Below are 57,671 nucleotides of genomic sequence, written 5' to 3'. Positions count from 1 at the left end.
GGTGCAAACTGCAAAACGTTAGAGAGTTGTACGCCATTGACGGCTATATACTTCACCAGGATTTTCTGTTTGTTCACCTGCCGGTTGGCGGTCGCCTTGGGGGCTTCGATCACCGCCTTGATCCATGCCTTGCAGGCTGGCGGAAAATTCGTTTCGTTGTCAGCCACATACCCCATACGCATTTGAGTCCGGCTCAGCCGCGCGGACAGGTCCTTCAACGCTCGGGCATACACCGATGTCTGAAGGCATGTTTTCAGGAAGCTGTCCATCGTGGCAGGGTCATCGATTTTGTTGATCAAGGCGCTAATGAAGTCGCTGTCCAGGCCCTTGACTGGATCACCTTTCGCATCAGTGACCACGACGCTGTGGGCGCTGGCAAGTTTTAGCTTGCTGGGTAATTCAGTAGCCACTGAGATGAGTGAATAGTGCCTGACTATTTTTCTTTGGGGATCTGCGGGCTGCGACATATGCGGCCCATAGGGTGGAAGCAATGCCGGGATGTGAGTCACGATGACCTTAATGTCGTCGGCATTTAATAAGGCATTTTTCTCGATCAACGTGCTGCGAACAAGAGTGTCGATATAGTCGGAGGCAAGTGTCGGGTCTATGGAGAGGTTATTGGTCATATATTGATCGGTCAGTTGCTCGATATCGATTATTGAGTCTCCGAGCGTTTTTGCCGACGTCAGCCAAATATCTTTGTTTTCGGTACTCATCGCCTGCCACCAATTGGGCATTGATGTGTGCAGGATGTACCTGTCGTTCCAGTCAAGATTCAGAAAGTTGTCGAACTGGTATCGAGGGTCCAATGCCCGAGTTACCAGCTCAAGGAAAGCGTCGGATTTAAGTCCGACCATTTTGGCGGCTTCAACGCAATGCGCGAAATCAAACTGTTGCTTGCTTATCTGCGATAAGAACTGAGAGCTTAGAAAATCTCCTTGCATGGGTATGAAGTCCCATGTGTGGGGTGAAACGTTTCCATGCTTTTTAGCCTCCAGTTCTGTAATAAATGTGAGCGGCGCATTGGCAAGAAACCACCGTTTCTGCACAGGATCGTTTAGACGGCGCGACAGCGATGCAATGAGCAATTCAAACGAGTCGAATCCTTCCAGACCGTTATTGGGCGAATAAAGCAACACGGGGCCTAGACGGGCATCTTTGTGGACAGGACGATCAAGTTCGCCAACGTGACTAAGTACAAACATGCCGGCCAAGTGCAGCGGATCATGAGCGCCAATGGTCAGGGACAGACTGAAAACGCCGTGTTTTTTTAACGCCGTTGGATTGTTTGTAAAGGAGTAAAGAAGCATCGTTTCCAGCATGATGCCCTGTTGGCTGGTCAGGCTTTTTTGAGTGACGCCGACTTGGGCCTCCATTTGAATAGCCGAGACGCGCTCGGTGATGAACAGCGCTCTACGGGTTTTTCCGCTGTGTTCGACGTTCCCCCAGTAGCTCATCAACGATTGATTGAACGCATGGAGCAGCGAATGCTCAAGCTCGGTGTAGATGAGATTGATCTGATGAGCAGTCGGCGTGTTTATCTGGAAGTTGATGTCAGCGGTGTCCGGTATGGTAAACCATCCAGTGCGGTACTCTGTGGGGACTAATGAGCCCAGAAAAAAGTCGATGAAGCTGTCGCACAGTCTAATGGACTTTTTGAACTCACGAACCCATAAAGTTGGCGTAGTGGGGCGTTTTGTGGGGAAGTCGGTGTAGGCCGGAATTAATTGCGATTTAGTTTCGTACAGTGTGAACCAGGTGTTACGAATATCGATCCTGACACCGGGATGGTCACGGTTTAAGATTTTGATGAGTTCAACTTCAACCGTGTGAATGAAACTCGGCGGAAATATGTCCGAAGCAGGCGGCAAGGGTATTAAGGGTACGGGCGCAGGAAGTGTCTGAGAGGTCATTGTCGTTATTCACAGTTATAGGGAAGGATGGGCTCATCGTCACTGGCTGAGCGGAAAGTCCAAACCATATAGTCACTGTGAGTCGCGGGTGTCTGTCGGCGACGGGACATTGTGTGGGCCAGAAACTGAGTTTTAGTCGGTAGGGCTAGTCCGAGGGCCTAGCGTTTACGCATGAGTGCGCTGAAAGACAGATTGCCGATCAGATGCAGTGCCGGATGCACGTGGTTGGAGGTGGTGAGGTACAGGAATGATTGGCGAGAGGTTTTACGGACGCTCCAAGTGGTGCATCCGGGTGTACTCATGTTGACGCTGAAGGGGGGTGTCTGTGTGGGGGCTGGCAAGGAGAGCGGGGCCTGAAACCGTATATGAGGAGGAATTCATCACAAAGCCACTCAATGGTCTCAGGCCCCGCACGACGCAATCTAAGCTGTTGCGGCAGATTTGGCAAAGCGCGAAAGGGCTATTCGATCGAGCACCCATACCACCAGCATTGAAACACCGACCAACGGAAACGCCGCACCCAATGCAATCATCACTGCGGTAGCGGTTTTCCAACGCGGCAAGTCGTGGCGCAGAGGGGGTACACCGAGCCCGTTCAGCGGCCGGCGTTTCCACCAGATCACCAGTGCGCTGACCGAACTGAGTAAGACCATCAGGCAGACCAACAGAATCAGCAATTGATTTACCCAGCCGAAAAACTTGCCTTCATGCAGCATCACGCCCAGTTCAGTGGCCTTGGACACGTTGCTGTAATCGGCATAGCGCACATCAGCCAATACCTTACCGGTGTATTGATCGATGTGCAGCGTGGCGTCCTTGCGCGGATCGTCGGCGAATACCGACACCGTGAACACGCCTTCGGCAGTGGTGGGCGCGCTGATGCTGTAGCCCGGCTCGATGCCCTTGTCGCGGGCGATATCTACCACTTGCTGCAATGAAAGGTGCGGTGCGGCGGGTGCGCTGGACATGCCTGCGTGGTTCATGTGCTCGGCGTGGTCGCCTGTCGACACCGGCATCGGCGTGTTTTCCATGGCCCACGGCACGGTTTGCACGCTAGCGTTGTTCAACTCGCCCGCTTGTTTGTCTGACTTGGGCACGTCATTCCACATCGCTGCCGGGAACGTGTTCCACACCGCGGCGTATTGCTTGCCCCACATGCCGGTCCAGGTCATGCCGCTGACCAACATGAACAGTAGCAACAGCGCGCCCCAGAATCCGGTCACGGCGTGTAGGTCTCGCCACAGCACTCGCCCCCGAGCGGTCAGGCGCGGCCACAAAACCCCTGCTGGCGAACGCCCGCGCGGCCACCACAAATACACACCGGAAACCACCAGTACGATGCCCCAGCCTGCGGCCAACTCCACCAGACGGTCACCGACGGTGCCGATCATCAACTCGCCGTGCAGCTCGCGGGCGATGGCTTGCAGGTTTTGCTTGGCGTCCTGGCTGCCGAGGATCTTGCCGCTGTAGGGGTCGATGAACAGATTGACGTCGCGGCCTTCCTTTTTCACCACGAACTGCGCACTGCCTTGGGCGTTGACTGGCGGCAGGTATTTGCTGACGGCCACGTTCGGGTATGCCTGAAGAACGAGGCGCTGTTGTTCGTCGGCGGTGAGTAGATGGTGCGCCGGTTTGACCGTCAGCAGGTCGCTGTACATCAGCGAGTCCAACTGGGGTTTGAACAGGTAAATGATCCCGGTCAGCGACAGCAGAATCATAAATGGCGCCACGAACAGCCCGGCATAAAAATGCCAGCGCCACGCCAGGTTGTAGAACGACACGTTCGGTTTGGACATCGAATAACGCTCCCGTCAGGGATGACACACGGCGTAACCCGCTGACAGCGTGCGCACGGTCAGCGGTTACGAAATCTTTTTTGATTTTTAAGCCGGTGACGAGAGCGGCGGGGCGCGACTGCGGGCGTTGGGGAAGACGCTGCGCTGGGCGTGGCCCCGCTGTGGCGCAGCGTTGAAAAAGTCGGCGGGTTTGGGGGGCGTCGGCGCGAGAACCGCAAGCGCCTGAGGTAATGCGGGGCAACTGAACAACAGCGTGCAGTAACCGCATTTGGCCCATAGCGCATGGTCGTAGGCCACAGTCTCGGCAGCGGTTACATGCTGCATGTCGGCGTGGTCTGCCGACATCTCGATGTGCGAAGACATGTCCATGCTGGCCGACATGCCTGCGTGATGATTCATCGGCATCGCTTGGGAGATCAGCGGTCCGATGAAAATCATCAGCATGGCGAACAGGCTCAGCCAAGTGCCCGACGTTTTGTGCGCGGGGTTGGATGATCTGCTGCGTGGCGCGTTCATGCGGTTCAGGTCAGGTCAGGTCAGGTCAGGTTGTGCGGTGGCTATCAATGGGCGTGAGCGGCATCGGAAGATTCATCAGGTGCCTGTTTGAGCACCAGAACGTTGACGGTCACATCACCCGATTTTTCGAAATGCAAGGTCAAGGGAAACTGCTGGCCATCCACCAGTCTTGCGCGGTCTTTGAGGTCCAGCAGCATCACGTGGTAGGCCATCGGTGCGAAGGCGACGTCGCCACCCGCCGGGACCTCGACAATGTGTACCTGCTGCATCTTCATCAGGCCATCTTTATGAATGTGCTCGTGCAACTGCGCTTCACCAGCGATGGGGGTGTCGACAGCAGTCAGGCGATCAGGCACCGCGCCGTTATTGTGAATCTTGAAATACGCCGCCACCGTCGGTGCGTTCGGTGGCAGCTCCATCGACCATGGGTGTTCGATATGCAGCTGGCCTGCGTCATATTCATGGGCGTCAACATAGCAAGCGGGCAACATCACAGCAGCCAGCAACAGTATTTTTCTCAGCACGGGTCAGCCTCCAATCCATGTCGGCTATTTAGCCTGAATGGACCTGAGATGTAAAAAGTTGACTCGGGGACATACAAGTGCCGTTGGCTAATCACTTTTCACTACTGAAAAATATTGGCGTCGATTTCGCCAGCGATCATTTTTGCCCCGTGGGCGTTGAGGTGGTTGAAGTCTTGATACCACGAGCTGGTATCGCCGATCAGGCAGGTGTGGTCTTTGCAGAACAGGTTGTCTAGCGTGACCAGCTTGATGCGATTGCGCAGGCTTTGCGCCTGGAACAGCTCGCGGGTGTAGCGTTGCAGCGCGTCATGCTTGGCCAAGGGGACCGAGACGTCATACACCAGTTGCTGTTTCTGTTGTTCAGGCTCCGAGGCTTGGCGTGCCAAGCGGTAATAAAGGTTCTTGGGGTTGATCATTTGTTGTGGCACTTGCGCGACGATGTAGATGTCGGTGCCGATACTTTTATAGGCATCGATGGTGCGGTCCAACGCCTCGGTAAAGACCTGGCGCGAAGCCTCCCGAGATTTGCTGCGACTTTGTGGGGTCACCAGGAAGTACCTGCTGATTTCCTTCTGGTCATAGTCGCCATCGGTATAGAGCGTCCAGCGTGAGACCATCACCAAACGCTTGATGCCTTTGCTCTTGATGTATTCAAACTCGCGATTGGCCAGGTCAGTACACACCCCGGCGTTGTAGTTGCCGTTGGCAACGTCAAGCCCGAGCAGGGGCGGACAGCCACCCAAGCCTATATGCACGATGGTTTCGCCGTGGGCTCTGGCGGCTGCGTCAAACGCTGGAAGTAGCGCCTCGGAATGGCTGTCGCCAAACACCGCCAGGTCAGGTGTCACCTGCGCATTTGCCATGCCAAACAGACAGAAATCCACCACTCCGCTTTTGCCATCATCGTTGCTGGCACAGCGACTGCGCACGTCAGTTTCGGCGAATTCGCCGTCGATGGCGCGATCAATGTTGAAGCGCTGATTGAAACCGTTGTTCAGGTAGCCTGTGAGCCCAAATGCAATGAACAGCATTGAGCCCACCGCACCCATGGCAAAAATCCGTTTGCGACTGAATGAGCCTTTTTGCCGAAAAGCCTGTTCGACATACCGCCAGCTCAAGTAGGCCAGTACCAGGGATAAAGCAGACAACGCGAGCATGGTCGCGACGGGTGGCTCCTTGAGCGCGCTTTGCCGAGCAAACGCGAAGATGGGTTGATGCCAGAGGTAGGCGCTGTAGCTGATCAGGCCGATGAACACGAAGCCCCGGCTGCTTAGCACCTGCCCGACCCATGTCTGCGGGGTCGCAAATAGAATAATCAGCGCTGCACCTAACGCAGGCACTAACGCGTGAAGCCCCGGGAACTGCGTACTGCTGTCGAACGCAAATACGGCGTAGGCGATCATTCCAATCCCAAGCAGCGTTGCGAATTGGTTGAGTGGGCCGTGGGCGTTTTCGGTGCGTGGCCGCCAGGAGAAGTAAAACGCAACGAACGATCCCACCAGCAATTCCCAGGCCCTGGCATGCAATAGGTAAAAACTGCCACTGGTGCCTGCGGCGGCGCCGATCTGCGAGGACGTCAGGCTGATGATTGCGCCGACCGCCAGCAGCGCAACGATCCAGGCGCGGCCCCACTTCCAGGTCGCCATCAGAATCAGTGGGAAAAACACGTAATACTGCTCCTCCACCGCGAGCGTCCACGTGTGCAGCAGCGGTTTGAGTTCTGCGGTTGCATCGAAGTAGCCACTTTCCAGCCAGAACAACAGGTTCGACGAGAACATCGGCACCGCCACCAGGCTTTTGGCGAAGTATTTGAAGTCCGGTGGGTCGAGAATCAGCCAGGCCGCAGGCAGGCAGATCAACATCATTACAAACAACGACGGCAGGATGCGTCGGGCTCGCCGCTCATAGAACGTCGCCACTGAAAATTTACCGGCCAGCATCTCGGAGAGGATGATCGAGGTGATCAGATAACCTGAAATCACGAAGAAAACATCGACCCCCACGAATCCGCCAGAAAACACGTGCAAACCGGAATGAAAGAGGATGACCGGTATCACCGCGATTGCCCGCAGTCCGTCTACTTCCGGGCGATATTTGAGTGCAGGGTTATGAACATTACCCATGGTGGGTTCTTCCTTGTCAGCGAAAAGGTGTTTGGGAGGCAATGGGCGAACGCGAAAAAAAGGCAAGCGAAGAGACGGGCGCAGGCCGGAGCAAACGTCCGGGTGTGCTACCGCAAGCACATCCAAATGAGGTGATAAGCGCCGCAGAGGGCAAAACGAAAGGGGTGTGGCTGTAACCGTGGTAAACGACTGCTGGATTTGTACCTGACCCGCAAAGAGCTGTCCAGCGCGAAGAGACTAACGCGCAGTCCAACGCCCTGACGATTCAGGCGATCTATGTTCAACGAAAGAAACAGCAGTTGGAATCCCGACCTTGAACCACACGTTGGGAGCGGTTATTAAATGGGCGCTCATAGAATCTCAGTGGTCTACTCTGGTGTCTGGCGGGCAGGCGGTTGAAGTAGGTGGCCGGGTCCTATGGGTGGTTCTGATGAGGTCGTGGCGCGTGTGAAAACGCTGCATGTGCATTGTGCCTGCGCCTTGTCTTCCCGCACTTTCTGATCCAGATCAATACCGCGCAGGCTCAGTCTGTCAGGCTGACGGCCGGTTAATCGGCCGCCGTACAACACAGGTTGACGATTGAGCACCATCAACGGAGTGCTCCATGAATGACGAACCGCGTCATGTATTGCTGGTCCTGAACGCAGGGTCCTCAAGTATCAAGTTTTCGCTGTACAGCACCCTGTTTGAGACCTTGCCCCAGCCTCAATGCCTGGGCAGTGGTAGTTTCGAAGTGCGCCACGATATCGAGCGACTGACGTATCGGCAAACCGGCAGCGCGGATGAACAGCAGCAACAATGGCCGAGCGGCGAGGGGGCCTCAAACAATGGCATGCTGGCCAATCTGATCGAGTGGATCGAGCACCACACCGGCTGCGAGATTTCGGCCGCCGCACATCGGGTCGTACACGGCGGCAAGCGCAGTGACATCGCAGCGCGCGTCGACCCTGCGTTGATGAGCGAAATGCAAGCGCTGATCCCACTGGCGCCGTTGCATCAACCGTTGTGCCTGGGTCCCATGACCTACCTGGCGCGTGAGCATCCGGGGCTGCCTCAGTTCGTCTGTTTCGACACGGCGTTTCATCACACCCTCGACCCGTTGGAAACCCTCTATGGGTTGCCCAGAGCACTAAGCGAACAAGGGTTGCGGCGGTATGGGTTTCACGGTCTTTCCTACGAGTACATCGCCGGTGTTCTACCCGATTACGATCAGCGTGCGGCGCAAGGGCGGACCATCGTCGCCCACTTGGGCAACGGGGCCAGTTTGTGTGCGATGCAAAACCGGGTCAGCCGTGGCACTACCATGGGCTTTTCGACGTTGGATGGGGTGCTGATGGGCACGCGACCCGGTCGTCTGGACCCGGGCATTCTGCTATACCTGATGCGCGAGCGCGGCATGACCGTACACGCTCTGGAGCACATGCTGTATCACGAATGTGGGTTATTTGGCGTATCAGGAGGGATTGCCAGCGATATGCGTGAATTGTCAGCCAGTCGGGCGGCTCCGGCCCGAGAAGCGATTGCCTTGTTCGTGCGCAGCGTGGTGCGGGAGATCGCAAGCCTCGCTGCCGTGCTGGGCGGTGTCGATGCCTTGGTCTTCACTGGAGGCATTGGCGAACATGCAACCGACGTGCGTAACGCGATTCTTGACGGTTGCGCCTGGCTGGGTGTCGAGCGCGACCCCGGTACGGATGGAGATCCAAAGCCCCTACTTTCGTTGCCTGGCAGCGCTGTTTCTGCCTGGAACATCGGCACTGACGAGAACGCAGTCATTGCCCGGCATGCCCTGCGATTGTTGCACGGCTGACCTTATACCGATCTTGCATGTCGAAACCTGCGCGTATCGCGCTTTTTTCATCACATCCCCACGGAGCCGCCATGTATCGCTTCAATGCACAGCTTTCCAGCGTCGAGCAGTCCGACACAGCGCCCTTGAATCCGCACGAGATTTCCAAGGGTGAGGCAGAGCCATTGAGCAGCGAATTGCTGTCACGCATGCATCGCTACTGGAACGCCGCCAACTATCTATGTGTCGGCCAGATCTACCTCAAGGCCAACGCATTGCTGCGCGAACCCTTACTGGCCGAACACATAAAACCCCGGTTGCTGGGGCATTGGGGGACGTCCGTCGGGCAGAATTTTATCTATGTACACCTGAACCGACTGATCAGCGAGCGCCATGTCGAGACAGTGTTCATCTCAGGCCCAGGCCATGGCGGGCCGACGATGAACGCCTGCGCCTGGCTTGAGGGCACCTACAGCGACGTCCACCCCGCCATCAGTCGTGACGAAGCGGGCATGCTGAGTTTTTTTCGCAGTTTTTCTACCCCAGGCGGCGTGCCCAGCCATTGCGGGCCGCACACCCCCAATTCACTGCATGAAGGCGGTGAGCTGGGGTATTCGCTGATGCACGCGTTTGGCGCGGTCTTTGACAACCCGCAATTGCTGGTCGCTTGCGTCATTGGCGATGGCGAGGCCGAGACCTGTCCGCTTGAGGGCAGTTGGAAGAGCGTGCATTTTCTGGACCCTCGCCGCGACGGGGCGGTGCTGCCGATCCTGCACCTCAACGGCTACAAGATTTCCGGGCCTACGGTTGAGGCTCGTTTGGCTGACCAAGACCTGCTCGAACTCTACCGGGGGCGCGGGTATCAACCGATCATCGTCGCCGGGGACGATCTGCCTGGCATGCACCAGCGCTTTGCCGCTGCGCTTGATAGCTGCTACGAGGCCATCACCCAGATCCAGCGCCAGGCGCGTGATGAGGGCGGTGCCGCACGCGCGCGCTGGCCGATGATCATCCTGCGCAGCCCCAAAGGCTGGACCGGGCCGAAAGTGGTCGACGGCCTGCCGGTGGAAGGCACCTTCCGCGCGCATCAAGTGCCACTGGCCAATGTCATCGATAATCCCGAGCATTTGCAGCAACTGGAAAGCTGGATGCGCAGCTACGCGCCAGAAACGCTGTTCGATGAGGCGGGCGATCTTCTGCCAGAGCTGCAAGCGCTCACGCCGCCACCCGCCTTGCGCATGGGCGCCGTGCCTTATGTGAACGGCGGCCGCCTGCTGGTTGCGCTGGACCTGCCCAACTTCGCCGATTATGGGCTGGAGGTGCCCGGCCCCGGCCAGGTGATCGCCGAAGCGCCACGCAAGTTGGGTGAATATTTGCGTGATGTGATGCGCAATAACCCGAAAAATTTCCGCGTGTTCGGCCCTGACGAAACCAACTCCAACCGCCTCAATGCCGTGTTCGAAGCCAGCAATCGGGTGGCTGCGGGGCCGTGCCTGGACATCGATGATCATCTGGCCACCGATGGCCGTGTCATGGAAGTGTTGAGCGAGCACTTGTGCGAGGGCTGGCTGGAAGGGTATCTGCTCACCGGGCGGCACGGCATGTGGTCGACCTACGAGGCCTTTGCCCAAGTGGTCGACTCCATGGTGACGCAGCACGCCAAGTGGTTGCAGCAGAGCCGCGAGTTCGCCTGGCGCCGCCCGTTGGCATCGCTCAATATCCTGATCAGCAGCCACGCCTGGCGTAACGATCACAACGGTTTCAGCCACCAGTCCACGGGTTTTGTCGACAACGTGCTGCAACGCCGGTCCGATGTGGTGCGGGTGTATTACCCGCCCGATTCCAACTGCCTGGTCAATGTCTTCGACCACTGCCTGCGCAGCCGCAACTACGTGAATGTGGTGACCTGCGGCAAGCAGCCGGATTTCCAGTGGCTGGATTTCGATGCGGCGCTCAAGCATTGCTCGCAAGGCGCGTCCATCTGGAACTTCGCCAGCAACGATGATGGCCAGGAGCCTGATGTAGTGCTGGCCTGTGCCGGGGATGTGCCCACCGCCGAAGCGGTGGCAGCGGCCTGGCTGCTGCAAAAACACGTTCCGGGCATTCGCGTCAGGCTGGTGAATGTCGTTGACCTGGGCATTCTCAGCGCACCTGAAGACCGACCTCACGGCATGGATCATGTGTCATTCGAGGCACTGTTTACGCGCGCTGCGCCGGTGGTTTTTGCCTTTCACGGCTCGACCTGGGTCATCCACTCCATGGTTCACGGCCGGGCTAACGAAGCACGCTTTCATGTGCGCGGTTTCAGTGATCGCGGCACCACGACGACGCCGTTCGACATGGTGGTGTTGAACCGGATGAGCCGCTACCAACTGGCGATTGATGCCTTGCATCACGTACCGCGGCTACGGGCGCAGAGCCTGGACGCGATCAACTTTTTTGAAAGCCAACTGCGCAAGCACCACGCCTGGATCCGCGAGTATTTCGAGGACATGCCAGAGATACGCAATTGGCGCTGGACCGATGATTTCAGCGACCCCGAAGGCCCGCCGCCGCTGGCGAAAGGGCATTTGCGGGGGCAGACGTTTACCGATGCCTGAGGCGTGCGACGCCTTGCATTAACGAGATACTTATTGCAAAAGGTCCAACATGAACAGACTTAAAATCGCTGCCAGCCTAAAGGCGCGCAGCAGCTTTTCAACTACCCGTGAAGTGGTGGCGTTTTCTGAAACAGATTTGACCGATGTCGCCGCTGTGGTGCTGACCGCAGAAGACTGGCGCGATGGCGAAGTGAGCGTGATCAGCAAATCGGGCTTTGATATTCCGGTGTTTTTTGCGGTGACCCAAGCCGATGAATTATCCCGCGAAGCGCTTCTGGACATCGAGAAGGTGCTGCTGCAAATCAGCGGGGTGTTTGATCTGGGCGCCGACGACGCCGAGTATTACGGGCAAAAACTGGAGCGCGCCGCGACCCAGTACGAAGAAGCCTTGTTGCCGCCGTTTTTCGGCGCGCTCAAGCATTATGTCGAGCGTGGTAATTCAACCTTCGCCTGTCCAGGCCATCAGGGCGGGCAGTTTTTTCGCAAGCATCCGGCTGGTCGGCAATTTTTCGATTTTTTTGGCGAAACATTGTTTCGCGCCGATCGTTGCAATGCCGATGTCGAGATGGGCGATCTGCTGATCCACGAAGGGGCTCCGCTGGTGGCGCAAAAGCGTGCCGCCAAGGTCTACAACGCCGATAAAACCTACTTCGTGCTCAACGGCACTTCCACGTCGAACAAGGTAGTGACCAACGCGCTCCTGACGCCGGGCGATGTGGTGCTGTTCGACCGCAACAACCATAAATCCATCCACCAGGGTGCGCTGTTTCAAGCGGGTGCAACGCCGCTTTATCTAGAAACCGCACGTAACCCATATGGGTCGATTGGCGGCATTGACTCGCATTGCTTCGAGGAATCCTATCTGCGCGAGCAACTGCTCAAGGTCGCACCCGGCAAGGCCGACGAGAAACGGCCGTTTCGTTTGGCGATTATTCAGTTGGGCACCTATGACGGCACGGTGTACAACGCCCGGCAGGTGGTCGACCGGATTGGTCATTTGTGCGACTACATCCTCTTCGACTCAGCGTGGCTGGGGTATGAGCAGTTCATCCCGATGATGAGAGATTGTTCGCCTCTGCTGCTGGAACTGGGGCCGGATGACCCAGGTATCTTCGTCACGCAGTCGATTCACAAACAACAGGCCGGTTTTTCCCAGGCCTCGCAGATCCACAAAAAAGACCGTCACATCAAAGGCCAGGATCGCTACTGCAATCACCTGCGCCTGAACAACTCGTTCATGGCCCAGGCCTCGACCAGCCCGTTTTATCCGTTGTTCGCTTCGCTCGATGTCAACGCGCGCATGCACAGCGGCCGCAGCGGGCATCGTTTGTGGGATGAATGCGTGCGTGCCGGCATTGAGGCGCGCAAGTTGATGATGGACAACTGCACGCTGATCAAGCCGTTCGTTCCGCCCACCATTGACGGGCGTTATTGGCAGGACTATTCCACCGACGAGATCGCCACCGACCTGCGGTTTTTCCGTTATCACCCGGATGAGCGTTGGCATGCGTTTGAGGGCTACACCGAAAACCAGTACTTCATCGACCCTTGCAAGCTGTTGTTCACCACACCCGGCATTGACGCCGAGACGGGTGAGTACATGGCGTTCGGTATTCACGCCGGGGTGCTGGCGACATTCCTGAGACAGTTCGAAATCGTCCCGGAAAAGAACGACCTCAACACGATTTTGTTTCTGCTCACGCCGGCTGAAGGCAAGGCGAAGATGGAGCACTTGGTGGCGCAGATCGGCCGCTTCGAGCGCTTCATCAAAGACGACGCTCCCTTGGCCGATGTGCTGCCTGGGGTTTACCAGGCCCATGAAGCGCGCTATCGCGACTACACCATTCGTCAGCTGTGTCAGGAAATGCACACGTTGTACGCGCGCCATAACGTTAAGCAGTTGCAGAAAGACATGTTTCGCAAAGCCGGAATGCCGGTCGTTGCCATGGACCCACGCGAGGCCAACCTCGAATTCGTGCGCGGCAAGGTCGAACTGATTGCCTTGGAGGATGCTCGCGGACGGATGGCGGCCGAGGGAGCATTACCTTATCCGCCGGGTGTGTTATGTGTGGTGCCCGGTGAAATCTGGGATGGCGCGGTGCTGGAGTATTTTCTGGCGTTGCAGGACGCAATCAATCAATTCCCAGGATTCAATCCTGAGCTTCAGGGCGTCTACCTGCGTACTGAAGAAGATGGTCGTATCCGCGCTTATGGTCATGTCATCAAGCAATGACGCATGCGGGTAGTGTTGAGCAGAAGTCACTTACTCACGTCGGTAACCCCGGCTAAAGAAAGGTAGTAACTCATGACAGGCAAAATGCAAGCGGCAGTGGTAGAGGAGTTTGGAAAACCCCTGGTCATTCGGGAATGGGACATTCCCACCCCAGGACCAGGGCAGATTCTGATCAAGATCGAGGCCTGTGGCGTGTGCCATACCGATTTGCACGCGGCTCACGGCGATTGGCCTTTGAAGCCGACACTCCCGTTCATTCCGGGGCATGAAGGTATCGGTATTGTCGTTGCCCTGGGCGAAGGCGTGACCAGCGTAAAAGACGGCGAGCGTGTCGGTGTGCCTTGGCTCTATTCGGCCTGCGGTCACTGTGAGTACTGCCTTAGCGCCTGGGAAACGGTGTGCGCCAGTGCGCAGTTTGGCGGCTATACACAAAATGGCGGTTTCGCCGAATACATCATCGCTGACCCTAATTACGTCGCGCACATTCCGGCTGGGCTGGACCCTCGTGAAGCCGCGCCGATTATCTGCGCCGGCGTCACCACCTACAAAGGCATCAAGGAAGCGTCCGTCAGACCAGGGCAGTGGATTGCGATTTCAGGTGTTGGCGGGTTGGGGCACCTGGCGGTTCAGTACGCCAAGGCGATGGGCCTGCGGGTGTGCGCCGTCGACATCAATGATGACAAGCTCGCTCATGCCACCAAGCTGGGTGCAGACGCCGTGGTCAATGCCAGGGAAGGCGACCCGGTTGCGGCCGTCAAAGAGGCAACGGACGGTGGCGCGCATGGCGTTTTGATCACCGCGCCGTCGTTGGCCGCCTTTAAACAGGGTGTCGGCATGACGCGCAAACACGGTACGTGTGTGCTGGTTGGCTTGCCACCAGGCGAGTTCCCGCTTGACCTGTTCGGTGTGGTGGCCAACTGCATCACGGTGCGCGGCTCTTTCGTCGGCACCCGTCAGGACATGGCCGAGGCACTGGCGTTCGCCGCTGAGGGCAAGGTCAAGGCGGACATCGAGTTGCAGCCGTTGTCGGCGATCAACGATATTTTCAAGCGACTTGAGCACGGCGATGTACCGTCGCGCGTAGTTATCGATTTCAGTAAGCGTGAAGGGTAGATGATGCGTTAAGCAGGTCGCATGCCGAGGCTTTGTCTCTTGCGAAAGTGAACCTCGGCTAGTTGCGACTTGTATTTGAACCGGCAGTGCTCGCGACCGTGTCGCGGGCACAGTTGACGAACGCCGACTTGCCCAGCCAGCTTGGCTCAGGGTAGTAGGAGAACAACAGCTGGCCCTCTTTCAAGGCATCGATGACTTGATGCGCGATGGCCGGACGTACTGCGGGACACCCCAGGCTTCGACCAATACGGCCCTGAGTGCGGGCGAGGTTCTGGTCGACATAAGGCGCGCCATGGATCACCAACGCCCTGTCCAGCGCGTTATCGTTGAATCCGGGCTCCAGACCTTCCATACGTAGCGAATAGCCGTTATGTCCGATGTAGGTGCTGCGGGTGCTGTATAACCCCAGGCTTGAGGCCATGCTTTGGTTCCGATTGGAGAATTGCTTGGCCATGTTCTCGCCACTGTTGCGACCGTGGGCGACCAGTTCGTGAAACAATAGCGTGCGTTGCTGAAGGTCGAAGATCCACAGCCGCTGTGCGGTGGAGGGCAAAGAATAATCGATGATCGCCAGTCTTTTGGTCGTATCGTAGCCTTGCGCCATTCTGCACTGGGCGGCACGCACCGCCAGCTCGATGACCTTGGGATTGGCATCGGGAGCGGCCCTGGTCAACGCGCCTTGCAGCGTGTCGTTTCCCGGAGCATTGAAGCTTGCCGCCTGAGCGGTTGTCCCGGTCAATAACAGCAAACCCATCAGTAAGACAAAACGATCAAGCGTCATGGGATGATTCTCACGTCGTTCAGCGAATTTAGTAGTGCGACATTCAACGGTTTACCAAGGACGTCCATGCGAGCAATGCCTGTTTCAATCCTTTGCGGATACCTTCTGTCGGCTCTCATTGCGATGAGCCAACCGGCGATGGCCGAGACATTACCGATAACGGCCGCCACAGTACCACAGACGCCCATGGTGCTGGCTCCAACTGATCCGGTGGCGCAGTCCATTCAAGCGCTGCTGTTGCCGCTAGATCGCAGCGTCTCGGCGGCCATGCCTGCCCAGACCATGACCCATCAACGGCTGGATGTGGCGCTGGCGGTGGCAGAATTTTATCGAAACAGGGCTTACGCGGCGGTTTGGAGCGATGATCGCGATACGACGCAGTTGCTCGAAGGTCTTTCCGGTCTGGAGGCGGACGGGCTTGCCCCGGGTGATTTTCAGCTCGCTGAATTGAGCGCCGCCAAAGCCAGTCTGACTGACGCAACGCCCGCCGCAGAGCGCGGCAGATTCGACGTCGCGGCCACCAGCGCCTATGTCAGCGCGTTGCTGCAATTGAGGCGCGGCAAAGTGGACCCTGCGACCTTGGACATGCAGTGGAATTTCGATCCGGCTGGCGTCGACCCTCGCGAAGAAGTCAGTGGTCTGTTCGATGCCTTGCTTGCGCATGACGTCGCCAATGCCTTCCGTCAGGCGCCGCCACAAATGACGATTTACAGCCGGATGCGCATGGCACTCGCGCAGTTGCGTGAAACTCAGGCACGCGGCGGCTGGCCGCTGGTCGAGCCGACTCAAGTGCTTAAATTCGGTGTGATCGATCCGGCGGTGACGCAGCTACGTTTGCGCCTGATCGCTGGCGGGTATCTGGATGCGAGTCTTCCTCTGCAGGACCGTTACGATGAGATCGTCGTGTCAGCCGTGCGCAAATACCAGTCCGAGCAATACCTGAGCGCAGACGGAGTGGTCAGTCGCGAGACGTTGGCGTCGTTGAACGTGCCGGTGCAGGTGCGCATCGATCAGGTGCGCGTCAACCTGGAGCGTGCGCGCTGGCTGCTTTACAAGCTGCAAGGCACTTTTGTGATTGTCGATATTGCAGGCTATAAGGTCGCGCTCTATCGCGACGGGCAGCCAATATGGCGGTCGCGTGTACAGGTCGGTAAACCCTTTCGCAGCACGCCGGTGTTCCAGGCCGAAATCACCTACATCACGTTCAACCCGACCTGGACCGTACCGCCGACGATTCTAAAAAACGATGTGTTGCCGCAAATATTGAAAAATCCGCGTTATCTGGATGCGCACCGTATTCAGGTGCTCAACGGGACCGGAGAAGTCATCGACCCAGCAACGGTCAACTGGCACAAACCCGGTGGCGTGACGCTGCGCCAGCAAGCAGGCCCGGAGAATTCCCTCGGGCAAGTGGTCATTCGTTTTCCAAACCCGTACGCGATTTATCTGCATGACACGCCGCACCGAGAGCTGTTCAACCAGAATCGTCGCGCCACCAGTTCAGGCTGCATTCGGGTCGAGAACCCGCTGCAATTGGTCGAGCTGCTGTTCAATGATCCGGTACGCTGGAACGCCGCAGCCATTCAAGAGCAATTGGCGACAGGCGTCACGACGAACATTAACCTTCCCGTGAAGGTCCCCGTGTTGCTGGCGTACTGGACGGTGGATTTACAGGACGATGCTCGTCTGAGCTTCAAACCGGACGTTTACGGCCATGATCGGGTGGTCTTGCAAGCATTGAATCGACCTGTCTCGACCGCATTTGCCCTTCCTGAGCAGGCACAGACTGGCCGAGCGGCATATTGAGGTTGCGGGCCCTTTTCGTTAGTCAGCCATAACGTCGGCAGGGCCCGCGCAGTTGCTTAGCGCTCTACTGCCAACGCAACGCCTTGGCCGCCACCGATGCACAGTGTTGCCAGGCCTTTATGCACATCACGGCGCTGCATTTCGTGCAAAAGGCTGACCAGAATTCGGCAGCCCGATGCGCCAATCGGATGACCGAGAGCGATGGCGCCGCCGTTCACATTGACCTTGTCGCTGTCCCATTGCAGCTCGTGAGCGACCGCCAGTGACTGTGCTGCAAATGCTTCGTTGGCTTCGATCAGATCCAGTTGATCCAGATGCCATCCCGCTTTTTCCAGCGTTTTGCGAGTGGCCAGGACCGGGCCGATGCCCATGATCGCCGGGTCCACCCCGGCACTGGCGTATGCCTTGATGCGGGCCATGATCGGCAGACCCAGGCTGATGGCTTTTTCGGCGCTCATTAAAAGGACGGCGGCGGCGCCATCGTTCAACGATGACGAGTTGCCCGCTGTGACGCTGCCATCTTTTTTGAACGCCGGACGCAGTTTACCCAGCACTTCGAAGGTGCTGCTGGCGCGAGGCTGTTCGTCTTCGGTGACGATCAGGTTGGAGGCGTTGCGTTGCTTTATTTCGATTGGGGTGATTTGCGCGTCGAAATGGCCGGCTGCCATGGCGGCGCAGGCACGCTGTTGTGAGCGGGCAGCAAAAGTGTCCTGGTCTGCGCGGCTGATGCCGTACTGTTCGGCCAGGTTCTCTGCGGTGATGCCCATGTGATAGTCATTGAAGGCATCCCACAAGCCGTCATGCAGCAAGCTGTCGAGCAGGACGCCGTGGCCTACCCGCAAGCCCTTGCGTGAGCCCGGCACGACATGCGGCGACAGGCTCATGTTTTCCTGCCCGCCGGCGATGATCACCTCTGCATCGCCACATTGAATGGCCTGCGCTGCCATGATCACCGCTTTCAAGCCGGAGCCGCAGACCTTGTTCAGGGTCAGCGCCGGTACGGTGTGCGGCAGTCCTGCCATCAACGCGCTTTGGCGTGCCGGGTTTTGTCCTGCACCGGCAGTCAGTACCTGGCCGAGGATCACTTCGTCGATCTGTTCGGCGGGCAGGCCGCTGTCACTTAACAGGCGGCGAATCACCGCTGCGCCAAGCTCAGTAGCTGGCACGCTGCTCAGTGTGCCTTGGAACGCACCAATGGCGGTACGGCTGGCGGCGACAATGACGACTTCACGCATTAAGGAACTCCCTTTGCCGCTCGCCCGAAGCGTCGCGGCCGCTAATAAAAAACCCGATACCCCAGAGATAGGCGGGCATCGAGTCAAGGTTCAATTGAGGGCGCTGCGCCAACCCAGTCAGGCAGCGTCCAGGTCGTTCAACAAGGCCGAGCGTTTGGGATTGATGGAAAAACCCTAGAGTTTTTTCGCCATGTCACGCAGCACGAATTTCTGGATCTTGCCGGTCGAGGTCTTGGGCAGCGGCGTGAAGACCACGGTGCGAGGCACCTTGAAGCCCGCCAGGTGTTCACGACAGAAGCTGATGATGTCGGCTTCGCGTATGTTCTGGTGATCGGCCTTGAGGGTGATAAAGGCGCAGGGTGTTTCACCCCATTTTTCATCGGGGCGGGCGACGACCGCAGCTTCCAGTACCGCCGGGTGCCGATAGAGCACGCCTTCGAGTTCGATGGTGGAGATGTTCTCGCCGCCAGAAATGATGATGTCTTTGAGCCGGTCGCGGATTTCCACGTAGCCGTCGGGATGGGTCACCGCCAGGTCGCCAGTGTGGAACCAGCCGCCTTCAAAGGATTCGGCGGTGGCGGTCGGGTTTTTCAGATAGCCCTTCATCACGGTGTTGCCACGCATGAAAATCTCGCCGATGGTCTGACCATCATGGGGGACCGGTTCGTGGGTTTTCGGGTCAGCCACCATCACCTCTTCCAGCGTTGGGTAGCGCACACCTTGGCGGGACTTGATTTGCGCCCGATCGTCGAGGGGCAGCTCATCCCATTCAGAGTGCCAGGCGCATAAGGTCACCGGGCCATAGGTTTCGGTCAGGCCATAGACGTGGATGACCTTGATGCCCATTTCTTCCACAGCGCCGATCACCTTGGCCGGTGGCGCGGCGCCAGCGACCATGGCGCTCACCGGGTGGTCGATGGCAGCCTTGGCTGATTCGGGCATGTTCACCAGCGCGTTGAGCACAATCGGCGCACCACACAAGTGGGTGATCTGGTGCTCGCGGATCAGGTTGAGAATCTTCTGCGGATCGACCCGGCGCAGAAACACATGGACCCCAGCCAATGCCGTGATGATCCATGGATAGCACCAGCCGTTGCAGTGGAACATCGGCAGGGTCCAGAGGTACACGGGATGGTTGCCCATCGACCAGATCATCTGATTGCCCAGGGAACTCAGGTAGGCGCCACGGTGGTGGTAAACCACACCCTTGGGGTTGCCGGTCGTTCCTGAGGTGTAGTTCAGCGAGATCGCCTGCCATTCATCTTCTGGCCACTGCCAGGCGAAGTTCGGGTCGCCTTCGGCGAGAAAGGCCTCATAGTCCAGTTGACTGACGGCTTGGCCTTCGCCGTATTCGGGATCGTCGACGTCGATGACCAGCGGCGGATGGTCAAGCATGCCGATGGCAGCATGCACGACGTCATGGAACTCGCGGTCGGCGATCAGTACCTTGGCTTCGCCGTGGGCCAGCATGAAGGCGATGGCCTCGGCATCCAGACGCACATTGAGGGCATTGAGTACCGCGCCGATCATGGGCACGCCAAAATGCGCTTCAAGCATGGCCGGGATGTTGGGCAGCATGACTGCCACTGTATCGTTCTTGCCAATGCCGCGACCGGCGAGGGCCGAGGCCAGGCGCCGACAGCGGCTATAGGTTTGGGCCCAGGTGGCGCGTATCGACCCGTGGATCACGGCAGGGTAATTGGGATAGATGCTAGCGGTGCGCTCGATGAAACTCAACGGCGACAGGGCGATGTGATTGACGTTGGTCGGCGCGAGGCCTTGCTCGAAAATTGACATGGTTCGGGTACCCGGTGGCTGATTATTAGCTCTATTGGCCGAGACTCTTGCAGTGGTGGCAGTGCTGACGATGGCGGCCTTGTGGCCTCATCTTAGGCACGCTGGTTGCTGCAGTAAAAGCTCGGTGACTTATCCGGCCGCTTTTATATACTGTTTGTGTGGATATATGGAAGTACTACCTGAGTTGTATAGTATATCTACTAGATAATAATTAAGCATTTGCGCCGGTCTCTGCGTAGCCTTTCCAATACAGGTTTCTTGATGATTTCCACCTCCGTTCGCTTGCAAAGCTGGCTGCGCTTGCAGCGTGAAGGCGTTGGCGTTGGCGCTGCTGCCTGCGCCAACGCGCTGTGCCGGGCATTGCAGGACTGTTCCGAAATTCGCCAGGCGTTTTATCTGAGTTGGCAGCCGGACAGCGGGACCTACCGTCATGAAGGCCGGGCGCAGCATTTGCCGCCGGGTATTGGCGAAGCCTCACAGAGCAGCGATCAGGTGTTGTATGAGTGCTTGGGTCGAGAGAACTGTCTGGATCTGATGCAGGTGCGCAAGCTCGATTGCTGGCTGGCGGGGCGCTTGCGACGGGCCGGGATCAGTCACGGTCAGGTACTGGAGTTGGCGCTGTCAGCGGGGCAGCGCGGTCTGTTGGTGGTGGAGCTGGAGCCCGAGGTGAGCCAGGACTGGCTCACTCAGGTGCATGCTCTGCTTGAACTGTTATTGATCAGCGTCGGCGGACTGCAACGTGGCTCGCCGCTGCTCGGTCACGATCCGCAGCCGAGTCTATTGCTCGATGCCCAGGCCCGGCCGCTGGAGCTTAACTCGGCGCTGCTGGTGTTGCTTGAGCAGTTGCCCTTGGCCGATGCCTTGAGCTTGCTGCCGATTAACCGTTTGCCGCTGGTCCAGGCGTGCCTGGGGCAGAAACGAGCAATTGAGAACGTCGAGGCGCAGTTCGCCGACCGTATCCTGATCTGGACCTTCATTCCTGACCCTGGAGAAAATCGTGTGCTGGCCCGTTGTCGGGAAGCCAGCGCGCAGATTGTCGCCGAGCGTGAATCGGCCAAGGCTCGACGTCTGTATCGGCTGATTATTGAAAACACCACGGACCTGATTTCCCGGCACACTCCCGATGGCTGTTTCCTCGATGCCTCACCGGCTTCATGGGCCCTGCTGGGCTATTGGCCTGGAGAGCTGCGTGGGCTTCTGGCACAAAGCCTGTTTCACAGCCAGGACCTTGCAGGGCTGATGCAGCGGGCCCGAGAGGGTCTGGAGCAGGATGGCTATCACACCATGACTTACCGCATCCGCCATCGTAATGGCTGCTACTTGTGGTTTGAGACCGCCTGCCGAGCGATCCGCGAGACCTACACGGGGGCGGTTGTGGAAGTGGTCAGCGTGTCCCGTGATATCACCGCTCGGGTCCAGGCCGAAGAAACCACGCGGCGCCTGGCGGAAGTCGTGGAGGCCAACACTGACCCGGTATTGTTTATCCAGCCCAGCGGTGCGGTCACCTACCTCAACCCCGCTGCCCGGCGCATCCTGGGGCTGACCGAGCCGCAAGGCATGCCGAGCCTTGCGCAGTTTCTCGGCACCGATGTATTGGCGCGTCTGCAACGCGAAGGTTGGAACAGTGCAGAACGCAACGGCCGCTGGAGCCTCGACACGCGCCTGCAACCTGCGGGTGGGGCGGTGTCGGTTCCGGTGGCGCTGATGCTGCTGGCCCATCGCTCGGCCAGTGGTGAGCGTTTTTATTCGCTGGTGGCCCGTGACCTTACTGAGCGTGAGCTTCGCGAGGCCCAGCAGCGTCATCATCAAGACGAACTGGCTCACACTGCGCGCCTGGTGACCCTGGGTGAATTGGCGTCAGGCATCGCCCACGAAATGAATCAGCCGCTGGCCGCAGTGGTTAACTACGCCAACGCAAGCCAGCGTTATCTGCAGGCCTTGGGTAGCACCTCTGAAGCTGCCGAGCGGGTGGCTCAAGGTTTGGAGCGCATTGCGGTGCATGCCAATCACGCGGCGGAGGTGATCAAGCGCCTACGCGCCTTTTTGCGCAAGGGACGAAGGCGCATGGAGGCCCTGAACCTGGCCGAAGTCGCCCGTGAAGCGGTGCGTCTGTGCGCCTGGGAAGCGGGTGATTGTCAGGTGACGATCGAGGATCGCCTGCCGGATAATCTGCCGCCGCTTTATGCCGACAGGGTGCTGCTTGAGCAGGTACTGCTGAATCTGCTGCGCAACGCCATTGATGCCAATCGCGAGGCGCATCCTGGTCAGCCTTCGCGCATCGTCATGAGCGCGGCGGCTGAGCGTGACGGGCGGGTGCAGATCTGTGTCAGTGATCAGGGCCCCGGTGTATCGCAGGCGCAACTGGAGCAGATATTCACGCCGTTCTACACCAGTAAGGCCAATGGCCTGGGCCTGGGGTTGTCCATGAGCCGCAGTATCATCGAAGGCTTTGGTGGCGAGTTACAAGCGCTGCCCATGGCGGCAGGGTTGCAAATGTGCTGCCGCTTGCCTGCACTCGCGCAGAGCGTTGCCAGACAACAAGAGGAATGAAGCAATGGTGAGTGTGGCAGAACAGGTGGTTTATGTGGTCGATGATGACCAGGGCATGCTCGACTCGACCGTTTGGTTGCTGGAGTCGGTCGGCCTTAAGGCGCTGCCGTTTACCAGTGGTCGCGACTTTCTCGATGCCTGCGACAGCCGGCTTAATGCTTGCGTGCTGCTGGATGTGCGCATGCCGGGCATGGGCGGCTTGAATGTCCAGGAGGAGATGCGCAGCCGTGAATTGCATCTGCCGGTGATTTTTGTCAGCGGACACGCCGATGTGCCGATTGTCGTGCGTGCTTTCAAGGCCGGGGCTCATGACTTTATTGAAAAGCCCTACAACGAACAACTGCTGCTGGACAGCGTGTTGCAGGCCCTGAGCAAGGCCGACGACAGCCAGAGCCTCGGTGAAGGACAGGCGCGAGTGCAGGCGCGAATGCAGCGGCTGACGCCGCGTGAGCGCGATGTATTGCTCCCGCTGGTGCAGGGTTACACCAACCGGGAAATCGCTGAGCAACTGGGGATTAGCGTCAAAACCATCGATCTGTATCGGGCACGGGTGATGAAGCGTATGGCCGCCAGCCATTTGCCGGAATTGGTGGGTATGGCGATTGCCGCAGGCCTGGTGGATCCATTGCAACTGCGCTAGTACACCTCAGGCGACTGCAATGTGCAGGTTCGGCTTGCTGCTGGCCTTTGTCGCCAACACCCGCTCGATGGCGCCGGTCAGCAGGCTTTCCAGCAGTTCGGTGCGTTCTTCGTCATCCAGCGTCTGCTGTGCCAGCCAGCTCGGAGCGCTGTTCAGGAGAGTGGCGATAGCATGGCCTACAGCTTGCAATGCTTGCGCACTGAGCCGCCGCGGACGCCCGAGCATCAGCAGCAGTCGGCGCTCGTATTGTTCGCGTAATTGCCGCACCCGCAGTTGCAGGTCCTCCGTGAGGCAACTGCTGTCGCGTTCCACCAGGCGGAAATGCCAAGGCATTTCTCGATACAAGTGAAGGTGGGCGTGGATCAGCCGTTGCAGGTTGTCACGCCGTGATCGGGGTTGTTGCTCGATGCGCCCCAGGGTGGCCAGCAGTTCTTCGTAGAACTCTTCGATCAAATCAAGCAGCAGATGCTGCTTGCTTGGGTAGTGGTGATACAACGAGCCGGGGGCTAATCCCAGATAGCTCGCCAGCTCGCGCATGCCAACTTGACCGAAGCCCTTGCAGGCGAACAGCTCCAGGGCCTTGTCACGGTTTTCGCAGAAGCGCGAGCGATGCTCAGCCATAAGTATGAAAGCCGCGCCCGGTCTTGCGCCCCAGATAACCGGCGGCGACCATTTCCTTGAGCAGCGGCGCGCTGCGGTACTTGCTGTCATTGAAGCCGTCATAGAAGGCCTCAAGGATGGCCAGCAACGTGTCCAGCCCGATCAGGTCGGCAAGGGCGAGCGGACCTATTGGCTGGTTGCAGCCCAGGCGCATGCCGGCGTCGATGTCTTCGGCACTGGCCAGGCCTTCCTGGAACACCAGGATCGCTTCGTTGATCATCGGGACCAGGATCCGGTTGACCACAAAACCTGGGCGGTTACCGGCGGTGATTGCGGTTTTGCCCAAGCGCTGCGCCAGCTCTATGGCCAAGGCGTGAGTCGCATCGCTGGTTTGCAGGCCACGAATCACTTCGATCAGGCCCATCACCGGCACCGGGTTGAAAAAGTGCAGGCCTATAAAACCCTCAGGCGCACTGACACTGGCGGCCAGTTCGGTGATGGACAGCGACGAGGTATTGGACGCAATCACGCACTGTTCATTGACCTGGGCTGCGATCTGTTGCAACACCCGCAGCTTCAGTTCGAGGTTCTCGGTGGCAGCCTCGATCACCAATTGCGTGTTTGCCAGGCTGGCGTAGTCAGTGCTGGTGTGAATCTTGTCTAGGGCTGCGTGTTTCTGTTGTTCGTTGAGTGTCCCTTTGCTGACCTGGCGGTCGAGGTTCTTGCCAACCGTGACCAAGGCTTTTTCCAAGGCACTGGCAGAGATGTCCAGCAAGGTCACGTTGATGCCCGCCAGAGCGCAGACCTGGGCGATGCCGTTACCCATGGTGCCTGCGCCGATCACACCGATATTTTGCAGATTCATCTTCAGCCCCTCTTCAATTGTGCGGTGCCGTCGCAGAGCAACCATGCCTTGCAATACGGCCCATGGGGCGCGAGTCTAGATCCCGACAATGTGGCGGCCTATGCCGAAACCTGTCAGTCGTATTGGTGTTTCTTGCCATGTTCACAGCTACAGAGACTCATAATATGTCCATGCGGGAAAAGGATTCAGTCGCCGTCTACTTCGTTCAGGTAATGATTCATGCGCTGCTCGATCAGCCAGAGCGTCTGGCATCGGTGCTGGCGCAAGCGGGTATCGATCAAGCGCTGTTGGCCCAGCCTGAGGCGCGGGTGCCAGCCAGTGCGTTTGCGGCGCTGTGGCTGATTCAGATTCGTGAGCTGCAAGACGAGTTTTTTCGGCTTGATTCCCACGGCATGCCACCGGGCAGCTTCGCCCTGATTTGCCGTGGGCTGATTCAGGAGCCAAACCTGGGCAAAGCCCTGACTCAATGCCTGGCCAGTTTCGGCCTGTTCCTGCGGGATTTTCGTGGCAGCCTCACCGTGCATGGCAAGCGAGCAGTGCTCAGCCTGGAAGCTGGCGGCGGCGATGAGGACACTCGTCGTTATGGTGAAGAAACCTTTCTGGTGCTGATGATCAGCCTGTTGTGCTGGTTGGGAGGGCGTCGACTTCCTATTGATCGCGCCGATTTTCGTCACACTCGTCCACCCCTCAGCGACGATCTGTTGCTGTGGGGGCATAACCTGACGTTTGGAGCAAAAAGCACTGAAATCGAGTTCGCCAGCAGTTACCTGCGTCTTGCCGTGGTGCAGGACCTGGCGTCGCTCAAGGTGTTTTTGCGCAGTGCGCCGCAATGGCTGGTGATCCGGTTTCGCAATCAGGATGGTTTGGCGACCCAGGTGTATCAACGCTTGCGTTGTAACCACTACAGCCAGTGGCCGGCGCTGGAAGACTTTGCCGCAGACTTGCACATGAGCCCCAGTACTTTCCGTCGACGTTTGGAGCGTGAGGGCTGTTCGTTTCAGGAAATCAAGGATGAAGTGCGTCGCAGTATGGCGGTAGAGCTGCTGTGTCAGACGCGCGCCAGCATTGGTGAGATCGCCGAGCAAAGTGGCTTTCAGGAGCCCAGCGCGTTTCATCGGGCATTCAAGAAGTGGACTGGTGAAAGTCCGGGCCGTTACCGCAGCCGGGTCCAGGGCAAACATGGGGCGGCGGGTATCTCTACAGGCACTTCGACGGAGCCCTGACGATTCATTTTTTGTTGAGCGCCGCATCGCGGTAAGTTCTGGGTAATTCGCCGGTCCATTGGCGAAAGGCTCGGGTGAATGCCGAGGGGTCTGAGAAGCCGAGCTGTTGTGAGGTTTGGTTGATCGACATTGACGTCTGGCTCAAGTAATGAATGGCCATGTCCCTGCGCACCCCATCCTTGAGTTTCTGAAACTTGCTGCCCTCGGCCAAAAGCTTGCGCCTGAGTGTTCTTTCGGTCAGGTGCAATTCGGTCGCAGCGCTTTGGATGGTCGCTGTGGCGAGATCATCGGAGTTCTCCAGGTGATCCAGAACTCGGCGTGTGTAAACCGGGTAGTAGGCGGGTCGAGTGAACCAGTCGACAGGCGCTCGCTGTAGGTGATAGGCCAGGGTTTCCGAGGTTTGCACCAGTGGCGCGGCAAGTATCCTGGCATCGAACACCAGGCAAGTGATGGGTTGGTCGAAATACGTTGGGCAGGGAAACATCAAGCGATACTCCGCCGAGTGTGCGGGCGCGGGATGATCAAACGTCACATGCTTCAGAGTGATCCGCTGGCCAATCAGCCAACTCGGAAACCGGTGCCAAAGCAACAGCAAAAACCCCCTTAGCAGGTAGCCCGTGTCCAGGGCGGGGTCGCTCAATGCCATTGAAAATATGGCGTCATCACCCACGACTTTCAGTTCCAGACGCAGCGAGTCGTTCATCACGTTGTAGAAATGGCTGAGCTTGTAATACGCCGAATGCAGGTTATGAGAGTGAACCACTTGCTTGGCCATTATCGCGAAACAACCCTTTGGGCAACGTTGTGAGCCCGCGCCGAAAAACTCGTCATCGCTCAACCGCCAGACGGCTCGCATCAGGCGACTGAACTGGTCAGGGGTGATGCGTAGATGAAGATTGTCCAGCAGCTTTCGGCTGATGCCGGCTTCATTGAGCAGCACTTCTTCATCAAGGCAGAGATGGTGGGCAGCGCCCATCAATATCTGCGCGAAGTGCATGGAGATTGAATAGCGCTCGATGCCCATCGTTCAGGTACTCCGGCAAGGGACGCGCAGTTTAGCTAAAAGTGACTGTCCGTTTATGTCTATTTTTAGACTGATTTGGTGATTGCTGCCAACCGTCCAGTCGATGGAAGCTGAATAGAGTAATGCCCCGCGGGTCTGTGCTTTTTGGGCGACATACGGCGGGGCTTCCGGAAGTGGCCGATTTAGTCAATTGCTGAATGTTTTGCCTGCCTGCAATTGGCGAGTCATGTGATGGCCTGTCTAACGAGTTAACGAGGAAAATAACAATGAGTGGCTATGCCCATCCGTACCGCGATACCGAATTCGTGCTGGAGGAACTGGTCGGGTTTGAGCAGTTATGCGCGTGCGCCAAGCTTGATGATGTCAATAGCGAGCTGGTGTCAGCCATTTTGATCGAAGCAGGCCGCTTGGGCTCTGGAGTATTGGCGCCGCTCAACAGGGTCGGTGATACCCAAGGCGCACAATTGAGTGAGCTGGGTGTTGAGGAAACTCCAGGTTTTGCTGACGCTTATCGGCAGTTACAGGAAGGTGGATGGCCCTCGTTAACCGCCGCAGAACGTTATGGCGGGCAGAATCTTCCTAACGTGGTTGGCACTGCGGTCAATGAAATCTGGCACTGCGCCAATATGGCATTCGCTCTTTGTCCGATGTTGACTCAGGGCGCAATTGCAGCCATTGCCCACCATGGCTCGGCCCAATTGCAACACGATTACCTGCAAAAGCTGGTCAGTGGTGAATGGACGGGCACGATGAACCTGACCGAGTCTGATGCAGGTTCTGATCTGGCGGCAATCAAGAGCCGAGCAGTGCCCAATGGCGATCATTATCTGATTACCGGTCAGAAGATTTTCATTACCTGGGGCGACCACCAGATGACCGACAACGTCGTGCATCTGGTGTTGGCGCGATTGCCGGATGCGCCAGCGGGCGTCAAGGGTATTTCGCTGTTCGTTGTGCCCAAGTTCTTGCTCGACGCGCAAGGCAAACCGGGCGCACGCAACCATGTTCAGTGTATTTCCCTGGAACACAAATTGGGCATTCATGGCAGCCCGACCTGCGTGATGAATTTTGGTGATCCCGAAGGGGCGGTCGGTTATCTGCTGGGTGAGCCGCACACCGGCTTGGCCTGCATGTTCACGATGATGAACCATGCCCGCCAGAGTGTCGGTCTGCAAGGGCTGTCAATCGCAGAACGTGCTTACCAGCAGGCCCGTGAGTACGCGAAGGAGCGTTTGCAGGGCACGCGCAAGGATGGCAGCCGGTTCTCGATTATTCACTTCCCTGATGTACGCCGAATGCTGTTGCAGATGAAAGCGTCGATTGAAGCGATGCGTGCCTTGGCGCTGGTGGCGGCTGCCGAAGTGGACCGTGCCGCCTATGCGCCGACGGCAGAAGCTGGTCGCAGTCATCAAGGGCGGGTCGATTTGTTTACGCCCATCGTCAAGGGCTGGCTGACCGAACTGGCTCAGGAAGTCACTTCCCTTGGGGTGCAAATTCACGGCGGCATGGGTTTTATCGAAGAGACCGGCGCTGCGCAGCATTATCGCGATGCCCGCATCCTGACCATTTATGAAGGGACTACCGGCATTCAGGCGCTTGATTTAGTGGGGCGCAAAACGCTGCTCAATCAAGGTCAATTACTGGGCAGCCTGCTCGACGAAATCGATGAAACCGTAGCGCAACTGCGCAATACCGACGGCCTTGGCTATCAGGCCGTAGCGCTGGAGGCCGCGCTCGGGGCTGGGCGCCAGGCTCTGCTCCTGTTACTGGACAACGCGCAACGCGATCCGGATTGGGCGGGGAGCGTCAGCGTTAACTTCCTGATGCTGTTCGGCTATCTGTCTGGCGGTTGGCTCATGGCTCGTTCCGATTTGCGTGCTCAGGCGCTGTTGGAAGCAGGCGTGGGCGATGCCAGGTTCCTTGAGGCCAAACGAGTCAGCGCACGCTTCTACGCGGAACAATTGCTACCCCGTGTACACGCTTTGTTGGCGGCAGTTAGCGGTGGAAGCGCAAGCATCATGGCGTTGGATGAAGAGCAATTCTGACGTTGCGTTGGTCTTTGTGCCTGCACTCGGGCAGTCCAATAATTAAAATATTCTGAGGTTCACCCCCATGCATCACCCGCGTATCCGCCTGGATTCCCTGCACGAAAAAATCATGAGCGCGGCGCAGGCTGCTGAGTTCGTTCAAGATGGCATGACCCTGGGAATAAGTGGCTTCGGTGGGGCAGGCGACGCCAAGGCCGTGCCACTGGCGCTGATCGAACGTGCCAAACAGCATCCGTTCAAGATCAATTTGATCACCGGCGCCAGTCTTGGCCGTGGTTTGGACGGCATGATGGCCCAAGCAGGGCTGTTGGCCCGACGAATGCCGTTTCAGGGCGATCCAGTCTTGCGCAAGGCAATTAACGACGGGCGGGTGGTTTTTATCGATCAGCATCTCTCTGAGGTGGTCGAACAGCTGCGTGCTGGCAGTCTTCCAACACCTGATATTGCAGTGATTGAGGCTGTGGCTATCACCGAGCAGGGGTACATTGTGCCGACCTCGTCAGTGGGTAATTCGGCGAGCTTCGCCCAGACAGCCAAGCAGGTCATCGTTGAGCTGAACCTTGCAAGCAGCCCTCACTTTGAAGGGATGCACGATATCTACTTGCCTCACAACCGCCCTGACCGGGGGCCGATTCCGATCATTAATCCAAATGATCGTATCGGTACTCAGGCGATTGAAATTGACCCTTCCAAAATCGTCGCGATTGTCATCTGTGAGACGCCAGAATCGGCCGTCCCCATGCTGCTACCCGACCATGAGACACAAGCTATTGCTGATCATCTGGTGGTTTTTTTCGAGGAAGAGGTAGAGAAGGGCCGTTTGGGAAGAAGTCTGGCCCCTTTGCAAGTCGGTGTCGGCTCTATTGCGAACGCGGTTATGTGCGGGCTGATCGATGCTCCCTTCAGCGATCTGGTGCAGTACTCGGAGGTGCTCCAGGATTCGACTTTTGATTTGCTCGATGCGGGCAAGCTGACGTTCGCGTCGGGTTGTTCGATTACCCTTTCCGAAAAGTGCGGTCAGCGTGTTTTTGGCAACCTGGAAAAATACGCCGACCGCCTGGTATTGCGTCCACAGGAAATATCCAATAACCCGGAAGTGATTCGACGTTTAGGTGTTATTGCGATCAATACCGCGTTGGAGTTCGACCTGTATGGCAACGTCAACTCTACCCATGTCGGCGGCACGCACATGATGAATGGTATTGGTGGTTCGGGAGACTTCGCCCGTAACGCTCTGCTGTCAATTTTCGTGACCAAGTCAATCGCCAAAGAGGGCGCGATTTCCCGAGTGGTGCCGATGGTCAGCCATGTCGACCATACCGAGCATGACGTTGATATTTTGGTGACCGAACAGGGCTTGGCCGATTTACGTGGCCTTGCCCCTAGAGAACGAGCACTGCTGATTATCAACAACTGTGTGCATCCAGATTATCGCGAGGCCTTGGACCGCTACTTCACTGCGGCTTGTGCGAAGGGCGGCCACACTCCTCATGTCTTGAGAGATGCATTGAGCTGGCACATAAATCTGCAGGAAACCGGCTCCATGCTCGTCGCGGCATCGGGCGCCCTGTAGCCAAGCCGTTAGCGCATCAGTTGGGTCAGCTCCATGGCGCTGAGGCATACATTCTGCACAATAGTATCCAGGCGTTCGCGATCGATATGGGCCGACGGAATCATCACGCCCAGCACGCCGATGATTTCGCTGGAACGTGAGCGAACTGGCGCGGCCACGCTTGAGAATGCCGGCTCGAAATAGCCTTCACCCATGACATAGGACCGTTGTTTGTCATGCTGCAGCAGCTCGTAAAGGCGCTCGGCATTGGCCGGCGTATCCGGCGAGTAAGCCTCCAGATGTTCTTCAGGGTAGAGCTTTTTAAGTTCCGCCAGGCTCTTGTCCTGAAGCAGGATGCGTCCCACCACCGTTGCATGGGCGGGAAGCCTTGCACCGATACTCATGGCGCTGGTCAACGATGTTGGAGGCAGTGCTCGTGCGATGTAAACCACAGAGCGCCCATCCAGAACTGCGATGTTGCAGGGGTAGTTGATCAGCTCGGCGAGGCGATGAAGTATTGGCTGGCCCAGCTCCGTGATATCCAGCGAGGCCACATATTCAAAACCCAGTCGCAGCACGGCCAGGCCAAGACTGTATTCGTGGCCGGTTTCGCTGCGTTTAACGAAACCCAGGTTTTCCAGCGTCATTAGCAGGCGATAAACCGTTGCCCGAGGCACGTCCAGGCGCTTGGCCAACTGCGGTGCGGTCAGCGAAGGCGTCTCTCGACTGAACTCGGAAAGCAGCATCAAGCCACGCTCCAGCCCTGGGACGAGGTATTTTTCTTGAGCCGGTTTAGCAGGGGGGATGTCGTTGCCCATCAGGGGGGTCCTTGGTGTGGTGCAAATCAGTCTGCGAGCTATGGTGACTGTATCTGTACAAGCGATGGGGACTATATCTATACAGGAGCACTCAAGCAAAAATCAGAATAAGGCTGTTGCCGATGCCTGTGTCATTAAAACAGGCGCTTCCCTGCGCCAAACCAAAGGTGAAGCGGTTTTGACTGTGAACTCAGAAGATATTGATCGGGTAATCGAGGATCAGACGGGTTTCGTCGATGTTGCCATCCCCTTGGGCGGCGTTGGCACGGTGTATCGCGTGTTGTAGGCGAAATGACAGGTCTTTGGCTTTACCGCTTTGGACTATATAGCGTGCCCACAGGTCCAGTTCGTGGTGACGCGCATCCTCTCCGTAGAATTGATAAAACGCACTGTTGGTCGGTGCATGCGAACCGTCGATGTCCCATCCTTTCAAATAACGCGCCATGAAGGTAACGCCCGGTACGCCGTAGGCTTTGAGGTTTAGGTCATAACGCGCTTGCCAGGATTTTTCTCCAGGGGCGTTGAAGTCTGACCAACTCACCGAGTTAGCAACGAATATTGAATCGCCGCTGGATTTATCGCCAAACCCTAGATAATCAAACGGTGTATCGCCATGCACCTGTTGCCAGGCCAGGGTAAATGTGTGGGCACTGTAGGTGTACCCACCCTGCATGGACCAGATAACGTTATTGATCGGCCCAAGCTTGGCGTCGCCGCTATCGTTAGTCTTATAGATATTGAAATCCAGAAGCAGGGACTGATCCTTGCCCAGCGGCTGGGTGTAATTAACGTTGCCGTAGTATTGATGCCAGACGTCTTTGAAGTCCGAACCATAGAGCGTGAAGTTCAGATCGTCATTGATTTTGTAGAGGCCACCCAGATAATTAACCTCTTTGACATCCAGATTATTGACACTGGTGTACGGCGAGTACGTCGTGCTCAAGCGTCCGTCAGTCTTGCCTTCTCGCGACCCTGAACCCGCGGTGAAGTGGCCAAAGTCCAGATCGAGGTCTTTGATATCGCTACTGGTGATGTTAAGACCTCGCACGGTAGCCGGAAAAACCTTGCTGCCGTGGGCCGCGAACACGGGAGCGCTGGTACTCATCGTGCCGTAGCGAAATGTGGTGTCGGAGACGCGCATTTTCAGCGTGCCACCGCTTTTGCTCATGCTGTCTTCAGGATGCCCATCGGCGCCCACCATCATATTGCCGGTGCCGGTGCGTCCACCGCCGGTGTCCAGGGCGAATGCATAGTACGAGTAGGCATCGACGCCAAAGCCAACCAGCCCTTGGGTAAAACCAGAGGTGTAGATGGCGGAGATAGCATCTACCCACTCCTCGTTATAACCATTGCGGTCGGCCTTGGATTTGAACGCGTTGCGCCCTGCGTTATTGGTTTCGCCGTGGCGATAGTCGCGATTGAAGTAGAAGTTCCGATTCAGCAATTTAAGAGAACTGTCTTCAATAAACCCTTTTGACTCCGCCTGATCCGCCTGTGCCATGGCACTGGCAGCGCTGGCGGTAGCGAGAACAATCATGCTGGCGATCAATTTCATTGTCTGCTCCATAAGTGAGTGGGTATTTTTTTGGGCGCTGGCGGGCCCGGCACTCGACGTTGCCTTAAGTGGTGCATGGGTTAACGGTGATGCTATTTTTTTCGGGTGGTCATGCAGGCGTGCTAGTTAATTGCTTGTCTCATATATAAATTGCCGATTCATATTTATAGATTGGATGTAAGCAGCAACTGTGCCACTTGTTTGATTCTGTAAGGTGTTCGATTTTTAATGGATTTTATGAGTTTGTTGACTGTTTTTTTTATGCATATAAAACCAGCCCGGCAAAAAGTGTGAGTTTGCCGGGGCGAGGTTCTCCACCCCTTTAATGGTGGTTGTTAACGGTGCGTTATTATTGTTTTAGGTCACTGGGTTGTGCACTTTTTTGGTGATTTATAGGCGGCATAATGTCCTCTGGAAGAGGGCATCTATACGGCGTTTTTATAATGAGTTGAGAGAACTCTTGCCGAGCTGCTGCCACACGTTCTCTGTCGGTCAACAAGGTGTAAGCAGCGTTTGCCAATACTTTAGCTGTTTGCAACATGCCTTTATGGGCGAAATTGGATTTGCCTTGAGCGACCATTTGCCATGAATGAAAGGCCGTGCCAATGGCGTAGCACGCCATATATAACTGAGCGGTCGGCACGACTCGACTCACGTCGCCAACATCAGAGGATGCAAATATAGATGTTCGCTGTTTTGCCAATGGCACCACACCTTGATGAAGTACAGAATCGTCACGTACCAGTCCCAGATCGGTGTAGGCGCTTGTTATGTCTTCATCACTGAAGGTCTCGCGGAATCGACGGGCCTGAAGTTCATCGTTTTCATCAGGCTGCGCACCCCCTACTTCCTCAAGGCACTCTTGTAATAAGTTTTCAAGGGTGAAGTTGCCCAGGACACTGGAAGTGGCGCGGTCAAACTGGACGCTCATTTGTGTTTCAGTCATCAGGGCTGCACCGGCGGCAACGTTCTTGACGCGCTCGAACAAGTCCAGAACTCCGTTCATTTCACTGCCGCGCAGCAGATACAGAACTTCGGCGTGATGCTGAACGATGCTTGGCGAGTGGCCGCCGCTGTTAGTAATTGCGTAATGCAGGCGGGTGTCAGCGGGCATGTGCTCGCGCAGGTAATTGCTGCCCACGTTCATCAGTTCAACCGCATCCAACGCGCTGCGTCCTAGATGAGGTGAGATGGCTGCATGGCTCGCCCGGCCCTGGAATCGAAAATAAGCCTGCAAGTTCGCAAGGTTTTTAAACGTCGAGACACCATTGAAGCTGTCGGGATGCCAGGTCAGTGCTGCATCGACGCCATCGAACGCCCCGGCGCGCACCAGAAACGTCTTGCCTGATCCGCCTTCTTCCGCAGGGCAACCGTAATAGCGCAGCGTTCCTTCCAGTTTGCCTTCAACCATGGCTTGTTTTACCGCGATGGCGGCCAGAAGGCTGGCGCAGCCCAGCAGGTTGTGCCCGCAGCCATGGCCTGCCCCTTGATGCTCAACCGGTTTGGCTTGAGGCAGACCTGCCACCTGGCTAAGGCCCGGCAGCGCATCGTATTCTCCCAGCAGGGCGATAATTGGCTCACCGCTGCCATATTCGGCAAGCATTGCAGTGGGTAGCCCGCCGAGATTGCGCTGGACACGAAACCCCGCTTGTTCAAGGGTTCGGGCATGGGTTTCGCAGGATTGATGTTCGGCAAACTTGAGTTCGGCGAGATCCCAGATATGGTCAGCGAGCGCACAGAATGGTTGCTGATGACTGTCGATGTAGCGGTCGATAATTGAGTTCATGTTTCAAAGACCCCCGGGCGTAAGGTGCAAGGGCATCGCGCCGCTGCGCGCATGAAAGCTGTGTGTGGTGTGATGCCAGCGCAGGGTGAGCAATGCCGCCACGACAGCAAGCCCCACGGCATATCCACACCAGAATCCCGCCGCGCCCCAGCCAAGCCCTCGGGCCAAAAACAGACCCACCGGGAACGCGAGGCCCCAGTATCCGCAGAGGCAGATCAGCATGGGCGCGCGGGTGTCCTTGAGGCCGCGCAGGGCGCCGGTCGCAACCGTTTGTATGCCGTCGAATACGAAGTACAGGGCAAGAATGAGGAACAGTGAGTGGTTCAGTTCAAGGATGGCAGCAAAGTTGGCGTCATCACTGGGCAGAAAAAGGGTGACGATGCGCTGTTCCTGCCAGGTAATGAGCAACCCTGACAACACCATGAACAGGCCGGCCAGCATCAACGCCGACCAGCCACTGCGTCGCACTGCCCACGGCTGATTCAGGCCGATGAAGGTCGCCACTCGAATGGTCGCTGCCTGACTTAGCGCCAAGGGGACCATGAAAATGATATTGACGATGTTCATGCAGATCAGGTGCGCACCCAATTCGACAGGGCCCAGGCGTGCGACCTGTAAAGTGGCCAGCGTTACCAGGCCGATCTCGGCGGCATACAACCCGCCGATGGGCCAGCCCACGGCGAACACTTCCTGGGTGTTGCGCACCAGGGTTGGCCAGCTTAAGAAGCGTAGTTGTGGCAGGCGCCGGTGAACCTGGCAATACCAGACCAGTGCCAGCAACATGCACCACCATGTGGTGCTCAGCGCCAGGCCTCCACCGGCAACGCCCAGGCCTGTCCAGTACGGGGTGCCAAAGATCAGCATCCAGCCCAGCAAGGCATTGACTGCCGCCCCCGCAAACGCCAACAACAGGATCACCCGGATCTGCTCCAGGGCCGCAAGGTAATAGCGCAGAGGGGCGTAGGCCAAAATGGCCGGTACACCCCAGGCGAAGTTGCGGCAATAGGAGGCCGTCAGCGCTGCTACATCGGTTTCGACACCCATGAGCTCAAGCAACGGCGTCAGGTTGAGCAGGAGCGGGACAACCAGCAGCGAAGCGATAAGGGCCAGCGCGAGGGCGGCCCACAAGGCTCCGGCATACGCTTGCTGGGTATGCTCATCGGCACGTCCGCGTGCCTGAGCAATGATCGGCTGGATACCGGCGAGTACGCCTTGGCTGACCAGCACCAGCACCGAAGTGATGCTGGCACCCAGGCCCCCGGCCGCCAGCGCGAGACTGCCGACATGGCCGAGCTGAATACCCGTTGTAACGGCCATCGCCATTTGCCCGATCTGTGCCGCAGCCAGAGGCACTGCCAGGGCAAGCAGAGCGCGAAACTCATGGCGTTTGTGGCCGGTGGCAGGGGTCGACATGGATTTCAACGTGCTCGCATCGCAGCGATCAGTTCTTCGCTGCTGCGCAGGGCGCCGTGTTGCAGATATTCCATGGCAACCAGCGAGGCATCGTGGGCGGCCTGGCTTGAGCCTGCGACACAATCGACCGCGACCCTGCAGTGATAATCGCCTTGGTGGCCGTCGACGAAGCTGTAGTGAATGCACACATCGGTGAAACCGCCGACCATGATCAGCGTTTGCGCCTTGAGCCCCTTGAGTAATATTTCCAGTTCGCTGCCATAGAAGGCCGAGTAACGGCGCTTCTGAATGATGTAGTCATCTTCACGGATGCCCATTTCCTCGACAGCCAGCGGTGTGCCGGGCTGGCCGTCCAGGCAATGAATGTTCTCGTCACCGTCCAGCTCACGGCCATAGTCGATCAGGTTCTTGCGATGGATTTCCTGGATGAATATGACGGGGATATCAGCTGCACGGGCTGCGTCAATCACGGTACGGGCCTTCAGATAATTGACGCTGTCATCCTTCATGAATTCCAGGCTTGAATTTGCCGACCTTTGGAGGAAGCACCCTTTTTGAATATCGATCACCAGCAGCACCGGCTGGCCAACGATGATCGGGTTATTTTTTTTGACCTTTATTACGGACATTGCGTGATTTTCCTTTTATGGGTGTACATGTGCAGGCGTTTCAGGCCCGACCGCCCAGAAGCTTGGGTAGATCGCCTATACGTGCGACCAGGCTGAACGCTGCGATACCGAGCGCCATGAACAGCACGGCGCCGACGCACATGGTGGGTTGGAAGCCCATCCGCAAGCTGTTGAAGACCTTGATGGGCAGGGTCTCGACGGTAAAACCTGCGACCAGGTAGGCGATGATGTATTCGTTCAGGCTGGAGACGAAAACGAAGACCAGGCCAGAGCTGACATAGGGCAGAACGATGGGGAAGATGAGGGTGCGCAGTATCTCGTTGTCCCGTGCGCCCATGGTTCGTGCCGACTCGATCAGGCTGGTATCGATACTGCTGAACCCCAGGGTGATAAAGGCCAGCGGCATGGCGGCGAAGACCATGGCGTGGCTGACGACCGTGCTGCCCATATGCCCGGCCAGGCCAAGCCAGCTCCAGAACACCAGGAACACCACTGCCAACACCACCAGCGGCAACATGAACGGCAACGCGCCCAGGCCATTGAGCAGCCGAGTCAGCCATGACGCGCGTTTCCAGCCTATGTAGGCGATGGGGAAGGCAAGCAGCCCCGCCAGCAGCGATGCGCCAGCGGCAACCCCCAGCGAAACGCTCAGCGCCGACACCCAGCCTGAGTCATTAAAAAACTGCACGTACCAGCGCAGGCTCGGCTGCACGGGAGGGAAGGTCATCATCGGTTGGGTGTTGAAGCTCACGCCTGTCACGACGGCCAGCGGTGTAATCAGATACAACGCGACGACGGTCAGGAACACCCACTTGAACAATCGTGAAGACACCACGTTCATGCTTTTGCTCCACGTCGCAGGACAAGGGCGCTGATCGCGCCAATCAGTAGCGTCACACTGAGCAGGACAACAGCCATCGCAGTGCCGGTAGGAAAGTCCTGCGCCGACAGCACGGTATTGCCGATCAGCACCGATAAGGTCCACGTCTCTGGACGACCCAGGATCAGTGGCGCGGTGTAGGCACCCATCGCCGAAACGACAGACAGCACCAATGCCGCAATGATGGGCAGGCGAGTCATGGGGATCACGACACCGAAAAAGCTTTGCAGCGCGCTTGCGCCCATGGTTTTGGCGGCTTCGATCAGGCTCTGATCCAGGCGTGACAACGCCGGAAAAAGCAGCAGCACGCAGAACGGGATGGATATATAAAGCAAGCTGCACAGCACCGCGCCGACGCCGGGCACCAGCGAATCAGTGCGATCAAGCAACCCCAGCCACACCAGTGACTGCGATATCCACATCTTCCTGGCGAGCATCACTTGCCACGAGAAGGTGATCAGCACATCCGACAGCGAGAGGGTGGCCAATAAGAAAATCAGCCAGCAGACCTGCGCCTTTTTACGCATGCGGGTGATCAGCCAGGTCAGTGGATAGGCCACCATCAAGCTGACCAGTGAAACACTCACCGCGAAAGCCACGGAGTAGAACAGAGCATTGCCGATGCCATGCTCACCGAGTTGAGTGAATGCCGCCAGGGTCAGCCCGTCACCCCATAGCTGAGCTTTGTCCAGAGGCGCCAGGCTCACGCGCAGCATCAACAAGAAAGGGACGGCGACGAAGATGCCAAGCATCGCGCCGGGCCATCCGAAACACAGCAGCGCGCTGAAGGGGCGAGTACGCGGCAGCCGGTGCGTCGGCGTCACAGTCAATGAAGTCAGGGACATGATGAATTCCTCAGTCCAACAGGACGACACCCGCTGCCGCGGGCAAGTGGATGGCGACCTGATCGCCAGGGCGGATGCCGGGCCAGGTCGCCGGAGGGGCAGTGGCGATCAACTCCTGCCCTGCGCAGAGCACGCGCAGCTCAATGCTGGCGCCCACATCCCGAACGAAGACGACCGTTGCCGCTGGCACGCCAGCAGGTACATCCAGGCAGGGTTCGATGCGCAGGTCTTCCGGGCGAACCGAGAGGGTCACCCGGTCACCTGTCGCCAGGCCTTTAGGAATGCGCAGGCTCTGTACGCTATGGCCCCAAACTTCCAGGCGATCGTCGGTCAAGACCTTGGCATCGAGCAGGTTGGTTTGCCCGATGAACGTTGCGACGAAGCGGTTGACAGGGTTGCGGTAAATCTCCAGCGGCGGCCCCATCTGCTGAATGACACCATTGCCCATCACCACAATGATGTCGGCGATGGTCATGGCTTCGCGCTGATCATGAGTCACCAGGATCGTGGTGATTTTCAGTTGCTGCTGTAACTGACGGATCTCCACCTGCATGTGGTCGCGCAGTTGCGCATCCAGCGCCGACAAAGGTTCATCGAGCAGAAACAGCAGCGGTTCCTGAGCCAGCGCCCGAGCAATAGCGACTCGCTGGCGCTGGCCGCCGGACAACTGGGTGATGTTGCGCCCGGCAATGCCCGGAAGCTTGATCAGATCGAGCAGGTGGTCGACTTTTTCTTTGCGCTGTTTACGGGCCATGCCACGTAGTTTCAGGCTGTAGCTGATGTTGTCTCCCACGTTCAGGTGCGGGAAAAGTGCGAGGGCCTGAAAGACCATCGCAAAGTTACGCTCGTTGACCGGCGTCTGAGTGATGTCGCGGCCATTGAATTTGATCGTGCCACTGGAGACGTTTTCAAGCCCCGCTACCATGCGCAGCAAGGTCGTCTTGCCACAGCCTGAAGGCCCCAGAAAGCAAACCAGTTGCCCCTGTGGCACATTCAATGACACGTCTTTCACGACCCTGGCGTCGGCGCCGTAGGACTTGTTCACACCGCTAAGTTGCAAGCCATAAAACATAGTCATGCGGACTCCATCAGCATCCGGGTGAACTGCTGTTCGAGGTATTCGGCGTTCTTCATCCGCGCCTCCGTGGCGATGTGAATGGGCGCGCCTTCGGACGACACCAGGGCGAACTCGGCATCGGTCAGGTCAAGCTGGGAGCGGGGCAGGATCGGTGCCGAGTTCATCTTCAGCGCAATGATCGCTTGAGCCTTGGGCGAACAGCTCCAATCAAGAAACGCGTCAACTTCCTGGGTTCGTTTGGAAGATGAAGGCTGACACCAGTAATTGATGCCTTGCACTGCGCCTTCCTTGGGGAAGATCGAGCGCACCGAGGTGCCGTTTTGTTGCAGGTAAACGGCGGTGTCATGGACGTAGGTCCCGCCGACTAATTCTTCGTTCTGCAAGGCGGTCTGCATGGTGCCTTCGTCCTGCCACCATAGTTTGACGTTGGGTTTGATCTCTTTGATCTTGGCCAGCACCTTGTCGATGCCGTCGTGGGTTTCGAGAATGGCATTGCCGCCAAAGTAGAGGTTGGCTGCGATCTCAAGCATCGGAGAACTGCCACCGCTTTGGATGCCCCAGAAATTCGGATGTTTTTCCCATAGCACCGACCAACTGTCGGGCAATGGATCAAGTAGCGTCGGATTGACCACCAGCGTCATGAAATACGCCATTGCCGCGACGCCATCGATGCCCTTGTCGGTACGTCGAACGTAGGGGTCGCCTAACGCAGCCGCCTTGCTCACATTGGCGCTATTGATTTCCCGCCACAAACCGCGAGCCCGTCCGCGCAGCACCTGGGCATCGACGGCCATGCACAAATCCATCGGCGGCGTGCCAGCGGCGTTGGCCTGGCCCAACTGCAACAAAAATTGTGTGCCGGCAGGTTGTTCCACGCGCTGTACTGCAATACCCGTGTCGCGGGTGAAAGCGGGGAACAGGTGATCGGAAAAGCCCTGGCCAAACGCCCCGCCAAAGGTCGAAATCTTCAGAATCTCTGCTGCCTTGCTGGTGCGGATGAAGGGTGGCAGCGCGGCAATGGCAGTGGTAACGCCGATCCCTTGCAGTACACGTCGGCGAGACAGCGAGAGAGTGGCCGCGCCAGCGGTGTGAGTGGGAACGTCACGCGGGGTGTCTGTCATGCCTAAGCTCCTGTCTCATATGTGAACTGTTGGTTTGTATTTGATACAAGCCAACTAAGCAGAATTCATGCCAGGCCGGACAGCGTCCAGAGATGTGCCGTTAAAAAGGGGGGCGAATGTCGGTGCACACGTCAGAAATGAAATGTTTCGGTGCATCGCCGGGAGGTATGCAATCAAATCGTGCATGGGATTGCGTAATGAGGAAAAACCGAGCGCAGCTTTGATCCCATAACCCGCTGTGCGCGGTCCGGCATCGTCCAAGGCGTGCATCTGTCGATGGCGCACTTGTCGCGCAGTGTGTGCCGCGAAATGCGACAGGTGTAGTGTTAAAGACGCTATCGCGGCGCTCTAAATTTCATATCCTATTGAATTAAAACGAATTTTATCGTGTGGCATAACGTTTGCTCCTGAGGTGTTCAGCCGGGGCACATGCGCTCCCGGTTCTAATAAGAACGGAGAGCCTCATGAACCGATCTGGCCCATATCTTCGCCTCCCCGGCGCACCGACCAGCCTGTTTATCACCGCCATTGCATTAAGTGTCGCTTTCACGTCCCAAAGCTACGCCGTCGATAAGCCCGCCGCCGTGGATGGCGCGCGCATCAGCGCTGCCGATCAGGAACCCGGCAACTGGATGAGTCACGGGCGTACTTACGACGAGCAACGTTTTAGCCCGCTGAAAAAAATCAACGACAACAACGTCGCGGGGCTGGGGTTGGCCTGGACCTACAAGCTGGACATCGACCGTGGCGTAGAAGCAACGCCCATTGTGGTCGATGGCGTGATGTACACCACCGGGCCGTTTTCGGTGGTCTACGCGCTGGATGCCCGCAACGGCAAACTGTTGTGGAAGTACGACCCACATTCCGACCGTAGTCGTGCCGGCGAAGCCTGTTGCGACGCGGTGAACCGAGGCGTGGCGGTATGGGGCGGGAAAGTTTTCGTCGGTGTACTCGACGGCCGTCTGGAAGCCATCGACGCCAAGACCGGCGAAAAGGTCTGGTCGGTAGACACCCGCACTGATCCGAATCGCAGCATCACGATCACCGGCGCTCCGCGTGTGGTGAAGGGCAAGGTGATCATTGGCAATGGCGGTGCTGAATATGGCGTGCGCGGTTACATCACCGCCTACGATGCCAACACCGGCAAGCAAGACTGGCGGTTTTTTACCGTGCCGGGAGATCCGAAGCTGCCGCCGGAAAACAAAGCCATGGAAATCGCCAGCAAGACCTGGTTCGGTGACAAGTTCGTCGAGCAAGGTGGCGGCGGCACGGTCTGGGACTCAATGTCCTACGACCCGAAACTCAACCTGCTGTATATCGGCGTCGGCAACGCCTCGTCGTGGAATCCGCGTCTGCGTTCTGAAGGCAAGGGCGACAACCTGTTCCTTTCTTCCATCATCGCCATCAACCCGGACAACGGCGAGTACGTCTGGCACTACCAAACCACCCCCGGCGATGCGTGGGACTTCACCGCCACCGCGCACATCATGCTCGCGGACCTGAAGATCGACGGCAAAGAGCGCCAGGTACTGATGCAGTCGCCCAAAAACGGTTTCTTCTACGTCATTGACCGCAAGACCGGTGAGTTGCTGTCGGCCAAGAACATCGTACCGATCAACTGGGCCACCGGCGTCGACATGAAAACCGGGCGTCCAATTGTCGACGAGAAGGCCGCCGTCTATTGGCGCGATCCAGAGAAAAAAGCACTGCGGGTGCAGCCCGCGTTTTGGGGCGCGCATGACTGGCAGCCGATGTCCTATAACCCGCAGACCGGGCTGGTCTACATCCCGGCGCACATCATGTCGGCGCTGTACCAGGATGTCGACGGCCAACCGCCGCGCAAGAAGTTCAAGAGCATGTACCAGTTGCAGGTCAACACCGGGATGATGCCCGAAGACCCGGACGGGCTGCGTAAACTGGCCGATACCTGGACGGGCAAACTGATCGCCTGGGACCCACTCAAGCAGCAAGCACGCTGGGAAGTGCCGTACTCGACCATCTTCAACGGCGGCACCCTGAGTACCGCAGGCAACCTGCTGTTTGAAGGTACGGCCGACGGTCGCGTGGTCGCCTATTCGGCGGACAAGGGCAAAGTGTTGTGGGAGCAGCCGGCCAATACCGGCGTGATGGCAGGGCCGGTTACTTATGAGGTAGACGGTGAACAGTACGTGACGTTCATGGCCGGGTGGGGCGGGGCTTTTTCCACCTTTGCGGGGGCGCTGTCGTTACGCGCCGGGGTCAAACCCAATGCGCAGGTGCTGACCTACAAGCTCGGTGGCACAGCCAAATTGCCTGATCTGAAATACAAATACGCCGACCGCAAGGTCGATCCACCGGCATTCACCGGCACCACCGAGCAAGTGGACAAAGGCCGCGCACTGTTCAACGGCCACTGCGACACCTGCCACGGCATCAACGCCATCAGCGGCGGCGTGTTGCCGGATCTGCGCATGCTCAGCAAAGAAAACCACCAGATGTTCCTCGGCATTGTTTACGGCGCTCGGGTCAATGACGGCATGCCGTCGTTTGCCGAAGAACTCAAGCCGGACGAGGTCGAGCTGGTGCATCAATACATCATCTGGCGCGCCAATGATCTGAAGAAGGAGATGGCATCAGCCAAGACCGCAGCGCAGTAAGACCTCTTACCGCTGACAGGACAGTGATGCAAACCTCTGTAGGAGCGATTCATTGGCGAGACTTCAGTGCGATCGATACATCTTCAGCGCCTGAAAGATTGTCTTGCGAGTGAGTTCGTTCCTACAGCAGATCATTGACTACCTGAAGGCGACGCGTCAGAACTAACCATTAGCAGAGGCTGAACCATGAGCAACTCATTGCCCATCTACCAAAGCTACATCGACGGTGCCTTCAGCGCCGGCGACAATTTGATCGAAGTCTTCAATCCGGCGAACGGGGAGCTACTGGGTTCGGTGCCCGAAACCAGCCTCAGCGAAGTCGAGCGTGCGATTGCCGCCGCTCGCACCGCGCAAAAATCCTGGGCACGCAAGCCGGCCAATGAGCGCGCAGGCTATCTGCGCCGCATCGCCACCAAGGTTCGCGACAACGCCCAAAGGCTGGCGCGAATCATCACCGCCGAGCAGGGCAAGGTGCTGGGGCTGGCGTTGGTGGAGGTCAACTTCACGGCCGACTACCTGGATTACATGGCTGAGTGGGGCCGCCGCCTGGAAGGGGAAATTCTCACCAGCGACCGGCCAGGCGAGAACATCTTTGTGTTCCGTAAACCGCTGGGCGTGGTGGCCGGGATTCTGCCGTGGAACTTCCCGTTTTTCCTGATCGCCCGCAAGCTCGCGCCTGCCTTGATCACGGGCAACACCATCGTCATCAAGCCCAGTGAAGAAACGCCGATCAACTGCTTCGAATTCGCCCGGCTGCTGGCCGAAACGGATCTGCCCAAGGGCGTGGTCAATATCGTGTCAGGCAAAGGCGGCACAGTGGGCAATGCCCTCAGCGCAAGCCCGGGCGTGGACATGGTCAACTTTACCGGCAGCGTCGCCACCGGCCAGCGGATCATGGCAGCGGCTGCACACAACATCACCAAGCTCAATCTCGAACTCGGCGGCAAGGCGCCGGCGATTGTCTTGGCCGATGCGGATCTGGGCCTGGCAGTGAAGGCGATTACCGCCTCACGAGTGATCAATACCGGGCAAGTCTGCAACTGCGCTGAGCGGGTCTACGTCGAGCGCAAGGTGGCTGACCAGTTCGTCGAGCAGATAGGCGCAGCCATGGCGGCCACCAAATACGGTGATCCGCTAAGCGAGGAAGGGCTGGACATGGGGCCGTTGGTGAACAAGGCCGGGCTCGACAAAGTGGCTCAGATGGTCGAAACCGCTGTTGGCGACGGTGCGCAAGTGATCACAGGTGGCGCCATCGCTGACAGGAACGGCAAAGGCTTTCACTACCAGCCAACCGTGCTTGCCAACTGCCGTCAAGAGATGGAAATCATGCGCCAGGAGATCTTCGGTCCGGTGTTGCCGATCCATATCGTCGACGACCTGGACGAAGCCATCGCGTTGTCCAACGATTGTGAGTTTGGCCTGACCTCGTCGATCTACACCCGGGATTTGACGGCCGCGCTGCGCGCCAGCAACGAACTCGACTTCGGTGAAACCTACATCAACCGTGAGAATTTCGAGGCGATGCAGGGTTTCCACGCAGGCGTTCGCAAGTCCGGAATCGGCGGCGCGGACGGTAAACATGGGGTTTACGAATTCACCCATACCCATGTGGTGTATATCCAGATCTGACGTTTTGACTCTGTAGCGGGGCAAGGCTGCCCCGCTATGGGCTCAGTTGATCCAGTTGGGCTGTACGATCCGGTATTTTTTCATCTTGCGGTACACCGTTGATCGCGCCACGGCGAACTCCTCGGCTACTGCAGTGATGTTCCACTGGTGACGTCGCAACGCTTCCAGCAACTGCTGGCCCTCATTGTCGGCGGTCAGTTGCGCCAAGGGCGGGCGATTGACCAATCGTGTGAGCTCGGTCGGGCCATGCGAGGGCTGGTCAAGCAACTCGACGGGCAGGCAATCGGTAGTGATCCAGTGATCGTCAGCCAAGGCCACGGCATAACGCAGCACGTTGATCATCTGCCGGATATTGCCTGGCCAGCGGTAGCAGGTCAGCAGGCTCATGCTGGTGGCATCGATCCGACAGTTTTCCCCGCCTGGCTGGGCGCGCAAGACGGCTTCAATCAGCGCTTGAATATCGCTGCGATCACGCAGGGCAGGCAGGTGCAGGGTCATGCCGTTGAGGCGGTAGAACAGGTCCTCGCGGAAGGTTTTATCAGTGATCATCTGCGCGACGTTCTGGTGCGTAGCGCAGATTACCTGGATGTCCAGTGGCAGCGGCGTGTCGGCACCCAGGGGGGAGATTTCACGCTCGGCCAAGACGCGCAGCAATCGCGTTTGCAGGTGCGCTGGCATGTCGCCGATTTCATCGAGAAACAGCGTGCCGCCATTGGCAATTTCCAGTTTGCCCTTCATGCCTTTTTTACTGGCGCCGGTGAAGCTGCCGCTGCGATAACCGAACAGTTCACTCTCGATCAGGGTTTCCGGAATGGCTGCGCAATTGACCGCAACGAAGGGCCCCGTGCAACGCCGACTCGCGAGGTGAATCGCCCGCGCGAAGGCTTCCTTGCCGGTGCCGGTTTCGCCGTTGATCAGGATCGGTAGATCCTTATCTAGTACGCGGTACAGGCGCGCCACGCTCTGGCGCAGATGAGCGTCGCCGCCGCTGAGCTGCTCCAGTGTTGGCGCACGGTGGATCACCGTGGCAGGGCGGGGCTCAGAGGATCGAGAGGGATTGATCTTCACCGGCATGCGCAGGCCGATCTCCACCAGGCGTTGTCCGGTTCGCAGCCGCGTGGCGTTGGCGCCGCCGTTGCATAGGCGCAGCAGCTCGTCGACATCCACCGGGTGCAGTTCGCTGAGCCTGCGCCCTAGCAAGGGGCCCTGACCATGGGTTTGATGTTCGACGAAGGCTGAGCGGTTGGCGCCGATGACACGGCCCTGGTCGTCCAGTGCGAGCAGTTGCTCGTTGGCCAGATCACTGATCTCATCGCAGGGCTTGATCATCAGTGTCAGCGTATTGCGATGGCTGTGGCGAAAATACGCGTTCTCGATCATCCGCGCGTACATGATCACCAACTGCAGCGTCAGGTACTGCGCCTCTTTCGGGCCGTTGCTATTCAGGCAAGAGGCATTGAGACAGCCGCGCACATTACCCAGCGAATCGAAGATCGGCGACACAGAGCAACTCAGCCGGTCGTTCTCGCGCAGGAAATGCTCGTCGCGGTGGATGATCAGCGCGCTGCCTGAAGCCAGCCCGGTGCCAATGCCGTTGGTGCCCACCAACGACTCGTCCCAGCGAGAACCAACGATGAGCCCGGAGTCGGCATACGCGCTGCCGGTTGTCGGTACTTGAGAGTCCAGCGCGATGCCGCACTCATCGCTGAGCAGCACCGCAAAACCGGCCTGGCCCACCCGTTTGGCCAGGCCGCTGACGCCTTGGCCGGCAATGGACATGTAATCGTGGTGGAATTCCTGGTGGCGATGGATTTCGGCGGCGCTGAGAATCACCTTGTTGCCACGCCCGGCAGGTTGCAGGCCGTGCTCCATGACACTGCGATACCACGACTGCACGATCAGGCCATCGGACGGCAGGTTGCGGTCGGGAAAGTAGTCACCGACGAAAGCACTGAGGTCAGTGTGTCCGGTTCCCGAGGTCTGTAGGGACATGATGACTCTCCTGATGCGGCTGCTTTGCGCAAAGGCAGCGCATGTTTATTGTTCTGGTTTCGCAAAAGCATAAGGCCGCACGAGTGGCCCCGGCGACAGGCGTAGAATTGCATACTAGCGGTTGCCGAAAAAATCACCTGTTACAAAAAAATCCGTACAGAACGACGCAGAGCAAAGCCCATGCCGGGTTAGCGTTGATGTTGGCGGCGGCTCTAGCTTGGGGGGCTGGCAGTGAGGTGGAAAAGGGTGTGGCGCGTCGTCTGTTCCGGCGGCGCAACAGGTGTAGCGAAAGTGTTGCGCAGAGGCATTGAACTCGCCGATCCGGCCCGCTCCTGACAGTTTTGCAGTGCCTTCGCATCGGCGTATAACAGAGCTGCCGGATTGTCCCGGCTTTCTCAGGGGAGCATCGCCAATGTGGACCAAACCCACCTTTACCGACCTGCGCATCGGCTTTGAAGTCACCCTGTACTTCGCCAGTCGCTAAATAAAAAAGGATTTCCTGTAGGCGCTGCACGACGGGCGATCTCTCGTTGCAGACCGACATTCAATTGCCTATATTCCCCGGCAGGCGCTGTCTACGCCAGCTTCCGCGCAAAGGGCTGCGCCCAGGATTGGATTTAAAATCACATCACTACGACTCCCAACCTTAAAGCGGACAAGGTTTGTGCAAGGAGATCGTATGTCCCAGCGTTCTATGCCATTTTCCAACGACGGCAAAATTAACATCGAGCAGCAGCGCAAACGCGCCAAAGAGCTTCTCCAGCGCATGAAAGATGGCGCAGTTCCTGATCAGGATTCTCGGATTCCCGGCAGTGGTACTTTATCGTCTCCAACGTTATCTCAGGCCCAGTGGCTGATCGCCAAGCAGTTGGGCTTTAGTAGCTGGCCTAAGCTCAAAGCACACGTTGATGCGATTGATTTCGCTGCCCGACATCCAGGCTTTGAAGCGAGCGATGAAATTCGAACCACGCATTGGCGATGCGGAAACGATATAGCGCACAGTCTTCGTGTGGCAGGTTTCAAGGGCTCCTTTCAAATGCTGGCTGACCCGTTATGTATGGGGCCGGTGCAAAATCTGTCTCTTGAAGAATACAAAGCTGTGCGCAGCTCTTACATAAGCCGCACGTTCGCAATAGATAAAACCGAGGCGCAGCGTCGACTGGACGAGGAGTACTCAAGCCTGATGCGCCTGGGCAGTACCGATCACAGTGTGCTCTGGTGCGAGGCAGATGCTTATGACCAGCTTTTCCTGATTCGTGTGCTGGCAACCCTGGAGAGCGTACCAGCCAGGCTTGAGCTTATAGAGGTAGACCGAATACCCGGTGTGCGGCGCTTCATCGGCATCGGCCAACTGGCGCCCGACGTGCTTGCTTGGTTATGGCCCCAGCGCAGACTTATTGATGAGGAGGCTGTTGAAGTTGCGCGTCAGGCATGGCTGGCCTATTGCGACACCTCACCGGTCAAGCTGGCGAATATGGCCCATAGCCCACAGAGGTCCTTGCCCTTCCTGGCCCCGGCGCTGCTACGTCAATTGCAAGAGTTACCGGGTGTCCAGGACGGCTTATCGTTGACTGAGCGCCTGTCGTTGCAGTTTGTAGGTGAGGTGGGCTCGGTAGCGTTCGGCAGAGTATTCGCAGAGCTTATGGGCACGCGTGAGCCGCTACCGTACCTGGGCGACTTGATGTTCCACGCGGTCATGCGGCCGCTCATCGACTCCAACACGCCACTGTTGATCGAGTCAGACACGCACTTGGATTGGCCTAAGCGTATGTTGAAACTGACCCAATTAGGCCATCAAGTCCTGAGCGGGATGGCTTATTGGCCTGATCATGCGCCCCAGGAGTGGTGGGTAGGTGGAGTATGCATACGACCGAACCAACCTCACTGGATGATTGATCAGAACGCTATTCCTGTGTGGCGAGGCTAACTTGCGCGTCTAGCCTCGACGCGCATGTGTGGCGCGCCTGGAAAGCGACGGTCAGGAAGGGCCGCTCCCATGCGGCCCTTTTTACCAAAACGACGCTTGTTGAGTTTCAACGTCTGTTATGTCCAGGAAGGGTTAGAAATCCCATCGGGTCGTGACCATCAGGTTTCTTGGTTCTCCGTACACTGCCGAGTTATAGAAGCCGATGTTGGTGTAGTAGTACTTATCGAACACGTTATTGAGGTTCACCGTGGCAGATAGAGCGGGTGTGATCTGATACTTGGTCATCAGGTCCACGACCCAGTACGGCTTCTGCTCAAATTCCTCGTACTCCCCGTGCGGGGAGTTCCAGATGTCTTGCCATGCCTTGCTCTGCCAGCGTCCGCCGCCTCCGATGGTCCATTGATCGAGCGCACCGGGCAGGTTGTAAGTGGTGTACAGGGTGAGTTGGTTCTCGGGTTCGAAGGTTGAAATCTTTTCGTGGTTGTCGTCCCGGACGATCTTGTGCGTAAAACCCGCCTGCACCTGCCAGCCCTGGGCGAGTTGGCCGGACATTTCAAGCTCAAAACCCTTGGTCTCGGCATCGGTGCCCTTGAAGGCGTAGTTCGAAGGCGTCGGTCGCTGGTTGTTGTAGTCGTCATCCGACACCGGGCGGTTGCTTTCCTTGACCTGGAAGTACGCAAGGCTCGCATTCAGGCGGCCGTCAAGGAATTCGCCCTTGATCCCGACTTCGTAGTTCTCGCCTTCATCGGGGTCGATCAGCTTGCGGTTGCGGTCGAGGTTGTAATAGTCCTGCGGTATGAAAATGTCGGTGTAGCTTGCGTATACCGAAAAGTTTTGCGACAGGTCGTAAACGGCGCCGGCGTAAGGGATGAGCCGGCCGCTTTCGCGATAGGTGTCAGTGTTGCCAGTGAGGGTGTAGTTGACCAGCCGCCCGCCCAGGATGAAATGCAAGTCATCGGTAACGCTGAGTCGTGTTGCGAGGTAGACCCCTGTCTGGCGGATCACATCGTCACTCACTTGCTGCGCGGTGCCCCAATACGGTTTGTCGACGTTGCCATGCCAATTGAAGAAATCCAGCTGGTTGCCACTGGGGAAGGTCACGTCCCAGAAGCCTTTGCCATCCCAATGCGCCTTGCTGATAGAACCGCCCAGCACCACCTCATGCTCGCGACCGAACAAGCTGAAGGGGCCTGTTACGTAGGCGTCGGCAGAATCGCTGGTTGTTTCGCCGCGATAGCGCTGGCCATTGATGTAGGCCGCTCCATCGGCGGCGGGTGTGTCGCCTTGAATCGAACCCATCTGAGCGTCATAGCCGTTGAGCTTGTGGTCCAGCTGGAGCTTGGTGACCCAGCCATCGTCAAGTTGATGTTCCAGAGTGGCAAAAACCGTACGCGTGTATTGACGCCAACTGCTCCAGTCGGCGGCGTTACTGAACGAGCGTTTTACGCTGTTACGGTCGCCTGCGGCATTGATCAGCGGGAAGCTCCCTGACCAGGTAGAGCCTCGTGGGGTGTTGTCCTGATAGTCGCCTCCCACTGTGAGCAGCGTGTCGGGCGAAAGGTCGAATTCCAGAATGCCGTAATACACTTGGGCCTTGCTGCTGTAGCGATCCAGATAAGAGTTTTTGTCCTGGAATGCCGCCACGGCACGGCCACGGACATTACCGCTAGGCGTGAGGGGACCGCTCACATCGACCTCGCTACGGTAGTTGTCCCAGGAGCCTGCACCTAGACTCAAGTGGCCCTGAAAATCCGCAGTGGGCTTTTTACGAATCAGGTTGATGGTTGCGCCGAGCGATCCGGCCCCGACCAGCAGCCCAGGTGAGCCCTTGAGAACTTCAATACGGTCGTAGATCGCCATATCGCTGAGCGTGTTACCGGCTGAATAGCCCACATTGCGCACTGCCGACGGGATACCGTCGTATTGAAAGTTGTTGATCGAGAAACCGCGCGCGTAATAGTTCGAGCGGTCACTGTCGTAAGCCGAGACGGTAATGCCTGGTGTGTGCCGCATGACGTCATCGACGTTGTCCAGTGCGAAGTCGTCCATGTGCTGGCGCGTCACCACCGTGACCGATTGAGGCGTTTGCCTGGGGCTGAGGACGAGGCGGGTGGCTGTGGCAATCAAGCCTGGAGTGTAGGAACCGGTGCCCTCTGTAATGTTGCCTAGCTGATTGCCGGTGATCTCGGTGGGCGCCAGGTCTAGCGTGCCGCTGGCAGATTTCATCGGCACCAGAACAAAGCCGTCTGCCTGTTTGACCGCGCCAAGGCCACTGGAACCGAGAAGCTCATTCAACGCTTCGTCCGGGGTGAAACGGCCATGCAGCCCCGCACTGTTTTTGCCTGCCAGTAGATGTTGATCAAAGACGATATTGACGCCGATGCTGCGGCTCAATTGGGTCAGGGCACTGTCCAGGCTGCCGGCCTGGATATCAATCTGTTTCTGGTCGGCAGCCTGAACCATAGATGCGGCGACGCCGGTCAGGCTGCAGCAGATCAAGGCATGCCGTACCGCTCGGTTGAGTGTGGACAGGCGAAACGAAGAGGCGGGGCGTTTGGTCACGTTAGGGATCTCGAACGGATTAAGTGAGGCATTCATAGAGCTATGCCGGACCACATTCGAAATCCCATCAGCGCGACGGAGGTTTTTTCAAGCGGCACCCACCCGCAACCAATAACGGGTTAACTGACGTACGTGCAAACCATAGACCTGGGCGATCAATGCCACTGATTGCTCTGGGCGCACGGTGCTGAAATTACCACTGACCGGCAAGGCTGCGATTTGGGCGTCCCACCCCAGGTAACCGACTCGATAGCGCCCCAGTTCACCCAGCACCTGTGACAACGGCAGGCTCCGGGCAATCAACATACCGTCGCGCCAGGCACCGTGTTCCGCGCCGGGGACGGGCATGCGTTTCGCTTGGGACTTGCTGATCAGCCACTGTTCGCCAGCCTCAATCCTCAGCGGCGCGAATCCTGCGTTTGCTGTAACTGTTATCGAACCCTGCGATACGGTGAGGCAAGTGAGGTCTTGCATCAGCCTGGCTTCAAAATGGGCGTCAACCGCACCCACTTCGCATTCGGGGGTTTGGACTCGCAACGCCAGTGTGCTATTGCGACCGGTAGCGAGGGCGAGTTCGCCGCGTAATAGCGTCACCCGCCGCTCACCCTCGAAATCCAGGCTTGCCGCACTGTCAGTGTTTAGGTCAAGCACGCTGCCATCGGGCAGTGTCCAGCGGCGGTGTTCGCCAGTGCGAGTGCTGTAATCGGCTACCAGCCGCTGCCACGGCGCGTGACGCTCGGTGGTCCAACTGACCGCACCTACGCTCGTCGCCAGCACGATGAGTTTGAGCAATTGACGCCGCTGCACTCGCGCCTCGGGCAGTTTGTTCAAGGTGGCTAGCGCTGCCTTCGCCGGTAAACCGGCAAACTGACTATTCAAGCTCTGTATTCGCTGCCAGGCACTGCGGTGGAGTTCGTCTGCCGATAGCCACTGCTCAAACGCTTGATACGTCTGCGCGTCGGGGGTGTTGAAAGTGATTTTCAGCGACCAGTTGATGGCAGCGTCCAACACCGCCGGGGGGACTTTCGTCAGTGGAGGGCTCAAAGCGCTTCATCGCCAAAAGTTGCGGCATAACACTGGCGTAGTGCTTGGGCGATATAGCGCTCCACGCTCGGCACCGAGACGCCCAACTCCCGTGCGATGGCGGGGCACTTCAAACCGTCCAGTTGAGCGAGCAGAAACGCCTGCCGTACGACAGGGCGCAAGGTATCGAGCAGTCGGTCAATCGTCAGCAGTGCCTCAATCACCAGCAACCCGGTCTGAGGCGAAGGCGCATGCTCCAAAGGCAGTTCGGCCACCGTCTCCAGCCAGGCTCTTTCAATGTCCCGATGCCGCCAAAGATCGATAACCAGCCCCCGGGCCACGGTGCGCAAATAGGCGCGTGGTTGGGCCAATTGATTCAGGCGTCGTCGCTGCAGCACTCGAACAAACGTATCTTGCGCAAGGTCCGCAGCATCCGCGGTGTTACTCAGTCGGCTGTAAAGCCAAGCGCGTAGCCAGGAGTTATGTTCCAGATAGAGTTGTTCGATAGCTGCCGGGTTATCGCAGAGATGCATGCCAGATCCTGTGGATGGCCTAATTGATAAGCGATCCCATTATCATCTTGTCCGGCAGTGTTGGAAAGACCCTGTTTCATAAAGGGGCGAGGGTCAGATCACTCCCAGGTTAACCCCCGCCCATAAGCGTCCAGGCATCTAGGCGGTCAATCACTCAGTTATCGAAGACGTGCTCTCTAGGTCGATGTTTCTGTTGGTGCATGGCAAGTCCAATCTCAAAAAACATACTCCATGCCCGCCCCCGCATACCAAGAGCGCCCAGGTGCGGCTTCGTAGTAGCGTTTATTACTGTCGCCGACGATTACCGAACCGACGTATTGGCGATCCAGCAAGTTATCTAGCCGTAACGTCTGGTGGAACGTCCAATGATCGATTTTCTGCTCGAAACGTGTCCGCCAGTTGAACGCTGCATAGGCCGGCGCCGTCTTGTCCTGGTTGGTGTCTTCCACATACACCTGGCTGCGATACATACCCTCTAGCGCAGTGCTCACCCAGTCTTCAGGTTGCCATTTCAACTCTCCGAACAGCGTGTTTCTGGGCACGCCTGGCAGGTAATTGCCTTTGTCTATTTGCTTGGCGCTGGCACCGCTGCCGCTGACGAAATCTGTATCGTAGATGGCATTGAGGTGGGTATAGGCGAGCTGGACACTCCAGGTGTCGCTTAACTGGCTGTCCAGCGACACTTCCAGGCCACGGCGCAAGGTGCGGCCGGCATTCTGATAGCTGGTACGTCCGCCCGTGGACTCGGACACCACCAGCTCATCGTCCGTGGTGATCTGGAACAGCGCCGCGTTGAGGCGAGTGTCCTGGCCGAGCAGGGCCTTCAGGCCGATTTCGTATTGCTTGCTCTGCGACGGCTGGAGGGCAAAGTTGAAGCCTTCGGCACTGCCCGGCGCATAGGCCAACTCGGCTTGGGTGGGCGTTTCGAATCCCTTTCCGGCGCTGATGTAGCCATGCAGGTTTTCGGTGAATGCGTACATGACGCTGACTGATGGCGTGTTCTGCTGATAGTCCTTGCTGCCACTGGCGTCGCCGTTGCTGAGCAAATGGTCGCTCACGTCCATGCGCATGGTGCTGTGGCGTACGCCGGCTTGAAGCGTCCAGTCGCCCAAGGCCCAATTTAGCTGCACAAAAGGATCCCGGCTGGTGGCAGTATCGATTTCATCGCGCGCCTTAACGCCTTTCACCCCGAGCGTGTCACCGATGTAGTTTTGGTAACCCTGGCGGTCGTCGCGGCTGCGGTCGTAATCCAGGCCCGCAATGAGTTTCAGCTCACCAGGCGCGCTGAGGATAGGTGCAATCCAGTGCAGGCTGCCGCCGTAGAAGGTCCGGTCGAAGGCGACCACGCCACCGCCACGGGTGTTGGCCGCAGTGCCCTTGGGAATCGACAAATACTGGATCACGCTGCGGGTGCCGTAGTAGCTGGTGACCTGTAGGGTTGACTCGCCAAAGTAGCGCTCGTAGTTCAGGCCCAACTGCTGGTGGTCGATACTCTTGCGGGTGTTGTAGGCCAGTGCGTTGGTGCTCACCGAGCGCGGATCAGCCTTGTAGGCGTCCCAGGTTTGTCCCAGTGGATCTTGCGTGCCGTTTTGTTCCAGGCTGCTGTATATCAGCGCCATCTTGCTGTCATCGTCAGGCTTGAAGTTGACCTTGGCAAAGGTCGTGTCGCGGCGAGCTGCACTGTGGTCTCGGTAGCCGTCGGTGTCCATGCGAGAGGCGTCCAGCACAAAGCCGACGTCATGTTCCGCGCCTTCGGCATACACATGGTTTTTGCTCATGCCGTCGCTGCCTATCAGGGTTTCGGCACCTACGCGGGGGGTGCCCTCACCGTTGCGAGAAAACATCTGGATCACGCCGCCCGCATTGCTGCCATACAGGGTTGCGGCCGGGCCGCGCAGTACTTCAATACGCTCTGCGGTATCGAGATTGAACGTCGCCGCCTGGCCCTGGCCATCCGGGGTGCTGGCTGGAATACCGTCGGCAATCAGCTTCAAGCCTCGCACGCCAAAGGCCGAGCGGGCACCGAAGCCGCGTGAAGAAATTTGCAGGTCCTGGGCGTAGTTCTGACGGTTCTGTACCACCAGACCGGGCACTCGGGACAGTACCTCAGAGGCATTGATACCTAACTGGCCATCTCTAATCTGCTCGCCGCTGACGCTGTCGACCGAGTAGGGCAGATCGAATGTGCCGGCCTCGCTCCGCGAGCCCGTGACCACGCTGGAGTTCAGCTCAATGACAGGGGTATCGGCATGGGCAAAGGGGCTGACCAGCAGTAATAGACCGGTGAGGAGGCTGCGAGGGTAGGGGGTTGCAGGGGGCGGATTCATCGCGTGCGAGTATTCCAAGGGCTTAGGTTGTAGTGACGGTAGAGATAGATGAGTTGCCTTGTTACCTCGCTGCAACGCCTCATTAGAATTCAAGAGAGAGAAATACCCAGCAAAATACCCAATCCATAAGTAAAGCTCGCAGCCACTGTACCCACAGTTACTTGCCGCAATGCTGAAAATAGCGGCCCCCGGCCTGTGACTCTTGCTGTGAGTACGCCCGTTAGCATTAACGCCAATAGGCTGAAAATCACCCCAACACTGATGCTGGCCAGCCCATCGAGCCATGTGAATGGCAGTATGGGGACTAGCGCGCCGCAGCTAAACAGCAAAAAGGAGGTAATTGCAGCTATCCAGGGATTACCGCCTAACTCTTTAGGATCAATCCCCCAGCGCTCTCGAGCTAGCGCCGCCAGAGCCGCATCAGTGTGGGCCATCATCCAGATAGACATCTGCTTTGCCTGCTCGGCGGGCAAACCATTGTTTTGCAGCATCTGCTCAAGCTCTTGGGTCTCACTTCCAGGGCAGTCCACTAAGCGCTTTCGCTCTTGAAGCACCTGTTTGGCATTCATCTCGCGCGCATTACTGACAGAAATCCATTCGCCTAACGCCATGGAGCAAGCACCCGACAGCAATCCGGCGAAACCGGTTAACAAAATCGTGGAGTGTTCGGCATTGGCACCAGCGACACCCATGACTAAACAGAGGTTGGAGACCAGGCCATCATTTGCACCCAAGACTGCCGCACGTAACCGAGTACTTCTATCCTTGTTTATGTTCTGGGGGCGCACACTGCAAAATGGAGCGTCGCTCACAGGAGGAGGGTTCATGTTCGCTCCTAGGCCAAATTTGGCTGATAGTAAAAACGACGAGGGATGTTAGCTCGCCTTAGTAAAAAAACGACGCAACTTCAGGTTGTCAGTATTGAGTCGTAGAACCGAATGCATTCAACGCGTCCTCAACGGTCGTCAGGTGATCCAGGCAGGTCCGCCAAGGCGAGGTAAGTGGAATCAGGACAGTGTCTTTTGTCGGACGTTGGACGGGTATCGGCGCGCCTTTAGAGAGACATGAACATTGCAACACAACATCTTCAAGCCGTTCGCGAAGCGAATCTGGCGGCGGCCCGACGTCTTTACGGATCGCATTCGCAAATGCCTCGGCAAACAATAGAGCGCTCGCGTAAAGGCGGATGCTATGACGGTCGTATCGACTGGCGATTTGATCGATCTTCGTTGATACGAAACGCCCCCGTACAGACCAACGTGCCGAGCTTCGTGCCGATGTAATGCCTGCATCGAGCGCAACCAGGCAATCGTGCGCCCGAGAGAACTCCTGTAATGCAGCTTGTGCCTTGCGCACGTCCAAGGGATCAAGTGCATTGATAGCTTTTTGAAAACCAGATAGGAGCTTATCTAATAGCTGCTTGGCTGCATCGTCGATGAGTTGCACGGGGTTAGGGGTAAACAGGATCTGGCTGAATATCAGCCCAACCGAAGCCCCTACAGCGACGTCGATCATTCGTACGGTGCCAGCACTTTCGGGGCCAACGGCAAGTACGAGTACCGCCGAAACCCCTGCTTGGATGGGTACCACCGCTGCAAGCCCATAAAGCGCAGCTATCGCAATGGCGAAAAAAGTGGCGAAACCAATCTTGATCAGCAGAAATGAATCCGGTAAGAACAGCGCTACTTCGCCTATGACAATACCGGTGGCAACGCCGACCAGCAGACCAATAGCCTGCTTGCCCTTACTGGGCAGCCCAGGAGAAAGACAAACGATCGCGCTGATTGCCGCAAAAACCGGGTGTGAATGCCCGAACACAAAACTTGCTATAAGCCACGCCAATAACGCTGCGGTCGCTGCTGCCATCGCGTCGCGCCAGCCTAAAGACCAGCGAGCTTGGATGATGTTGGATGCTAACGACCAGTGCTTACTTAGATATCGAGTGCTTTTATTCATCAACGACCCCAGAGACCGATATCAATAATACGGCGCGCGAGATTATAGCTCCGCAGCACCTACAATGACGCAAGGCGAGTTGGCCAGAGGCCCCATTGTATGCGTCCGGGCATCACGTCTTGCGTGATTAAACCGGCTGCCACTTATGCGGAAGCAACTGCTCGACTTCACTCGCCCGCTGCGTTGGCAGGCGTGTGAGAACATCCTTTAGATAGGCGTACGGGTCGTGACCATTC

The 57,671-nt window shown here is 57.7% G+C and carries 42 protein-coding genes (1 of these 42 running past the window's edge); 14 read left to right on the top strand and 28 right to left on the bottom strand.

From position 1 onward, the window contains the following. From VGC62_RS13910 to VGC62_RS13890, 5 genes are all read right to left on the bottom strand, one after another. On the bottom strand, positions 1 to 1,913 hold the 5' portion of the coding sequence (locus VGC62_RS13910) for a hypothetical protein (protein ID WP_331187663.1). 1,633 nt of this gene lie to the left of the window's left edge; the window shows 1,913 of its 3,546 coding nt (coding positions 1-1,913); its start codon is at positions 1,911 to 1,913; its stop codon lies off the left edge, out of view. A gap of 422 nt (positions 1,914 to 2,335) precedes the next feature. Next, positions 2,336 to 3,709: a PepSY domain-containing protein gene (locus VGC62_RS13905; protein WP_331187662.1), complete on the bottom strand. Its 1,374-nt coding sequence runs from the start codon at positions 3,707 to 3,709 to the stop codon at positions 2,336 to 2,338. An 87-nt stretch (positions 3,710 to 3,796) separates the two neighbouring features. Beyond that, entirely contained in the window at positions 3,797 to 4,225 is a 429-nt protein-coding gene (locus tag VGC62_RS13900; protein ID WP_331187661.1) for a DUF2946 domain-containing protein, read from the bottom strand. 44 nt (positions 4,226 to 4,269) lie between these two features. Continuing rightward, the gene (locus VGC62_RS13895) at positions 4,270 to 4,749 is read right to left on the bottom strand and encodes a copper chaperone PCu(A)C (RefSeq protein WP_331187660.1); all 480 of its coding nucleotides are present in this window, start codon (positions 4,747 to 4,749) and stop codon (positions 4,270 to 4,272) included. A 101-nt stretch (positions 4,750 to 4,850) separates the two neighbouring features. Next, positions 4,851 to 6,872: an acyltransferase family protein gene (locus tag VGC62_RS13890; protein ID WP_331187659.1), complete on the bottom strand. Its 2,022-nt coding sequence runs from the start codon at positions 6,870 to 6,872 to the stop codon at positions 4,851 to 4,853. A gap of 604 nt (positions 6,873 to 7,476) precedes the next feature. Here VGC62_RS13890 and VGC62_RS13885 point away from each other — a divergent pair. From VGC62_RS13885 to adhP, 4 genes are all read left to right on the top strand, one after another. After that, positions 7,477 to 8,679 (top strand): propionate kinase, encoded by a 1,203-nt coding sequence (locus VGC62_RS13885; protein ID WP_331187658.1) that lies wholly within the window; start codon positions 7,477 to 7,479, stop codon positions 8,677 to 8,679. A gap of 71 nt (positions 8,680 to 8,750) precedes the next feature. Then, positions 8,751 to 11,258 (top strand): phosphoketolase family protein, encoded by a 2,508-nt coding sequence (locus VGC62_RS13880; protein ID WP_331187657.1) that lies wholly within the window; start codon positions 8,751 to 8,753, stop codon positions 11,256 to 11,258. Positions 11,259 to 11,307: 49 nt separating this feature from the next. Next, on the top strand, positions 11,308 to 13,491 hold the full coding sequence (locus tag VGC62_RS13875; RefSeq protein ID WP_331187656.1) for an ornithine decarboxylase: 2,184 nt from the start codon (positions 11,308 to 11,310) through the stop codon (positions 13,489 to 13,491). 72 nt (positions 13,492 to 13,563) lie between these two features. After that, positions 13,564 to 14,604, top strand: coding sequence for an alcohol dehydrogenase AdhP (adhP, locus tag VGC62_RS13870; protein ID WP_331187655.1), 1,041 nt, complete (start codon positions 13,564 to 13,566; stop codon positions 14,602 to 14,604). A 58-nt stretch (positions 14,605 to 14,662) separates the two neighbouring features. Here the strand turns inward: adhP and VGC62_RS13865 are convergent, their stop codons facing one another. Then, a complete protein-coding gene (locus VGC62_RS13865) occupies positions 14,663 to 15,385 on the bottom strand; it encodes a murein L,D-transpeptidase catalytic domain family protein (protein WP_331187654.1) in 723 nt (240 codons plus the stop codon). Between the two features lie 138 nt (positions 15,386 to 15,523). On the opposite strand from VGC62_RS13865, the gene VGC62_RS13860 reads away from it, so the two are divergent. Beyond that, complete coding sequence (locus VGC62_RS13860; protein WP_331187653.1) at positions 15,524 to 17,191, top strand: L,D-transpeptidase family protein; 1,668 nt, start codon at positions 15,524 to 15,526, stop codon at positions 17,189 to 17,191. A gap of 56 nt (positions 17,192 to 17,247) precedes the next feature. Here the strand turns inward: VGC62_RS13860 and VGC62_RS13855 are convergent, their stop codons facing one another. Next, complete coding sequence (locus VGC62_RS13855) at positions 17,248 to 18,426, bottom strand: acetyl-CoA C-acetyltransferase (protein WP_331187652.1); 1,179 nt, start codon at positions 18,424 to 18,426, stop codon at positions 17,248 to 17,250. Positions 18,427 to 18,600: 174 nt separating this feature from the next. Beyond that, a complete protein-coding gene (locus VGC62_RS13850; RefSeq protein ID WP_331187651.1) occupies positions 18,601 to 20,223 on the bottom strand; it encodes an acyl-CoA synthetase in 1,623 nt (540 codons plus the stop codon). Between the two features lie 261 nt (positions 20,224 to 20,484). On the opposite strand from VGC62_RS13850, the gene VGC62_RS13845 reads away from it, so the two are divergent. Both VGC62_RS13845 and VGC62_RS13840 read left to right on the top strand, forming a co-directional pair. Next, the gene (locus VGC62_RS13845) at positions 20,485 to 22,773 is read left to right on the top strand and encodes a PAS domain S-box protein (RefSeq protein ID WP_331187650.1); all 2,289 of its coding nucleotides are present in this window, start codon (positions 20,485 to 20,487) and stop codon (positions 22,771 to 22,773) included. A 4-nt stretch (positions 22,774 to 22,777) separates the two neighbouring features. Next, a complete protein-coding gene (locus VGC62_RS13840) occupies positions 22,778 to 23,413 on the top strand; it encodes a response regulator transcription factor (protein WP_331187649.1) in 636 nt (211 codons plus the stop codon). A gap of 6 nt (positions 23,414 to 23,419) precedes the next feature. Here the strand turns inward: VGC62_RS13840 and VGC62_RS13835 are convergent, their stop codons facing one another. Further along, positions 23,420 to 24,034: a TetR/AcrR family transcriptional regulator gene (locus VGC62_RS13835; RefSeq protein ID WP_331187648.1), complete on the bottom strand. Its 615-nt coding sequence runs from the start codon at positions 24,032 to 24,034 to the stop codon at positions 23,420 to 23,422. Next, positions 24,027 to 24,878: a 3-hydroxybutyryl-CoA dehydrogenase gene (locus VGC62_RS13830; RefSeq protein ID WP_331187647.1), complete on the bottom strand. Its 852-nt coding sequence runs from the start codon at positions 24,876 to 24,878 to the stop codon at positions 24,027 to 24,029. The genes VGC62_RS13835 and VGC62_RS13830 overlap by 8 nt, the downstream gene beginning before the upstream one ends. Before the next feature lie 170 nt (positions 24,879 to 25,048). Between VGC62_RS13830 and VGC62_RS13825 the strand changes: the two genes are divergently transcribed. Beyond that, complete coding sequence (locus tag VGC62_RS13825; RefSeq protein WP_331187667.1) at positions 25,049 to 26,101, top strand: AraC family transcriptional regulator; 1,053 nt, start codon at positions 25,049 to 25,051, stop codon at positions 26,099 to 26,101. A gap of 4 nt (positions 26,102 to 26,105) precedes the next feature. On the opposite strand, the gene VGC62_RS13820 is transcribed toward VGC62_RS13825, so the two are convergent. Further along, on the bottom strand, positions 26,106 to 27,125 hold the full coding sequence (locus VGC62_RS13820) for an AraC family transcriptional regulator (protein ID WP_331187646.1): 1,020 nt from the start codon (positions 27,123 to 27,125) through the stop codon (positions 26,106 to 26,108). Between the two features lie 266 nt (positions 27,126 to 27,391). On the opposite strand from VGC62_RS13820, the gene VGC62_RS13815 reads away from it, so the two are divergent. After that, the gene (locus VGC62_RS13815; protein ID WP_331187645.1) at positions 27,392 to 29,170 is read left to right on the top strand and encodes an acyl-CoA dehydrogenase; all 1,779 of its coding nucleotides are present in this window, start codon (positions 27,392 to 27,394) and stop codon (positions 29,168 to 29,170) included. Positions 29,171 to 29,237: 67 nt separating this feature from the next. Next, the gene (locus tag VGC62_RS13810) at positions 29,238 to 30,746 is read left to right on the top strand and encodes an acetyl-CoA hydrolase/transferase family protein (protein WP_331187644.1); all 1,509 of its coding nucleotides are present in this window, start codon (positions 29,238 to 29,240) and stop codon (positions 30,744 to 30,746) included. Between the two features lie 8 nt (positions 30,747 to 30,754). Here the strand turns inward: VGC62_RS13810 and VGC62_RS13805 are convergent, their stop codons facing one another. The 9 genes from VGC62_RS13805 to VGC62_RS13765 all read right to left on the bottom strand — a co-directional run bounded on the left by VGC62_RS13805 (position 30,755) and on the right by VGC62_RS13765 (position 40,850). Then, positions 30,755 to 31,543: an IclR family transcriptional regulator gene (locus VGC62_RS13805; protein WP_331187643.1), complete on the bottom strand. Its 789-nt coding sequence runs from the start codon at positions 31,541 to 31,543 to the stop codon at positions 30,755 to 30,757. A 190-nt stretch (positions 31,544 to 31,733) separates the two neighbouring features. Continuing rightward, on the bottom strand, positions 31,734 to 33,098 hold the full coding sequence (locus VGC62_RS13800; protein WP_331187642.1) for an OprD family porin: 1,365 nt from the start codon (positions 33,096 to 33,098) through the stop codon (positions 31,734 to 31,736). Positions 33,099 to 33,447: 349 nt separating this feature from the next. After that, entirely contained in the window at positions 33,448 to 34,884 is a 1,437-nt protein-coding gene (locus VGC62_RS13795; protein WP_331187641.1) for a M20 family metallopeptidase, read from the bottom strand. A 3-nt stretch (positions 34,885 to 34,887) separates the two neighbouring features. Beyond that, positions 34,888 to 36,297 (bottom strand): MATE family efflux transporter, encoded by a 1,410-nt coding sequence (locus VGC62_RS13790; RefSeq protein ID WP_331187640.1) that lies wholly within the window; start codon positions 36,295 to 36,297, stop codon positions 34,888 to 34,890. 5 nt (positions 36,298 to 36,302) lie between these two features. Next, positions 36,303 to 36,926: an isochorismatase family cysteine hydrolase gene (locus VGC62_RS13785; protein ID WP_331187639.1), complete on the bottom strand. Its 624-nt coding sequence runs from the start codon at positions 36,924 to 36,926 to the stop codon at positions 36,303 to 36,305. Between the two features lie 40 nt (positions 36,927 to 36,966). Continuing rightward, the gene (locus VGC62_RS13780; protein ID WP_331187638.1) at positions 36,967 to 37,767 is read right to left on the bottom strand and encodes an ABC transporter permease; all 801 of its coding nucleotides are present in this window, start codon (positions 37,765 to 37,767) and stop codon (positions 36,967 to 36,969) included. Then, complete coding sequence (locus VGC62_RS13775; protein WP_331187637.1) at positions 37,764 to 38,651, bottom strand: ABC transporter permease; 888 nt, start codon at positions 38,649 to 38,651, stop codon at positions 37,764 to 37,766. Before VGC62_RS13775 ends, VGC62_RS13780 begins: the two co-directional genes overlap by 4 nt. Positions 38,652 to 38,661: 10 nt before the next feature. Further along, positions 38,662 to 39,729 (bottom strand): ABC transporter ATP-binding protein, encoded by a 1,068-nt coding sequence (locus VGC62_RS13770; RefSeq protein ID WP_331187636.1) that lies wholly within the window; start codon positions 39,727 to 39,729, stop codon positions 38,662 to 38,664. Then, entirely contained in the window at positions 39,726 to 40,850 is a 1,125-nt protein-coding gene (locus VGC62_RS13765; RefSeq protein WP_331187635.1) for an extracellular solute-binding protein, read from the bottom strand. Before VGC62_RS13765 ends, VGC62_RS13770 begins: the two co-directional genes overlap by 4 nt. Before the next feature lie 464 nt (positions 40,851 to 41,314). Between VGC62_RS13765 and VGC62_RS13760 the strand changes: the two genes are divergently transcribed. Both VGC62_RS13760 and aldA read left to right on the top strand, forming a co-directional pair. After that, the gene (locus tag VGC62_RS13760; protein ID WP_331187634.1) at positions 41,315 to 43,486 is read left to right on the top strand and encodes a PQQ-dependent dehydrogenase, methanol/ethanol family; all 2,172 of its coding nucleotides are present in this window, start codon (positions 41,315 to 41,317) and stop codon (positions 43,484 to 43,486) included. 186 nt (positions 43,487 to 43,672) lie between these two features. Beyond that, on the top strand, positions 43,673 to 45,115 hold the full coding sequence (aldA, locus tag VGC62_RS13755) for an aldehyde dehydrogenase (RefSeq protein WP_331187633.1): 1,443 nt from the start codon (positions 43,673 to 43,675) through the stop codon (positions 45,113 to 45,115). Between the two features lie 42 nt (positions 45,116 to 45,157). Here the strand turns inward: aldA and VGC62_RS13750 are convergent, their stop codons facing one another. Then, on the bottom strand, positions 45,158 to 47,107 hold the full coding sequence (locus VGC62_RS13750; protein WP_331187632.1) for a sigma-54-dependent Fis family transcriptional regulator: 1,950 nt from the start codon (positions 47,105 to 47,107) through the stop codon (positions 45,158 to 45,160). Between the two features lie 412 nt (positions 47,108 to 47,519). On the opposite strand from VGC62_RS13750, the gene pqqA reads away from it, so the two are divergent. Both pqqA and VGC62_RS13740 read left to right on the top strand, forming a co-directional pair. Then, complete coding sequence (pqqA, locus tag VGC62_RS13745; RefSeq protein ID WP_331187666.1) at positions 47,520 to 47,591, top strand: pyrroloquinoline quinone precursor peptide PqqA; 72 nt, start codon at positions 47,520 to 47,522, stop codon at positions 47,589 to 47,591. A gap of 195 nt (positions 47,592 to 47,786) precedes the next feature. Beyond that, positions 47,787 to 49,034, top strand: coding sequence for a DUF1835 domain-containing protein (locus VGC62_RS13740; protein ID WP_331187631.1), 1,248 nt, complete (start codon positions 47,787 to 47,789; stop codon positions 49,032 to 49,034). Between the two features lie 132 nt (positions 49,035 to 49,166). On the opposite strand, the gene VGC62_RS13735 is transcribed toward VGC62_RS13740, so the two are convergent. The 7 genes from VGC62_RS13735 to VGC62_RS13705 all read right to left on the bottom strand — a co-directional run. Continuing rightward, on the bottom strand, positions 49,167 to 51,632 hold the full coding sequence (locus VGC62_RS13735) for a TonB-dependent siderophore receptor (protein ID WP_331187630.1): 2,466 nt from the start codon (positions 51,630 to 51,632) through the stop codon (positions 49,167 to 49,169). Between the two features lie 51 nt (positions 51,633 to 51,683). Then, entirely contained in the window at positions 51,684 to 52,640 is a 957-nt protein-coding gene (locus VGC62_RS13730; protein ID WP_331187629.1) for a FecR domain-containing protein, read from the bottom strand. Continuing rightward, positions 52,637 to 53,152, bottom strand: coding sequence for a sigma-70 family RNA polymerase sigma factor (locus VGC62_RS13725; RefSeq protein ID WP_331187628.1), 516 nt, complete (start codon positions 53,150 to 53,152; stop codon positions 52,637 to 52,639). Before VGC62_RS13725 ends, VGC62_RS13730 begins: the two co-directional genes overlap by 4 nt. Positions 53,153 to 53,367: 215 nt before the next feature. Then, positions 53,368 to 55,479, bottom strand: a complete 2,112-nt coding sequence (locus VGC62_RS13720) for a TonB-dependent receptor (RefSeq protein ID WP_331187627.1) — start codon at positions 55,477 to 55,479, stop codon at positions 53,368 to 53,370. Positions 55,480 to 55,568: 89 nt separating this feature from the next. Continuing rightward, positions 55,569 to 56,306, bottom strand: coding sequence for a VIT1/CCC1 transporter family protein (locus VGC62_RS13715; RefSeq protein WP_331187626.1), 738 nt, complete (start codon positions 56,304 to 56,306; stop codon positions 55,569 to 55,571). Between the two features lie 88 nt (positions 56,307 to 56,394). Beyond that, positions 56,395 to 57,435, bottom strand: a complete 1,041-nt coding sequence (locus VGC62_RS13710) for an FUSC family protein (RefSeq protein ID WP_331187625.1) — start codon at positions 57,433 to 57,435, stop codon at positions 56,395 to 56,397. A 127-nt stretch (positions 57,436 to 57,562) separates the two neighbouring features. Then, positions 57,563 to 57,671: transposase domain-containing protein (locus VGC62_RS13705; protein WP_331187665.1), on the bottom strand; the 109-nt coding region annotated here is incomplete at its 5' end.

Origin of the sequence: Pseudomonas sp., from assembly GCF_036404235.1 — a bacterium.
Classification (GTDB): Bacteria; Pseudomonadota; Gammaproteobacteria; order Pseudomonadales; family Pseudomonadaceae; genus Aquipseudomonas.
Note: the sequence above shows the minus strand (reverse complement) of the source record. Positions and strands in the feature narration are given on the sequence as shown.

What these genes read in the sequence shown, in the direction of transcription:
- VGC62_RS13845 (WP_331187650.1), top strand. Translation starts at nt 20,485, where the DNA reads ATGATTTCCACCTCCGTTCGCTTGCAAAGCTGGCTGCGCTTGCAGCGT.
- VGC62_RS13740 (WP_331187631.1), top strand. Translation starts at nt 47,787, where the DNA reads ATGTCCCAGCGTTCTATGCCATTTTCCAACGACGGCAAAATTAACATC.
- VGC62_RS13725 (WP_331187628.1), bottom strand. Translation starts at nt 53,152, where the DNA reads ATGCATCTCTGCGATAACCCGGCAGCTATCGAACAACTCTATCTGGAA.
- VGC62_RS13810 (WP_331187644.1), top strand. Translation starts at nt 29,238, where the DNA reads ATGCATCACCCGCGTATCCGCCTGGATTCCCTGCACGAAAAAATCATG.
- VGC62_RS13710 (WP_331187625.1), bottom strand. Translation starts at nt 57,435, where the DNA reads ATGAATAAAAGCACTCGATATCTAAGTAAGCACTGGTCGTTAGCATCC.
- VGC62_RS13855 (WP_331187652.1), bottom strand. Translation starts at nt 18,426, where the DNA reads ATGCGTGAAGTCGTCATTGTCGCCGCCAGCCGTACCGCCATTGGTGCG.
- VGC62_RS13780 (WP_331187638.1), bottom strand. Translation starts at nt 37,767, where the DNA reads ATGAACGTGGTGTCTTCACGATTGTTCAAGTGGGTGTTCCTGACCGTC.
- VGC62_RS13720 (WP_331187627.1), bottom strand. Translation starts at nt 55,479, where the DNA reads ATGAATCCGCCCCCTGCAACCCCCTACCCTCGCAGCCTCCTCACCGGT.
- VGC62_RS13765 (WP_331187635.1), bottom strand. Translation starts at nt 40,850, where the DNA reads ATGACAGACACCCCGCGTGACGTTCCCACTCACACCGCTGGCGCGGCC.
- VGC62_RS13775 (WP_331187637.1), bottom strand. Translation starts at nt 38,651, where the DNA reads ATGTCCCTGACTTCATTGACTGTGACGCCGACGCACCGGCTGCCGCGT.
- VGC62_RS13885 (WP_331187658.1), top strand. Translation starts at nt 7,477, where the DNA reads ATGAATGACGAACCGCGTCATGTATTGCTGGTCCTGAACGCAGGGTCC.
- VGC62_RS13850 (WP_331187651.1), bottom strand. Translation starts at nt 20,223, where the DNA reads ATGTCAATTTTCGAGCAAGGCCTCGCGCCGACCAACGTCAATCACATC.
- adhP (WP_331187655.1), top strand. Translation starts at nt 13,564, where the DNA reads ATGACAGGCAAAATGCAAGCGGCAGTGGTAGAGGAGTTTGGAAAACCC.
- VGC62_RS13865 (WP_331187654.1), bottom strand. Translation starts at nt 15,385, where the DNA reads ATGACGCTTGATCGTTTTGTCTTACTGATGGGTTTGCTGTTATTGACC.
- VGC62_RS13785 (WP_331187639.1), bottom strand. Translation starts at nt 36,926, where the DNA reads ATGTCCGTAATAAAGGTCAAAAAAAATAACCCGATCATCGTTGGCCAG.
- VGC62_RS13900 (WP_331187661.1), bottom strand. Translation starts at nt 4,225, where the DNA reads ATGAACGCGCCACGCAGCAGATCATCCAACCCCGCGCACAAAACGTCG.
- VGC62_RS13790 (WP_331187640.1), bottom strand. Translation starts at nt 36,297, where the DNA reads ATGTCGACCCCTGCCACCGGCCACAAACGCCATGAGTTTCGCGCTCTG.
- VGC62_RS13805 (WP_331187643.1), bottom strand. Translation starts at nt 31,543, where the DNA reads ATGGGCAACGACATCCCCCCTGCTAAACCGGCTCAAGAAAAATACCTC.
- VGC62_RS13840 (WP_331187649.1), top strand. Translation starts at nt 22,778, where the DNA reads ATGGTGAGTGTGGCAGAACAGGTGGTTTATGTGGTCGATGATGACCAG.
- VGC62_RS13820 (WP_331187646.1), bottom strand. Translation starts at nt 27,125, where the DNA reads ATGGGCATCGAGCGCTATTCAATCTCCATGCACTTCGCGCAGATATTG.
- VGC62_RS13905 (WP_331187662.1), bottom strand. Translation starts at nt 3,709, where the DNA reads ATGTCCAAACCGAACGTGTCGTTCTACAACCTGGCGTGGCGCTGGCAT.
- VGC62_RS13890 (WP_331187659.1), bottom strand. Translation starts at nt 6,872, where the DNA reads ATGGGTAATGTTCATAACCCTGCACTCAAATATCGCCCGGAAGTAGAC.
- VGC62_RS13750 (WP_331187632.1), bottom strand. Translation starts at nt 47,107, where the DNA reads ATGTCCCTACAGACCTCGGGAACCGGACACACTGACCTCAGTGCTTTC.
- VGC62_RS13825 (WP_331187667.1), top strand. Translation starts at nt 25,049, where the DNA reads ATGCGGGAAAAGGATTCAGTCGCCGTCTACTTCGTTCAGGTAATGATT.
- VGC62_RS13800 (WP_331187642.1), bottom strand. Translation starts at nt 33,098, where the DNA reads ATGAAATTGATCGCCAGCATGATTGTTCTCGCTACCGCCAGCGCTGCC.
- VGC62_RS13830 (WP_331187647.1), bottom strand. Translation starts at nt 24,878, where the DNA reads ATGAATCTGCAAAATATCGGTGTGATCGGCGCAGGCACCATGGGTAAC.
- VGC62_RS13770 (WP_331187636.1), bottom strand. Translation starts at nt 39,729, where the DNA reads ATGACTATGTTTTATGGCTTGCAACTTAGCGGTGTGAACAAGTCCTAC.
- aldA (WP_331187633.1), top strand. Translation starts at nt 43,673, where the DNA reads ATGAGCAACTCATTGCCCATCTACCAAAGCTACATCGACGGTGCCTTC.
- VGC62_RS13880 (WP_331187657.1), top strand. Translation starts at nt 8,751, where the DNA reads ATGTATCGCTTCAATGCACAGCTTTCCAGCGTCGAGCAGTCCGACACA.
- VGC62_RS13715 (WP_331187626.1), bottom strand. Translation starts at nt 56,306, where the DNA reads ATGAACCCTCCTCCTGTGAGCGACGCTCCATTTTGCAGTGTGCGCCCC.
- VGC62_RS13795 (WP_331187641.1), bottom strand. Translation starts at nt 34,884, where the DNA reads ATGAACTCAATTATCGACCGCTACATCGACAGTCATCAGCAACCATTC.
- VGC62_RS13860 (WP_331187653.1), top strand. Translation starts at nt 15,524, where the DNA reads ATGGCCGAGACATTACCGATAACGGCCGCCACAGTACCACAGACGCCC.
- VGC62_RS13735 (WP_331187630.1), bottom strand. Translation starts at nt 51,632, where the DNA reads ATGAATGCCTCACTTAATCCGTTCGAGATCCCTAACGTGACCAAACGC.
- VGC62_RS13835 (WP_331187648.1), bottom strand. Translation starts at nt 24,034, where the DNA reads ATGGCTGAGCATCGCTCGCGCTTCTGCGAAAACCGTGACAAGGCCCTG.
- VGC62_RS13760 (WP_331187634.1), top strand. Translation starts at nt 41,315, where the DNA reads ATGAACCGATCTGGCCCATATCTTCGCCTCCCCGGCGCACCGACCAGC.
- VGC62_RS13875 (WP_331187656.1), top strand. Translation starts at nt 11,308, where the DNA reads ATGAACAGACTTAAAATCGCTGCCAGCCTAAAGGCGCGCAGCAGCTTT.
- VGC62_RS13815 (WP_331187645.1), top strand. Translation starts at nt 27,392, where the DNA reads ATGAGTGGCTATGCCCATCCGTACCGCGATACCGAATTCGTGCTGGAG.